This is a genomic window from Paraburkholderia sabiae (assembly GCF_030412785.1).
Classification (GTDB): Bacteria; Pseudomonadota; Gammaproteobacteria; order Burkholderiales; family Burkholderiaceae; genus Paraburkholderia; species Paraburkholderia sabiae.
This window is the reverse complement of record NZ_CP125295.1, coordinates 4,824,278-4,881,274: the sequence shown is the minus strand read 5'-3', so window position 1 is coordinate 4,881,274 and position 56,997 is coordinate 4,824,278. Positions and strand designations below refer to the sequence as shown.

General features: G+C 63.1%; 49 protein-coding genes and 2 tRNA genes (1 of these 51 running past the window's edge). 33 read left to right on the top strand and 18 right to left on the bottom strand.

Features of this window, described 5'->3' with window-relative positions:
• Positions 1 to 512: 512 nt before the first annotated feature.
• The 8 genes from tig to QEN71_RS21955 all read left to right on the top strand — a co-directional run bounded on the left by tig (position 513) and on the right by QEN71_RS21955 (position 9,706).
• Positions 513 to 1,859, top strand: coding sequence for a trigger factor (gene tig, locus QEN71_RS21990; RefSeq protein WP_201652268.1), 1,347 nt, complete (start codon positions 513 to 515; stop codon positions 1,857 to 1,859).
• A gap of 182 nt (positions 1,860 to 2,041) precedes the next feature.
• On the top strand, positions 2,042 to 2,701 hold the full coding sequence (gene clpP, locus QEN71_RS21985) for an ATP-dependent Clp endopeptidase proteolytic subunit ClpP (protein ID WP_007585897.1): 660 nt from the start codon (positions 2,042 to 2,044) through the stop codon (positions 2,699 to 2,701).
• Between the two features lie 207 nt (positions 2,702 to 2,908).
• Positions 2,909 to 4,180, top strand: a complete 1,272-nt coding sequence (gene clpX / locus QEN71_RS21980; RefSeq protein ID WP_201652271.1) for an ATP-dependent Clp protease ATP-binding subunit ClpX — start codon at positions 2,909 to 2,911, stop codon at positions 4,178 to 4,180.
• Between the two features lie 184 nt (positions 4,181 to 4,364).
• The gene (gene lon / locus QEN71_RS21975) at positions 4,365 to 6,782 is read left to right on the top strand and encodes an endopeptidase La (RefSeq protein WP_201652274.1); all 2,418 of its coding nucleotides are present in this window, start codon (positions 4,365 to 4,367) and stop codon (positions 6,780 to 6,782) included.
• 362 nt (positions 6,783 to 7,144) lie between these two features.
• The gene (locus QEN71_RS21970) at positions 7,145 to 7,417 is read left to right on the top strand and encodes an HU family DNA-binding protein (protein WP_007585907.1); all 273 of its coding nucleotides are present in this window, start codon (positions 7,145 to 7,147) and stop codon (positions 7,415 to 7,417) included.
• A 68-nt stretch (positions 7,418 to 7,485) separates the two neighbouring features.
• A tRNA-Val gene (locus tag QEN71_RS21965) sits at positions 7,486 to 7,561 on the top strand.
• Between the two features lie 41 nt (positions 7,562 to 7,602).
• Positions 7,603 to 7,679: transfer RNA gene (locus QEN71_RS21960), tRNA-Asp, on the top strand.
• A 98-nt stretch (positions 7,680 to 7,777) separates the two neighbouring features.
• Positions 7,778 to 9,706: a SurA N-terminal domain-containing protein gene (locus QEN71_RS21955; protein WP_201652277.1), complete on the top strand. Its 1,929-nt coding sequence runs from the start codon at positions 7,778 to 7,780 to the stop codon at positions 9,704 to 9,706.
• A 104-nt stretch (positions 9,707 to 9,810) separates the two neighbouring features.
• On the opposite strand, the gene QEN71_RS21950 is transcribed toward QEN71_RS21955, so the two are convergent.
• Complete coding sequence (locus QEN71_RS21950; RefSeq protein WP_201652280.1) at positions 9,811 to 10,152, bottom strand: hypothetical protein; 342 nt, start codon at positions 10,150 to 10,152, stop codon at positions 9,811 to 9,813.
• 142 nt (positions 10,153 to 10,294) lie between these two features.
• Positions 10,295 to 11,014: an arylesterase gene (locus tag QEN71_RS21945; protein WP_201652283.1), complete on the bottom strand. Its 720-nt coding sequence runs from the start codon at positions 11,012 to 11,014 to the stop codon at positions 10,295 to 10,297.
• Here QEN71_RS21945 and QEN71_RS21940 point away from each other — a divergent pair.
• A complete protein-coding gene (locus QEN71_RS21940) occupies positions 11,013 to 11,699 on the top strand; it encodes an ABC transporter ATP-binding protein (protein WP_201652286.1) in 687 nt (228 codons plus the stop codon). The genes QEN71_RS21945 and QEN71_RS21940 overlap by 2 nt on opposite strands.
• 92 nt (positions 11,700 to 11,791) lie before the next feature.
• Here QEN71_RS21940 and pgi read toward each other — a convergent pair whose 3' ends face one another.
• From pgi to QEN71_RS21925, 3 genes are all read right to left on the bottom strand, one after another.
• Entirely contained in the window at positions 11,792 to 13,414 is a 1,623-nt protein-coding gene (gene pgi / locus QEN71_RS21935; RefSeq protein WP_201652289.1) for a glucose-6-phosphate isomerase, read from the bottom strand.
• A gap of 268 nt (positions 13,415 to 13,682) precedes the next feature.
• A complete protein-coding gene (locus QEN71_RS21930; RefSeq protein WP_201652292.1) occupies positions 13,683 to 15,275 on the bottom strand; it encodes an NAD(P)H-hydrate dehydratase in 1,593 nt (530 codons plus the stop codon).
• 111 nt (positions 15,276 to 15,386) lie between these two features.
• Positions 15,387 to 16,688 carry an FAD-dependent oxidoreductase gene (locus QEN71_RS21925; protein ID WP_201652295.1) on the bottom strand — a complete coding sequence of 434 codons (1,302 nt, stop codon included), beginning with the start codon at positions 16,686 to 16,688 and terminating at the stop codon, positions 15,387 to 15,389.
• A 467-nt stretch (positions 16,689 to 17,155) separates the two neighbouring features.
• On the opposite strand from QEN71_RS21925, the gene purL reads away from it, so the two are divergent.
• Complete coding sequence (gene purL / locus QEN71_RS21920) at positions 17,156 to 21,235, top strand: phosphoribosylformylglycinamidine synthase (protein WP_201652298.1); 4,080 nt, start codon at positions 17,156 to 17,158, stop codon at positions 21,233 to 21,235.
• Positions 21,236 to 21,897: 662 nt separating this feature from the next.
• On the opposite strand, the gene QEN71_RS21915 is transcribed toward purL, so the two are convergent.
• The 4 genes from QEN71_RS21915 to QEN71_RS21900 all read right to left on the bottom strand — a co-directional run bounded on the left by QEN71_RS21915 (position 21,898) and on the right by QEN71_RS21900 (position 25,345).
• Complete coding sequence (locus QEN71_RS21915) at positions 21,898 to 22,677, bottom strand: peptidylprolyl isomerase (RefSeq protein WP_201652301.1); 780 nt, start codon at positions 22,675 to 22,677, stop codon at positions 21,898 to 21,900.
• Positions 22,678 to 22,687: 10 nt separating this feature from the next.
• Positions 22,688 to 23,002: a BolA family protein gene (locus tag QEN71_RS21910; RefSeq protein WP_201652304.1), complete on the bottom strand. Its 315-nt coding sequence runs from the start codon at positions 23,000 to 23,002 to the stop codon at positions 22,688 to 22,690.
• 1 nt (position 23,003) lies between these two features.
• The gene (locus QEN71_RS21905; protein WP_201652307.1) at positions 23,004 to 23,534 is read right to left on the bottom strand and encodes a septation protein A; all 531 of its coding nucleotides are present in this window, start codon (positions 23,532 to 23,534) and stop codon (positions 23,004 to 23,006) included.
• A 254-nt stretch (positions 23,535 to 23,788) separates the two neighbouring features.
• Entirely contained in the window at positions 23,789 to 25,345 is a 1,557-nt protein-coding gene (locus QEN71_RS21900) for a protein adenylyltransferase SelO (RefSeq protein ID WP_201652310.1), read from the bottom strand.
• 143 nt (positions 25,346 to 25,488) lie between these two features.
• Between QEN71_RS21900 and QEN71_RS21895 the strand changes: the two genes are divergently transcribed.
• The 4 genes from QEN71_RS21895 to QEN71_RS21880 all read left to right on the top strand — a co-directional run bounded on the left by QEN71_RS21895 (position 25,489) and on the right by QEN71_RS21880 (position 31,344).
• Positions 25,489 to 27,186: a 3-(methylthio)propionyl-CoA ligase gene (locus QEN71_RS21895; RefSeq protein ID WP_201652313.1), complete on the top strand. Its 1,698-nt coding sequence runs from the start codon at positions 25,489 to 25,491 to the stop codon at positions 27,184 to 27,186.
• Between the two features lie 180 nt (positions 27,187 to 27,366).
• Positions 27,367 to 29,451 carry a 3-hydroxyacyl-CoA dehydrogenase NAD-binding domain-containing protein gene (locus QEN71_RS21890; RefSeq protein ID WP_201652316.1) on the top strand — a complete coding sequence of 695 codons (2,085 nt, stop codon included), beginning with the start codon at positions 27,367 to 27,369 and terminating at the stop codon, positions 29,449 to 29,451.
• A gap of 38 nt (positions 29,452 to 29,489) precedes the next feature.
• On the top strand, positions 29,490 to 30,116 hold the full coding sequence (pncA, locus tag QEN71_RS21885; protein ID WP_201652319.1) for a bifunctional nicotinamidase/pyrazinamidase: 627 nt from the start codon (positions 29,490 to 29,492) through the stop codon (positions 30,114 to 30,116).
• A 49-nt stretch (positions 30,117 to 30,165) separates the two neighbouring features.
• The gene (locus tag QEN71_RS21880) at positions 30,166 to 31,344 is read left to right on the top strand and encodes an acetyl-CoA C-acyltransferase (RefSeq protein WP_201652322.1); all 1,179 of its coding nucleotides are present in this window, start codon (positions 30,166 to 30,168) and stop codon (positions 31,342 to 31,344) included.
• Positions 31,345 to 31,429: 85 nt separating this feature from the next.
• Here the strand turns inward: QEN71_RS21880 and QEN71_RS21875 are convergent, their stop codons facing one another.
• On the bottom strand, positions 31,430 to 31,648 hold the full coding sequence (locus tag QEN71_RS21875) for a hypervirulence associated TUDOR domain-containing protein (protein ID WP_201652325.1): 219 nt from the start codon (positions 31,646 to 31,648) through the stop codon (positions 31,430 to 31,432).
• 125 nt (positions 31,649 to 31,773) lie between these two features.
• On the opposite strand from QEN71_RS21875, the gene QEN71_RS21870 reads away from it, so the two are divergent.
• Positions 31,774 to 32,604, top strand: coding sequence for an SH3 domain-containing protein (locus QEN71_RS21870; protein ID WP_201652328.1), 831 nt, complete (start codon positions 31,774 to 31,776; stop codon positions 32,602 to 32,604).
• A 39-nt stretch (positions 32,605 to 32,643) separates the two neighbouring features.
• Here QEN71_RS21870 and QEN71_RS21865 read toward each other — a convergent pair whose 3' ends face one another.
• Positions 32,644 to 33,081 carry an LEA type 2 family protein gene (locus QEN71_RS21865; protein WP_377791247.1) on the bottom strand — a complete coding sequence of 146 codons (438 nt, stop codon included), beginning with the start codon at positions 33,079 to 33,081 and terminating at the stop codon, positions 32,644 to 32,646.
• Positions 33,082 to 33,343: 262 nt separating this feature from the next.
• Between QEN71_RS21865 and QEN71_RS21860 the strand changes: the two genes are divergently transcribed.
• The gene (locus QEN71_RS21860; RefSeq protein ID WP_201652334.1) at positions 33,344 to 33,967 is read left to right on the top strand and encodes a trimeric intracellular cation channel family protein; all 624 of its coding nucleotides are present in this window, start codon (positions 33,344 to 33,346) and stop codon (positions 33,965 to 33,967) included.
• A 51-nt stretch (positions 33,968 to 34,018) separates the two neighbouring features.
• Here the strand turns inward: QEN71_RS21860 and QEN71_RS21855 are convergent, their stop codons facing one another.
• Positions 34,019 to 34,312: a GYD domain-containing protein gene (locus QEN71_RS21855; RefSeq protein ID WP_201652337.1), complete on the bottom strand. Its 294-nt coding sequence runs from the start codon at positions 34,310 to 34,312 to the stop codon at positions 34,019 to 34,021.
• Between the two features lie 475 nt (positions 34,313 to 34,787).
• Here QEN71_RS21855 and QEN71_RS21850 point away from each other — a divergent pair, with 475 nt between their 5' ends.
• From QEN71_RS21850 to QEN71_RS21835, 4 genes are all read left to right on the top strand, one after another.
• A complete protein-coding gene (locus tag QEN71_RS21850; protein ID WP_201652340.1) occupies positions 34,788 to 35,261 on the top strand; it encodes a PaaI family thioesterase in 474 nt (157 codons plus the stop codon).
• Between the two features lie 64 nt (positions 35,262 to 35,325).
• On the top strand, positions 35,326 to 36,324 hold the full coding sequence (locus tag QEN71_RS21845; protein WP_201652343.1) for an NADP-dependent oxidoreductase: 999 nt from the start codon (positions 35,326 to 35,328) through the stop codon (positions 36,322 to 36,324).
• Positions 36,325 to 36,356: 32 nt separating this feature from the next.
• Positions 36,357 to 37,226: an SDR family oxidoreductase gene (locus tag QEN71_RS21840; RefSeq protein ID WP_201652346.1), complete on the top strand. Its 870-nt coding sequence runs from the start codon at positions 36,357 to 36,359 to the stop codon at positions 37,224 to 37,226.
• Between the two features lie 87 nt (positions 37,227 to 37,313).
• Positions 37,314 to 38,273 (top strand): alpha/beta hydrolase, encoded by a 960-nt coding sequence (locus tag QEN71_RS21835; RefSeq protein WP_201652349.1) that lies wholly within the window; start codon positions 37,314 to 37,316, stop codon positions 38,271 to 38,273.
• 12 nt (positions 38,274 to 38,285) lie between these two features.
• Here QEN71_RS21835 and QEN71_RS21830 read toward each other — a convergent pair whose 3' ends face one another.
• Both QEN71_RS21830 and ygfZ read right to left on the bottom strand, forming a co-directional pair.
• Complete coding sequence (locus QEN71_RS21830; RefSeq protein ID WP_201652352.1) at positions 38,286 to 39,110, bottom strand: NRDE family protein; 825 nt, start codon at positions 39,108 to 39,110, stop codon at positions 38,286 to 38,288.
• Positions 39,111 to 39,204: 94 nt separating this feature from the next.
• A complete protein-coding gene (gene ygfZ / locus QEN71_RS21825; RefSeq protein WP_201652355.1) occupies positions 39,205 to 40,254 on the bottom strand; it encodes a CAF17-like 4Fe-4S cluster assembly/insertion protein YgfZ in 1,050 nt (349 codons plus the stop codon).
• Between the two features lie 77 nt (positions 40,255 to 40,331).
• Between ygfZ and mltG the strand changes: the two genes are divergently transcribed.
• The 9 genes from mltG to QEN71_RS21780 all read left to right on the top strand — a co-directional run bounded on the left by mltG (position 40,332) and on the right by QEN71_RS21780 (position 49,514).
• On the top strand, positions 40,332 to 41,342 hold the full coding sequence (gene mltG, locus QEN71_RS21820) for an endolytic transglycosylase MltG (protein ID WP_201652358.1): 1,011 nt from the start codon (positions 40,332 to 40,334) through the stop codon (positions 41,340 to 41,342).
• Complete coding sequence (tmk, locus tag QEN71_RS21815; RefSeq protein WP_201652447.1) at positions 41,342 to 41,962, top strand: dTMP kinase; 621 nt, start codon at positions 41,342 to 41,344, stop codon at positions 41,960 to 41,962. Before mltG ends, tmk begins: the two co-directional genes overlap by 1 nt.
• Before the next feature lie 93 nt (positions 41,963 to 42,055).
• Positions 42,056 to 43,105: a DNA polymerase III subunit delta' gene (locus QEN71_RS21810; RefSeq protein WP_201652361.1), complete on the top strand. Its 1,050-nt coding sequence runs from the start codon at positions 42,056 to 42,058 to the stop codon at positions 43,103 to 43,105.
• A 66-nt stretch (positions 43,106 to 43,171) separates the two neighbouring features.
• Positions 43,172 to 43,963: a TatD family hydrolase gene (locus QEN71_RS21805; protein ID WP_201652364.1), complete on the top strand. Its 792-nt coding sequence runs from the start codon at positions 43,172 to 43,174 to the stop codon at positions 43,961 to 43,963.
• Positions 43,964 to 44,014: 51 nt separating this feature from the next.
• Entirely contained in the window at positions 44,015 to 44,761 is a 747-nt protein-coding gene (locus QEN71_RS21800; RefSeq protein WP_201652367.1) for an ankyrin repeat domain-containing protein, read from the top strand.
• Between the two features lie 118 nt (positions 44,762 to 44,879).
• A complete protein-coding gene (locus QEN71_RS21795) occupies positions 44,880 to 45,236 on the top strand; it encodes a Rap1a/Tai family immunity protein (protein WP_028365511.1) in 357 nt (118 codons plus the stop codon).
• Positions 45,237 to 45,489: 253 nt separating this feature from the next.
• Positions 45,490 to 46,920, top strand: coding sequence for an alpha,alpha-trehalose-phosphate synthase (UDP-forming) (gene otsA, locus QEN71_RS21790; protein WP_201652370.1), 1,431 nt, complete (start codon positions 45,490 to 45,492; stop codon positions 46,918 to 46,920).
• A gap of 40 nt (positions 46,921 to 46,960) precedes the next feature.
• Positions 46,961 to 48,124: an AAA family ATPase gene (locus QEN71_RS21785; protein WP_201652373.1), complete on the top strand. Its 1,164-nt coding sequence runs from the start codon at positions 46,961 to 46,963 to the stop codon at positions 48,122 to 48,124.
• Between the two features lie 319 nt (positions 48,125 to 48,443).
• Entirely contained in the window at positions 48,444 to 49,514 is a 1,071-nt protein-coding gene (locus QEN71_RS21780; protein WP_201652374.1) for a glycosyltransferase family 4 protein, read from the top strand.
• Between the two features lie 232 nt (positions 49,515 to 49,746).
• Here QEN71_RS21780 and QEN71_RS21775 read toward each other — a convergent pair whose 3' ends face one another.
• The 3 genes from QEN71_RS21775 to QEN71_RS21765 all read right to left on the bottom strand — a co-directional run bounded on the left by QEN71_RS21775 (position 49,747) and on the right by QEN71_RS21765 (position 51,770).
• On the bottom strand, positions 49,747 to 50,334 hold the full coding sequence (locus QEN71_RS21775; RefSeq protein WP_201652378.1) for a BPSL1445 family SYLF domain-containing lipoprotein: 588 nt from the start codon (positions 50,332 to 50,334) through the stop codon (positions 49,747 to 49,749).
• Positions 50,335 to 50,733: 399 nt separating this feature from the next.
• Positions 50,734 to 51,180 carry a hypothetical protein gene (locus QEN71_RS21770; RefSeq protein WP_201652381.1) on the bottom strand — a complete coding sequence of 149 codons (447 nt, stop codon included), beginning with the start codon at positions 51,178 to 51,180 and terminating at the stop codon, positions 50,734 to 50,736.
• Positions 51,181 to 51,473: 293 nt separating this feature from the next.
• The gene (locus QEN71_RS21765) at positions 51,474 to 51,770 is read right to left on the bottom strand and encodes a PsiF family protein (RefSeq protein WP_201652391.1); all 297 of its coding nucleotides are present in this window, start codon (positions 51,768 to 51,770) and stop codon (positions 51,474 to 51,476) included.
• A gap of 251 nt (positions 51,771 to 52,021) precedes the next feature.
• On the opposite strand from QEN71_RS21765, the gene QEN71_RS21760 reads away from it, so the two are divergent.
• Complete coding sequence (locus tag QEN71_RS21760) at positions 52,022 to 52,318, top strand: YciI-like protein (RefSeq protein ID WP_201652393.1); 297 nt, start codon at positions 52,022 to 52,024, stop codon at positions 52,316 to 52,318.
• A gap of 550 nt (positions 52,319 to 52,868) precedes the next feature.
• On the top strand, positions 52,869 to 54,191 hold the full coding sequence (locus QEN71_RS44685; protein WP_201652395.1) for a DUF6566 family protein: 1,323 nt from the start codon (positions 52,869 to 52,871) through the stop codon (positions 54,189 to 54,191).
• A 141-nt stretch (positions 54,192 to 54,332) separates the two neighbouring features.
• Here QEN71_RS44685 and QEN71_RS21750 read toward each other — a convergent pair whose 3' ends face one another.
• Entirely contained in the window at positions 54,333 to 55,880 is a 1,548-nt protein-coding gene (locus QEN71_RS21750; RefSeq protein WP_201652399.1) for a mannose-1-phosphate guanylyltransferase/mannose-6-phosphate isomerase, read from the bottom strand.
• A gap of 188 nt (positions 55,881 to 56,068) precedes the next feature.
• Between QEN71_RS21750 and QEN71_RS21745 the strand changes: the two genes are divergently transcribed.
• Both QEN71_RS21745 and QEN71_RS21740 read left to right on the top strand, forming a co-directional pair.
• Positions 56,069 to 56,290, top strand: coding sequence for a hypothetical protein (locus tag QEN71_RS21745; RefSeq protein WP_201652400.1), 222 nt, complete (start codon positions 56,069 to 56,071; stop codon positions 56,288 to 56,290).
• Between the two features lie 203 nt (positions 56,291 to 56,493).
• Positions 56,494 to 56,997 carry the 5' end (the start) of an undecaprenyl-phosphate glucose phosphotransferase gene (locus tag QEN71_RS21740; RefSeq protein ID WP_201652409.1) on the top strand. Its footprint extends 894 nt past the window's final position, so only the first 504 of its 1,398 coding nucleotides appear in the window; it begins with the start codon at positions 56,494 to 56,496; its stop codon lies beyond the right edge, outside the window.

The window sequence follows — 56,997 nt, the reverse complement described above, 5'->3', positions numbered from 1 at the left end:
CTGATGATTGGTATGAGGAGGCATCGCTACCTTCGCCGCGATGCGATGAAGCGCCGTCACGCTCGTGCAGCAAGGAAGAGCGTGTCAGGATGTGGAGAAGCTTATCAGCATGCGGCGGGCGACTGAATACACCTGAAGGTATAGGCAGAATTGACTTTGATTCACGACTGACGCTGCGTACGGTCGGGCGCAAACGCGTTTTGACCGGTCCGTCGCGCGACCGGCGCTGCGCCCGGAGAGGCGTCGATAATCGACAAACAGCGAATCCGGCTAGCCGTGCAAATAGTTTGCTAAAATATTTGGCTCTCTGACCCAAACTGTGCTGCCGGCGGCCTCACAGACCGCGGAGAGAGGCACGCGATCGATGTCACATCTGAGTGAGCGAAGCGAAGCGGCGACCCGGTAATCAGGCGTGGATAACACGCGGCATCGGGCGCACGACGCAAAGCGGACATCGACAGGCGCACACAAGATAACTGATTCGCTCGAATAATTTTAGGACGATTGAAGCCATGGCTAACGTTGTTGAAAACCTCGGCAAGCTCGAACGCCGCGTGACGATTTCCCTGCCGAAAGACACCGTGCAGAAGGAAGTGGACTCGCGTATCCGTCAACTCGCGAAGAACGTGCGCATGCCGGGTTTCCGCCCGGGCAAGGTGCCGCTCAAGATGGTGACGCAGCAGTACGCGGGTCAGGTGGAAGCCGAAGTGCTGAGCGACAAGGTTGGCAAGGAATTCTTCGATATCAGCCGCGCGGAGAACCTGCGTGTCGCTGGCCAGCCGAGCTTCAGCCCGAAGGCAGATGCATCCGAAGGCGACTACGCATTCGACGCAACGTTCGAGGTTTACCCGGACGTGAAGCTGGGCGACGTCGCGACGGCTGAAATCGAACGCACGACCACGAACATCAGCGACGCGGAAATCGACCGCACGCTGGACATCCTGCGCAAGCAGCGCGTGCACTACCACGCTCGCGGCGAAGCCGGCGAGCACGGCGACGGCGGCGCGGACACGGCAGCCAAGGACGGCGACCGCGTGACGGTCGACTTCGTCGGCAAGATCGACGGTGAAGCATTCCAGGGCGGCAGCGCGGACGACTTCGCGTTTGTCCTGGGCGAAGGCCGCATGCTGCCGGAATTCGAAAAGGCAGCGCTCGGCCTGAAGGTCGGCGAGTCGAAGGAATTCGACCTGGCCTTCCCCGAGGACTATCACGGCAAGGAAGTCGCCGGCAAGACCGCGCAGTTCACGATCACGATGAAGAAGATCGAGTGGCCGCACCTGCCGGAAATCGACGGCGAATTCGCGAAGTCGCTCGGCATCGAAGACGGCGATCTGACGAAGATGCGCAATGAAATCAAGGACAACCTCGAGCGCGAAGCGAAGCGCCGTACGCAGGCTGTCGTGAAGAACCAGGTGATGGATGCTCTGCTGAAGATCTCCGAACTCGACGTGCCGAAGGCGCTGATCGAGCAGGACCAGCAGCGCCTCGTCGAAATGGCGCGTCAGGACCTGACGCAACGCGGCGTGCCGAACGCGAAGGACGCACCGATCCCCGCAGAAATGTTCGCCGAGCAGGCAGAGCGCCGCGTCAAGCTGGGCCTCGTGCTGGCCGAACTGGTGAAGGCCAACGAACTGCAGGCCAAGCCGGAACAGATCCGCGCGGAAGTCGACGAATTCGCGAAGAGCTACGAAGACCCGAAGGAAGTCGTGCGCTGGTATTATTCGAACCAGCAGCGCCTGGCCGAGATGGAAGCGTATGTCGTTGAATCCAACGTCGTCGATTTCGTCCTGAGCAAGGCGAAGGTGACGGACAAGGAAGTGAGCTTCGAAGAGCTGGCAAGCGCAACGGCGCAAGCGTAATAGCATCGCTGCAACGGCGTGCCGGCTGTCCGAACGACGGCCCGCACGCCGTTTTTGCATCTGTACGGCCAGTTCATGCTAAAAGAACGCTTGTCGGCCGTGGCAGCTCTTGAAGAAGCGCGCGGCCGGACCCACTTGTCCAGAACCGAACATCAGAACATTTCCTGACAAGGATCCATTGCATGACCTTTCGCGCTCAAATGCTGGACACGTTGACCTCGCAGTCGTCGCGAGATCGGGATCTCGAAGCGCAAGCGCTCGGCCTCGTGCCGATCGTGGTCGAAACGAGCGGCCGCGGTGAACGTTCGTATGACATCTATTCGCGTCTGCTGAAGGAGCGCGTAGTGTTTCTGGTCGGCGAAGTGAACGACCAGACCGCCAACCTCGTGATCGCGCAGTTGCTGTTCCTCGAAAGCGAAAATCCGGACAAGGACATCAGCTTCTACATCAACAGCCCGGGCGGCTCGGTGTCGGCAGGGATGGCGATCTACGACACGATGCAGTTCATCAAGCCGGACGTGTCGACGCTCTGTATGGGTCTCGCGGCCAGCATGGGCGCGTTCCTGCTGGCGGCGGGCGCGAAGGGCAAGCGTTTCGCGCTGCCGAACGCTCGCGTGATGATTCACCAGCCGCTGGGCGGCGCGCGCGGTCAGGCATCGGACATCGAAATTCAGGCACGTGAAATCCTGTACCTGAAGGAACGCCTGAACCAGTTGTTGTCGCACCATACGGGTCAACCCGTCGAGCGCATCCAGCGCGACACGGACCGCGACAACTTCATGTCGGGCGACGACGCGCAGGCCTACGGTCTCGTCGACCAGGTGCTGCACAAGCGTCCGTAAACAATCGCTGAAACATGGCTGATCCGGAGCGCTTTTTCCTCAAATTGGGGGAAGAGCGCCGGCGCAAAACCTTGTGAAATAATAAGACCCGTCTGAACGCCTGCGGCAAACGCCGTCACAGCTTTTGCGCATCCGTCCCGCCCCGAACTGAACGAGGCGGGCAAACGGCGTATCATGTCATTCGAGTGTCCGGAGGCTCACACATCTATGGCGGACAAAAAAGGTTCGAACAGCGAGAAGCTGTTGTATTGCTCGTTCTGCGGCAAAAGCCAGCACGAAGTTAAAAAACTGATTGCTGGTCCGTCGGTATTCATCTGTGATGAATGTATCGACCTGTGCAACGAAATCATTCGCGACGAAGCAGCGGGCGCGGGTCTGGAAACGGGCCTGTCCAAGTCCGATCTGCCGAGTCCTCAGGAAATCCGTGACATTCTCGATCAATACGTGATCGGGCAAGAACGCGCGAAGAAAATTCTCGCGGTCGCGGTGTACAACCACTACAAGCGTCTCAAGCATCTCGACAAGAAGGACGACGTCGAGTTGTCGAAGAGCAACATCCTGCTGATCGGCCCGACGGGTTCCGGTAAGACGCTGCTTGCCCAGACCCTTGCGCGCCTTCTGAACGTCCCGTTCGTGATCGCCGACGCGACCACGCTGACGGAAGCCGGCTATGTCGGCGAAGACGTCGAGAACATCATTCAGAAGCTGCTGCAAAACTGCAATTACGAAGTCGACAAGGCGCAGCGCGGTATCGTTTATATCGACGAAATCGACAAGATCAGCCGCAAGTCGGACAACCCGTCGATTACCCGCGACGTGTCCGGCGAAGGCGTGCAGCAGGCGCTGCTGAAGCTGGTCGAAGGCACGATGGCGTCGGTGCCGCCGCAAGGTGGCCGTAAGCATCCGAACCAGGACTTCATCCAGGTCGACACGACGAACATCCTGTTCATTTGCGGTGGCGCGTTCGATGGCCTCGAAAAGGTGATCGTCGACCGTACGGAAAAAACGGGCATCGGTTTCGGCGCAAGCGTCAAGAGCAAGCAGGATCGCGACGCGGGCGAAGTGCTGCGCGAAGTCGAGCCGGAAGATCTCATCAAATTCGGCCTGATTCCAGAACTGATCGGACGTCTGCCCGTCGTGGCGACGCTCGGCAAGCTGGACGAAGCCGCGCTGATGAAGATTCTGGTCGAGCCGAAGAACGCGCTGATCAAGCAATATCACAAGCTGTTCAACATGGAACGCGTCGAGCTGGAGATTCGTCCGGCGGCGCTGCAAGCCATTGCCCGCAAGGCGATCCGCCGCAAGACGGGGGCACGCGGCTTGCGTTCCATTCTGGAACAGGCATTGCTCGACGTGATGTACGAATTGCCGGCAATGAAGGGCGTGAGCAAAGTCATTATTGACGACAATGTCATTGATGGCGACGGAAAGCCGCTACTGATCTACGAAGACGCGCCAAAGGTCGCGGGTTCGAATTGATCGGCTTCCCGATTTTTGAAAAAAAGCCGTTCATGGCGACGTGAACGGCTTTTTTCGTTTATCGTGTCGTCAGGAAGGGCCGTTTTTCTGGAGTCACTGAACTTTTTCCCACACGCGAAGGCTTGCAATCTTTTTTGTCGGCCTCAACTATCGAACAAACTGATTCCACTCATGGGGAAATGAAATGTCAGGAACCCAACTCCTCCCGCCGGAACGCGTCACACTTCCGCTGCTCCCGCTGCGCGACGTAGTCGTTTTCCCGCACATGGTGATCCCGCTCTTCGTGGGTCGCCCGAAATCGATCAAGGCGTTGGAAGCCGCGATGGAAGGCGGCAAGCACATCATGCTTGTTGCTCAAAAGACGGCGGCCAAAGACGAGCCGACCGAAAAAGACATGTACGAAGTTGGCTGTATCGCCAACATCCTGCAGATGCTCAAGCTGCCCGACGGCACTGTGAAGGTGCTGGTCGAAGGTCTGCAGCGCGCAAAGACGCTGTCGATCGAAGAGCAGGAAACGCAATTCTCGTGCGAAGTCATGCCGCTCGAGCCCGATCACGCCGATAGCGCTGAAACGGAAGCGCTGCGCCGTGCGATCGTCTCGCAGTTTGACCAGTACGTGAAGCTGAACAAGAAGATCCCGCCGGAGATCCTGACGTCGCTGTCGGGCATCGACGAGGCCGGTCGTCTGGCTGACACGATTGCTGCGCATCTCCCGCTCAAGCTCGACCAGAAGCAGCAGATCCTCGAAATGTTCCCGGTCATCGAGCGCCTCGAGCATCTGCTCGCGCAACTCGAAGCCGAGATCGACATCCTGCAGGTCGAAAAGCGCATCCGTGGCCGCGTCAAGCGTCAGATGGAGAAGAGCCAGCGCGAGTACTACCTGAACGAACAGGTCAAGGCGATCCAGAAGGAACTGGGCGAAGGCGAAGAGGGTGCCGATCTCGAAGAACTCGAGAAGCGCATCACGGCCGCGCGCATGCCGAAGGAAGCCAAGAAGAAGGCCGACGCCGAGCTGAAGAAACTCAAGCTGATGTCGCCGATGTCGGCGGAAGCGACGGTCGTGCGTAACTACATCGACACGCTGATCGGCCTGCCGTGGCGCAAGAAGAGCAAGGTCAACAACGACCTCTCGAATGCAGAGCGCGTGCTGGACGAAGACCACTTCGGTCTCGAGAAGGTCAAGGAACGCATTCTCGAGTATCTCGCAGTGCAACAGCGCGTGGACAAGGTGAAGGCGCCGATCCTGTGCCTCGTCGGGCCTCCGGGCGTTGGTAAGACGTCGCTGGGCCAGTCGATTGCACGCGCAACGAACCGCAAGTTCGTGCGTATGGCGCTGGGCGGTGTGCGTGACGAAGCTGAGATCCGCGGCCACCGTCGTACGTACATCGGTTCGATGCCGGGCAAGATCCTGCAGAGCCTGACCAAGGTCGGCGTGCGCAATCCGCTCTTCCTGCTCGACGAAGTCGACAAGATGGGCATGGATTTCCGCGGCGATCCGTCGTCGGCGCTGCTCGAAGTGCTCGACCCCGAACAGAACCACACGTTCGCCGACCACTACGTCGAAGTCGACTTCGACCTGTCGGACGTGATGTTCGTCGCGACGTCGAACTCGCTGAACATTCCGCCTCCGCTGCTCGACCGGATGGAAGTGATCCGTCTGTCGGGTTACACGGAAGACGAGAAGGTCAGCATCGCGCAACGTTATCTGCTGCCGAAGCAGAAGAAGAACAACGGCCTGAAGCAAGGCGAGATCGAAGTCACGGAAGCCGCAATCCGCGACATCATTCGCTACTACACGCGTGAAGCGGGCGTGCGTTCGCTCGAGCGTGAAGTGTCGAAGATCTGCCGTAAGGTCGTGAAGATGCTTCTGCTGAAGAAGGCAGACAAGGCAGTGACGGTCGACGCGACCAACCTCGATACGTTCCTCGGCGTGCGCAAGTACGACTTCGGTCTGGCCGCGAAGGAAAACCAGATCGGCCAGGTGACGGGTCTTGCGTGGACGGAAGTCGGCGGTGATCTGCTGACGATCGAAGCGGCCGTGATGCCGGGTAAGGGCAATGTGATCCGCACGGGTTCGCTCGGCGACGTGATGAAGGAATCCGTCGAAGCGGCGCGCTCGGTGGTGCGTTCACGTTCGCGCCGTCTCGGTATCAAGGACGAAGCGTTCGAGAAGCAGGACATTCACATCCACGTGCCGGAAGGCGCGACGCCGAAGGACGGTCCGTCCGCCGGCGGTGCGATGACGACGGCGCTGGTGTCGGTGCTCACGGGTATCCCTGTGCGCGCGGACGTCGCGATGACGGGTGAAATCACGCTGCGTGGCGAAGTGCTGCCGATCGGCGGGCTGAAAGAGAAGTTGCTGGCCGCGCATCGCGGCGGCATCAAGCTCGTGCTGATTCCGGAAGAAAACGTCAAGGATCTGACGGAGATTCCGGACAACGTGAAGAACGCGATCGAGATCGTTCCCGTTCGCTGGATCGACAAGGTTCTCGAACTGGCTCTTGAACGTTCGCCGACGCCGTTGCCCGAAGAGGAGCCGAAGTCGGCAACGCCCGTCGGTGAATCGAAAGACGCCGGCGCAAGCGATGTCGTAAAGCATTAAGCATCGGACGCGTTGCACTGAGTTCGCTCAGTCATTCGCCATCAAAAACCCGCGGCAATGTCCGCGGGTTTTTTTATGCTTTTACGCTGCAAACGTTTGGCCATGCATAGGCTCGATCACGCGATTTACCCGCTATCCAGGATGAAAGAATATTCGCGTCAATGTGGTTGCATTCACATCGATCGTTTGCAGGATTTTGTTATCGGCAGCGCCCCGACGAGCCCCTCGAATCAGGCTCAATCCCGCTTGACACAAGGGTTTCGGACCATTCTAATGAGTGGCCGGCAAATTCTGCCGTGCCGTATATAACCGGGCGCTTAAGCGCTTTCATGATTGCCCAACAACATTCTCGGGGGCTTGGAATGAATAAAACGGAATTGATCGATCACATTGCGCAGCAAGCCGACATTTCGAAAGCGGCAGCAGGGCGCGCATTGGATGCTGTGATCGGTGGCGTCAAAGGCACGTTGAAAAAGGGTGGTTCGGTTACGCTGGTTGGCTTCGGCACGTTTGCCGTCGGCAAGCGCACGGCTCGCACGGGACGCAATCCGCGCACGGGCGCAGCAATCAAGATCAAGGCAGCCAAGGTTCCTAAATTTAGGCCTGGCAAAGCGCTAAAGGATGCGTTAAACTAATGGGCTCGCTGCTTGATGAATATGTCGATGCAAATCGATAAGCAATCAGGCAGCGACAATCTCGGAGCGGGTGCTTAGCTCAGTTGGTAGAGCGGCGCCCTTACAAGGCGTAGGTCGGGAGTTCGAGCCTCTCAGCACCCACCAGTTCCAGATTGAAGTGACACGCTGCAGTGTATGCAGCATAAGGAGTGGTAGTTCAGTCGGTTAGAATACCGGCCTGTCACGCCGGGGGTCGCGGGTTCGAGTCCCGTCCACTCCGCCAGTATCCTAGAAAGGCGAACTCCGGTTCGCCTTTTTTATTGCCCGCTGTTGTACTATCGGGCGTTCCGTTTTTGGCGTCCGACTTTTGCCTCCTCAAGCATGCTCGATTTCTTCCGCAATCACCAACGTCTGATGATGTTCATGCTCATCCTGGTCATTCTGCCGGGTTTGGGTTTTGTCGGTATTCAGGGCTTCCGTGGTTTCTTTGACGAGAGCGCAAACGTCGCGAGCGTCAATGGACACAAGATCACGCGTGGCGAGTTCGACAACGCGTGGCGCCAGCAGATGGACCGCGCGCGTCAGATGCTCGGCGCCCAGTTCGACTCGAAAATTTTCGACACGCCGGAGCGCCGCAAGGACATGCTCGACGGTCTGATCCAGCAACGCGTGCTCGCCGACGAAACGCAGCGTCTGCATCTGACGGTCTCCGACGATGCGCTGCGCCGCGCGCTGATGGCTGATCCCGTGATCGGTTCGCTGAAGAACGCGGACGGCTCGATCGACCTGAACAAATACAAAGAACTCCTTGCGATGCAGGGCATCACGCCCGATCAGTATCAGGAGCAGGTGCGCTACAGCATGTCGATGCAACAGCTGCCCGCTGCGATCACGCAAACGTCCTTCACGCCGAAGACGCTCGCACAGCATCTGACCGAGCTCGCCGAGCAGCAGCGCGAAGTGCAGGGGCTCGCATTCCGCGCGAAGGAATACGAGTCGAAGGTGCAGCCGACGGACGCGCAGATTCAGGCGTACTACGATGCACATCGCGACGATTTCGCGACGCCCGCAACGGCGACGATCCAGTATCTGGTGATGTCGCCTGCGACGCTCTCGGCATCGGCGAATCCGAGCGACGCCGACCTCAAGAAGTACTACGACGACAACATCGCGCATTTCCGCACGACGGGTGAGGTGCGCGCAAGCCACATCCTGATCGCGGTGTCCAAGGACGCGAGCGCGGCCGACAAGGACAAGGCGAAGCAGAAGGCGCAAGAAGTCCTCGCGCAGGTCAAGGCGCATCCGGATCAGTTCGCACAACTCGCGCAGCAGGATTCGCAGGATCCGGGCTCGGCGTCGAAGGGCGGCGATCTGGGCTACTTCAGCCCCGGCATGATTGCGGGCGGCAAGGCATTCGACGACGCCGTCTTCAAGATGAAGAAGGACGAGATCAGCGACCTGATCCAGTCTGACTTCGGCTATCACATCGTCAAGGTGACGGACGTGAAGCCGTCGGTGACGAAGCCCTTCGACGAAGTGAAGGACTCGATCGCGAAAGACCTGAAGACGCAACTCGCGACCAAGGCATTCAGCGACGACTCGGAAGGCTTCACGTCGACGGTCTACGAACAGGCGAAGAGCCTTCAACCGGCCGCTGACAAATACAAGCTGCAGATTCAGACCGCGACGGTCACGCCGAAGCCCAGCACCGCGTTGCCGCCGGACAGCCCGCTGAACAATCCGAAGTTCCTCGCGGCAGTCTTTGCGAACGATTCGGCGAAGGACCACAACAACACGCAGGCGATCGACGTCGGCAACAACACGCTGATCGCGGCACACGTAACGGACTACAAGCCGGCTGCCGTACCCGCGCTGACGGCTGTCAAGGATGCCGTGCGTCAGAAGGTGGTTGCCCAGCAGGCAGCCGATCTCGCGCGCAAGGAAGGCGAAGCGAAGCTGGCCGATCTGCAGAAGTCGAAGTCGACGGATGGCTTCTCGTCCGCGCTGAAGGTGTCGCGCAACGATGCGCAGGGCGTGCCGCCCGCTGCATTGAGCGCAATTTACAAGGCCGATGCGCAAAAGTTGCCGGCATACGTCGGTGTCGATCTGGGCGCGGACGGCTATGCGATCTATCGCGTGAACTCGATCGTCCAGTCCGCACCGACGGATGCGCAGCGTCTGACCTCGGCGCAGCAGCAAATTGCGTCCGTGAATGCACAGGCCGAAGCCGAAGCGTATCTGGATGCGTTGCGTGCGCGCTCGAAGGTGAAGATGTACGGCTCGCTCGACAATCCGCAATCCGGCGAGTAAGCCATTCGATCGAGGCCGTGTGCGTGCGGCTTCCTCGTTGCCAAAACAAAAGCCCCGCAATTGCGGGGCTTTTTGTTTGAGGCTCGCTTCGCGAGAAAGAAGCGTTACAGGCAGGCGCTGATATCGCCCGTCGCGTCGCTGCCGGCGCCGCCGGCTGCGCGGAAGCCCACCCACGTTCCGCCGCCCTGGTAAGCAGGGCGCACCACAGCGGCCGCGCCGTTGGGCGGTTGCTGGCCGGGAACATACACGTCCATCGCCGCGTCGTTGGCCATCGTGTCCTGCGCCACCACCTGTTGCTGCGTCTTGTCAGCCCACTTCTTGGCGATGCACTGGCCGACGACCTTCGGCGGCTGCTGGCTGGTGCCGACGGACTGCACGCCAGCGGGCGGCTGTGCAGCACAAGCGGAAATGGCAACAGCCATAGCGATAATCGGTAAGTATTTCACGTTATCTCCTTCCAGAAATCGCTCACATAGAGCCGGTTGTCGAATTCAGGCGAATCTGTCTGATCGACCGTGCCTGGTCATGTTCCCTTTTAATCGGAAACAAGTTGTTAGCGCGCCGCGCCGTCAAGCGCCAGTCGCGCTGTCATTGAGACGAGGTGTGAAGCAGCGGCTTCAGCGCTGGCCACACGTTGTCCAGTAGCAGGGGTTGTGCCCGTTGCGTCGGATGAATCTGATCCGACTGGAACATATCGGGCTTGTTTTCGATTCCGGCGAGGAGAAATGGGACGAGCGGCACGCGTAGCTGTTTGGACAGTTGTCCGTAGAGTTCATGGAACTTTTGCGTGTAGTCGGGTCCGTAGTTAGGCGGCACGTACATGCCGACGAGCAGAACCTTCGCGTGTCCCTGCTGGGCCTGCTCGACGATCGTGCGCAGATTGTCTTCCGTCGTGCTGAGCGGCACGCCGCGCAACGCATCGTTGGCGCCCAGTTCGACGATCACGATGGCAGGCTTGAGGCGTTGCATCAGCGCGGGCAAACGGGCGCGTCCTCCGCTCGTGGTGTCGCCGCTGATGCTCGCATTCGCAACGTTATAATCGATCTGCGCACTCGACAGCCGCTGACGCATCAGAGAAACCCAGCCGGTGTCGCGAGGCAAGCCGTATTCGGCAGAGAGACTGTCGCCGAGTACGACGATGGTCGGCTTCGACTGTTGCGCGTTGCTGCCAGCCGTGTTCGTGGCGTTCGAGTTGCTGGCCGCGAGAGCGGGCTCCGAAAACGTTGCGGCGAATACGAAGGGGAAACACGCCGCGGTCAGCGCCGCGATGGACGCAACGGCGCGCACTTTCAACCTACGCTTCACCATGCAAAAGAAAACCGATCCAGTCATCGAAGTGCGGGGTTTGTGCAAGAGGGTTAAGGATGCGACGGGTGAGCTGACGATCCTCGACAACATCGACCTGTCGATTCATGCAAGCAGCCGCGTGGCGATCGTCGGCGCGTCGGGCTCCGGCAAGTCTACGCTGCTCGGACTGCTCGCCGGTTTGGACAGTGCGACATCAGGGTCGGTTCGTCTGCTCGGTCGCGAACTGACGGAACTCGACGAAGACGGCCGCGCCGCGTTGCGCAACGGTTCAGTCGGCTTCGTGTTCCAGTCCTTCCAGTTGATGCCGCACCTGACGGCGCTCGAGAACGTGACGCTTCCCCTCGAACTGCAAGGCGGGCTGCCGGCACGCGACGTTCATGCGCGTGCGCGGACGCTGCTGACGCAAGTTGGCCTCGGCGAGCGCATGCGGCACTATCCGAAGCTGCTGTCGGGCGGTGAACAGCAACGTGTGGCGCTCGCGCGCGCGTTCGCGACGCATCCCGCGATTCTTTTCGCCGACGAACCGACGGGCAGTCTCGACGCTGCGACAGGCCATGCCGTCATCGATCTGATGTTCGAGATGAATCGCGCGAACGGCGCGACGCTCGTGCTCGTCACGCATGATGTCGAGCTGGCGCGGCGCTGCGATACGACGGTGACGATCGAAGCAGGGCGCCTCATCTAAGCAGGCTTTCCGGGCAAAGAAAAAACGGGCCTTCATGACGAAGGCCCGTTTGCTTTCGAGCGCCTGAATCTTCGGCAAAATGCCGAGCCGCGTCAGCCTTTCAGCGCCGCGCGCGCACGTGCGATCAGTGCCGACGTGGACGAGTCGTGCTTCTTCTCATCGACGGTCGCGGCCGTGAGATCCGCTTCGACGACCTTGCCGAGGATCTTGCCCAACTCGACGCCCCACTGGTCGAACGAGTTGATGTTCCACACCGTGCCTTGCACGAGCACCTTGTGTTCGTACAACGCGATCAATGCGCCGAGCGAGCGGGCGGTGAGGGCATCGACGAGCAGCGTCGTAGTCGGACGGTTGCCGGGGAACATGATGTGCGGCACGAGTTCTGGCTTGTCCGGTCCCGCCACTTTCTCGGCCTCTTCGCGCGTGCGGCCGAGCATCAGCGCTTCGCTCTGCGCGAAGCAGTTCGCCAGCAGCTTCGGATGATGCGACACGAGCGGATGCTCAGGCGTGAGCACCGCGACGAAGTCGATCGGGACGATGGTCGGCCCCTGGTGCAGCATCTGGAAGAACGCGTGCTGCCCGTTCGTGCCCGGCTCGCCCCACGTGACTGCAGAGGTGTCGTACGTGACGAACGAGCCGTCCAGGCACGCCTGCTTGCCGTTGCTTTCCATCTCCAGCTGTTGCAGGTACGACGGCAGGTAGTGCAGCGCTTCGGAATACGGCGCGACCAGATAACTTTGCGAGCCGAAGAAGTTGCGATACCAGATACCGATCATGCCCATCAGCACGGGCAGATTGCGTTCGAGCGGCGCGCTGCGGAAATGCTCGTCCATCTCGTTCGCGCCGGCGAGCAGTTCGTCGAACTGCTTTGGACCGATGGCGATCATGATCGACAGACCGACGGCCGACCACAGCGAATACCGCCCGCCAACCCAGTCCCACATCTCGAACACGTTCTCCTGCGCGATGCCGAACTTGACGACTTCCGTGGGATTCGCCGATACGCCGACAAAGTGCTTCGCCAGTTCGCCCGCCGGGCAGCCTTTCTCGATGAACCAGTCGCGCAGCGAATTCGCGTTGGTCATCGTTTCGAGCGTGGTGAACGTCTTCGAAACGATGATGGCGAGCGTCTCTTCGGGATCGATCTGCTGTAGCACGCGATAGAGGTCCGCGCCGTCGACGTTCGATACGAAGTGCGTCGAGATATCGGGCGTAGCGAGGTGTTGCAGCGCGTGCACGACCATCTTCGGCCCGAGGTCCGATCCGCCGATGCCGATGTTCACGACATGGCGAATGCGCTTGCCCGTATAGCCCTTCCATTCGCCGCCGCGGACCTTGTCCGCGAATGCCGCCATCTTCGCGCGCTCGGCCTGGATCTTGCCGTAGAAGGGCGCTGTAGGATTGCTCGCGCGCAGCGCCGTGTGCAGCACCGCGCGGCCTTCCGTCGGATTGACGGTGTCGCCCGCGAACATCGCGTCGCGGCGCTTCTCGACGTTGGCTTCGCGCGCGAGTTGCACGAGCAGATTCAGGGTTTCGTCGGTGATGCGGTTCTTCGAAAAATCGGCTGCGAGACCGCCGCCGGCGAGGGTAAAGCGTTCGGCGCGCGTCGGCGCGGGATCGTTCTCGGGTGCAAACCAGTCGCGCAGGCGCGCATCGCGAATCTGTCCGTAGTGTGTTTGCAGCGAGTTCCAGGCGGGGAGCGAGTTGAGAGTCATAACCGTCCGTCTAACGAAGGAAAACGAATGGCCGGCCGCGCGTCGGGCGTGCCGGGGGTGATCTGCAGATGCGCAGTTGGCTGAGCGGCCCGGTCGCCGGATGCGCGGCGGCGTGTCGCGTGCCCCGTCAGCGGGCGTCTGCAGTTCGCGTCGCGACCGTTGGACGGACTCGCGACGCAGTCAACCAGTATAGCGGGCCAGGATGACAGCCGGGATAGATGGGTCAGGGCGCCAGATAGCGGGACGTCCGGTGCGGCACGACCGGCCTTCACTCCCTCGGCGGATACACGAGCCGATTCAACAGCTTGCGCACCATCGGCGCGAGTTCGCCCGCCGTCAGACCGGCTGGCCCTTTGCCGCGCCCGGTGAGCATGTCGGCTGCGAGACCGTGCAGAAAAACGCCCGCGAGCGCCGCCTCGTAGCGCGGCAGCCCTTGACCGAGGAACGCGCCGATCAGGCCGCCGAGCACGTCGCCCGTACCGCCCGTCGCGAGCGCCGCATTGCCCGTCGGGTTGATGGCGACACGGCCGTCGGGAGACGCGATCACGGTGCCCGTACCTTTCAGTACGGCCACGCATGCATAACGCGCCGCAAGCTCGCGCGCCGCCGTCAGCCGGTCGTGCTGCACGTTTTTCGCATCCGTGCCGAGCAGGCGTGCCGCTTCGAGCGGATGGGGCGTCAGCACGCACGGATCGTTGGCGCTCTCGCCGCGCTGCTTCACGGCGGCGGCGAGTTCGGCGTGATCGGCGACGAGATTCAGCGCGTCGGCATCCAGCAGTTTCGGTACGTTCAGCGGCAGCACGTTGCGCAACACGTCGACGGCGCGCTCACGCTTGCCCATACCGCAGCCGATCGACAACGCGTCCATCGTGGCGAGCGGCAGTTCGTCGAGCGGATGGAGCATCAACTCAGGGTGCGGCGGATCGTACGGCGGGCTGCCTGCGCCGAGGAACGCGACATGGACCTTGCCGGCGCCCGCGTACAACGCCGCGCGCGCGGCAAGGATAGGCGCGCCGCACATGCCTGTGTCGCCGCCCACGACGGCCATGCTGCCGAACGTGCCTTTGTGTGTCGCGTAATCGCGTGAAGGGAAATACGGAACGAACAGGGCGGGGCTGTTCAACCGCACCATCGGCTGACGCGGCCCTTCGACGCCGATCGGCGCGACCGTCACGTCGCCTGCCAGATCGCGCCCCGATGCCATGTATAGCCCAGGTTTCGCGCCGATAAAGGTGACCGTGTTCGTCGCGCGCACGGCAACGCCGCCGTCGACGACGTTGCCTGTGTCGCTGTCGAGGCCGCTCGGCACGTCGAGCGCGAGCACGCGCCCACGTTTCGCGGCGCGCGCCGACAGCTTCCCTGCAATCGACGCGAACACGCCTTCCAGCGGCCGCGCGAGCCCGATGCCGAACATGCCGTCGACCACCCAGCCGTAACTATCGAGCGAGTCGGGCACGACGTTCGAAATCGGCACGCCTGCGGCACGCGCTTCGGCGAGTGCCCAGCGGGCATCGTCAGGCTTCACCTCGACGGGCATGCAGACTTCGACCGCGACGCCCGCACGCCGAAGCTCCGCCGCAACGACGAGGGCGTCGCCGCCATTGTTGCCGGGCCCGGCGACGAGCCACACCGGCTCGTAGGGATCCGCCGCACCGTCGTGCGCAATGTGTTCGAGTACGAAGCGCGCGCCTGCCTGCCCGGCCCGTTCCATCAGCGTGTGAGCGGGTAGCGTTGCTTCGGCATTTTTTTCGAGCGCGCGTAATTCGGCAACGCTCAGCAGCGTGAACGGCCGGTCGTGCGGGTTGATGAGAATGGCCTGCGGAGGCGGCAGCGAGGGAATCGAGAGTGGGGTATCGGTCATGGCAGCGTACGAGAGCAACAGGGTACGACCATGGTAGTTGCATTGCCCATGCCGATACCAGTACGGCCAAAGGCATAGGACGAATGACCGTCCTATGCCGACATCTCGCGATCAGGCGTTGAAGCGTTCGGGACGAAGCGCCGCGATCGTGTCGGGCGGCAGTTCCGACGGCACGCCGGAAACGAGGTTCGCAATCAGCTTGCCCGAGCCGCAGGCAAGGCCCCAGCCGACGGGACCGTGCGCCGCGTTCACATACAGCCGCGGATGCAGCGCATTGCCCGTCACGGGCAGGCCGTCGGGCGACAGCAGCTTCACGCCTTCCCACGGCAGCGCGGCGGAAATGCGCGCGGAGCCCGGTACCCAGTCGTGCGTCGCCTGGCTGAGCAACGCGAGCGCTTCCTTCGTGAGCGGCTCCGGCAGCGGCTGCTTTGTTTGGCCCGCGCTTTGCAGCACGGCGCCGCCCGCGATACGCAGCCGGTGATTGCTGCGCGTGATCGTGATGCGCTTGACGGCATCGATCACCGTGGTATGCGGTGCGAATTCCTCGCGTGCGATGGGCGCGACGAGGTTATGCAGCCGCAGCGGATGCAGCGGCAAGGTCAGACCGAGCTTTTCCAGCAACGAAAGGCTTCCGACGCCCGCCGCGACCACCACGGCATCCGCGCTGATCACATCGACTTCGCGCGAACGCGACGACTCGCCATTCGCGGGCGCCAGTTCGACGGCGGCACGCTGGTTGTCGAGCCGGATGCCTGTCACTTCGCGCCCGCACTGGAACTGCACGCCGCCTTGCGAATCGAGCGTCTGCTTGATCAGCTTCGCGAACAGCGGGCAGTTGGCCGTACCTTCGTCGTCGAAAAGCACGCCGCCCGCGAAATGCGGTTCGAGCGGAATCGAATGCTCGATGGTCTGGCATTCCTGCGGGCTCAGTACATGATGCGGGACTTCGAATTTCCGCAGCAGGTCGAGCGCGGGCTGCGTGTGCTCCCAATCCTGCGGACTGCGCACCAGATACAGCTGACCCTTCGTCTGCTCGAACTCCAGATTGAAGTGATGTTCGATGTCGGCAAGCGTTTCGCGCGCCGATTCGATCAGCGGGCGCAGCAGCGCATATTGCTTCTGGAAGGCTTCGGGTTCGGCGAGCACCGACAGCTTGCGGATGAAATCGCGCACCGGCCCGTTGAAGCCCGTCTTTTTGATGACGCCGCTCTTCGCCGCCTGGCGATGCTGCATGAAGGTCGGTCCGAACCAGACGTCGAGCGGGGTGGGCAGCAGCGTGCCGCCGTGTCCGTAGGTGGCGCCTTGCGCGACGGTGGCGTGCCGTTCGACGACGCACACCCGATGACCGGCCGCGCGAAGCTGATAGGCGGTGGCGACGCCGACGATCCCGCCGCCAATGACGATGACATCCATGATTAATTCGTATTGCCGGCGGCACGCGTGGGGCCAGGCGTATTTCGTGACATGCGGCGCAGCGCGACAGCCGAAGCTGCGCCGATCTGATGAAAGGCGGAATGATAGCAGCCAAACGAGCCTCCCGGCAGACGGCCGTTCGGCGCGGAAAGAATCTGTTTCGTACCGTCGCGCGCGGTGGTTTCCAGGCGCACAAAGCGTGCGAACCGCCTATCACATCCGGCCAAAACCGCGTCTCGAAATGGTGCGGGAAAGCGCGGACGCACGCCCGGCCGCCGTCTGCAGGCGCAAAAGACGCGTCACATGAGGATGCAGCCCAGGTCTGCCGGGCCTTCCCGGGTTATAATCTTGGACTTCCTTACGCCTCACGTCGCCTCCACGCGCGACTGTCCGAGCGGTTGCTCAAGTTGCAGAAGCAATCGCGCGCGGCACCCAGCGACGCAACCGATCGACGCAACGTCAAGTTCATGGCCCACTTCTCGTGTTTCCCCGGCGCTTCGGCCCTTTCCGATTTCCGTCAAACCCGTCTGCTCGATACGTTGTCGCGCATCGACGCCAGCATCGTCGGCGTGCGCGGCCAGTATCTGCACTTCGTGAACTCGCAGACGCCGCTTTCCACGGAAGACAGCGCAAAAATCGAAGCGCTGATGCACTACGGCGATCCGTTCGACGCGGGCAAGGACAAGGGCGCCGTCGAGACCTTCCTCGTCGTGCCGCGCTTCGGCACGGTGTCGCCGTGGGCGAGCAAGGCCACGGACATCGCGCTCCATTGCGGCCTCACGCACGTGCGCCGCATCGAGCGCGGCGTCGAATACACGGTTGTGCTGAAGGGCGGTCTGCTCGGCGGCAAGAAGGCGCTGTCGGACGAGGCGCGCGCCGCTGTCGTCGCCGCGCTGCATGACCGGATGACGGAAAGCGTCGCGCCGTCGCGCGATCACGCGATGCATCTGTTCGACGAACTGCCGGCGAAGCCGCTGCAAACCGTCGGCGTGCTGACGGACGGCCGCAAGGCGCTGGAGAAGGCGAACTCGGAACTGGGCCTCGCGCTCGCCGACGACGAAATCGACTATCTGGTCGACGCCTTCACGAAGCTCGAACGTAATCCGACCGACGTCGAACTGATGATGTTCGCGCAGGCCAACAGCGAGCACTGCCGCCACAAGATTTTCAACGCGAGCTGGACGATCGACGGCGAAGCGCAGGACATGTCGCTGTTCAACATGATCCGCAACACGGAAAAGTTCAATCCGCAGGGTACGATCGTCGCGTACTCGGACAACTCGTCGATCATGCAGGGCGGCATGGCCGAGCGCTGGTTCCCGCGCAAGCCAGCGAACGCGGACGAGCCGGGTGAACGCTATGGCCGTCACACCGAGTTGACGCACACGCTGATGAAGGTGGAGACGCACAACCACCCGACGGCCATCTCGCCGTTCCCGGGCGCGGCTACAGGCGCGGGCGGCGAAATCCGCGACGAAGGCGCGACGGGCCGCGGCGCACGTCCGAAGGCGGGTCTGACGGGCTTCACGGTGTCGAATCTCGAACTGCCGGACGCGCGTGAGACTTGGGAAAACGCGCGCGACACGAATCAGCCCGTCGGCCATCGCAATGCCGCGGATCAATTCGACACGTATGGCCGTCCGGACCGTATCGCGTCGCCGCTGCAGATCATGATCGACGGGCCGCTTGGTGGCGCCGCGTTCAACAACGAATTCGGCCGGCCGAACCTCGGCGGCTACTTCCGCACTTACGAGCAGAACGTCGCGGGCCGCGTGCGCGGCTATCACAAGCCGATCATGATCGCGGGCGGTCTCGGCAACGTGTCCGACCAGCACACGCACAAGCACGATCTGCCTGCCGGTTCGCTGCTGATCCAGATCGGCGGTCCGGGCATGCGTATCGGCATGGGCGGCGGCGCGGCAAGCTCGATGGCGACGGGCACCAACACGGCCGAACTCGACTTCGATTCCGTGCAGCGCGGCAATCCGGAAATCGAGCGGCGCGCGCAGGAAGTGATCAACTCGTGCTGGCAGCTGGGCGAAGGTAATCCTATCCTGAGCATTCACGACGTCGGCGCGGGCGGTTTGTCGAACGCGTTCCCCGAACTCGTCGATGGCGCGGACAAGGGCGCGCTGTTCGAACTGCGCAAGGTGCAGCTCGAAGAGAGCGGCCTGTCGCCGCGTGAAATCTGGTCGAACGAAGCGCAAGAGCGCTATGTGCTGGCCATTCCGCCGTCGCGTCTCGAAGAATTCGCGGCGATCTGCGAACGCGAGCGCTGCCCGTTCGCAGTAGTCGGCACCGCCACGGCTGAACGTCAGCTGCAACTGATCGACGCCGACAAGACGAACGACGACGCGCACCAGCCCGTCGACATGCCGATGGACGTGCTGCTCGGCAAGCCGCCGCGCATGCATCGCGATGTGAAGCGAGCATCGACACCGCTGCAACCCGTCGACGTCACGCACATCGCGCTGCACGAGGCTGCCGTCAGCGTGCTGCGTCATCCGACGGTCGCGAGCAAGTCGTTCCTGATAACGATCGGCGACCGCTCGGTGGGCGGCACGACGGCGCGCGACCAGATGGTCGGCCCGTGGCAGGTGCCCGTCGCCGACTGCGCGATCACGACGGTCGATTACGCGGGCTTCCGCGGCGAAGCGATGACGATGGCCGAGCGCACGCCGCTCGCCGTCATCGACGCGCCTGCGTCGGGCCGCATGGCCGTGGGCGAAGCGGTGACGAACATTGCGTCGGCGCCTATCGCGTCGCTCGACAAGCTCAAGCTGTCGGCGAACTGGATGGCCGCGTGCGGCAGCCCGGGCGAAGACGCGGCGCTGTACGACACGGTGAAGGCGATCGGCATGGAATTGTGCCCGGCGCTCGGTATCGGCATTCCCGTCGGCAAGGATTCGCTGTCGATGCGTACGAAGTGGGCGGACGGCAGCGTGGAGAAGGAAGTAGTCGCGCCCGTGTCGCTGATCATTTCGGCGTTCGCGCCCGTCGAGGACGTGCGCCGTCATCTGACGCCGCAACTGCTGGGCACGAAGGAAGCGGGCGAAACGGTGCTGATCGCAATCGACCTCGGCCGCGGCAAGCAGCGTCTGGGCGGCAGCATTCTGGCGCAGGTGACACAGCAGGTCGGCGATACAGTGCCCGACGTCGACGATCCCGAAGACCTGAAGCGCTTCTTCACGGCGATCCAGACTCTTAACGCGGACGGCAAGCTGCTCGCGTATCACGACCGCTCGGACGGCGGCTTGTGGGCGACGGTCTGCGAAATGGCGTTTGCGGGTCACGTGGGCGTGTCGCTGAACGTCGACATGCTGACGCTCGATCCCGATCACGAATTCGATTACGGCGACGCGAAGGACTGGGCGAAGCAGACGAGCGGCCGTCGCGAAGACCGCACGATCCGTGCGCTCTTCAACGAGGAACTCGGCGCGGTGGTGCAGGTGCGTGCCACGGACCGCGACGCTGTGCTCGCCGCGTTGCGCGACCATGGTCTGTCGGCGTGCTCGCATGTGATCGGCAAGACGAACGCGAACGACATGATCGAAATCTATCGCGACGCGAAGAAGATTTTCGACGCGCCGCGTGCCGAACTGCATCGCACGTGGAGCGAGGTGAGCTGGCGTATCGCGCGTCTGCGCGACAACCCGGCTTGCGCCGACGCCGAATTCGACGCGCTGCTCGACGCGGGCGATCCGGGCATTCAGCCGCATCTGTCGTTCGATCCTGTCGAAGACGTTGCCGCGCCGTTCATCGGCAAGGGCGCGCGTCCGCGCGTGGCGATCCTGCGCGAGCAGGGCGTGAATTCACACCTTGAAACTGCGTACGCGTTCGACCGCGCGGGCTTCGATGCACATGACGTTCACATGAGCGACCTGCTGTCGGGCCGCGCGACGCTCGCCGATTTTGCAGGCGCGGTCGCGTGCGGCGGCTTCTCGTATGGCGACGTGCTGGGTGCAGGCGAGGGCTGGGCGAAGACGATTCGCTTCAATTCGCAACTGGCCGACATGTTTGCCGCGTTCTTTGGTCGCAACGACACGTTCGCGCTCGGCATCTGCAACGGCTGCCAGATGATGAGCAGCCTTGCATCGATGATTCCTGGCGCGGATGCGTGGCCGAAGTTCACGCGTAACAAGTCGGAGAAATTTGAAGCGCGCTTCTCGCTGGTCGAAGTGCAGTCGTCGCCGTCGATCTTCTTTGCGGGCATGGAAGGATCGCGGATTCCGGTTGCTGTTGCGCACGGCGAGGGTTTTGCTGACTTCTCGCAGCAGGGCGATGCGGCGCGGGTTGCCGTCGCGATGAGGTATGTCGATCATCGTGGGCAGCCCACGGAGCAGTATCCGTTTAATCCTAATGGCTCGCCGGCTGGGATTACGTCTGTGACTACGCCTGATGGGCGTTTTACTGTGTTGATGCCGCACACCGAGCGCGTACATCGTAATGTGCAGATGAGCTGGACTCCGGAGGCCTGGAAGGACTCTGCGACGGACGGCAGTCCGTGGATGCGAGTGTTTCAGAATGCTCGGAAGTTTCTTGGATAAGGGTTAGGTTTTTTGCAGCCTGCGCGGGCTGTGAGCGGTTTTTCTATCGCTGGCGTCCGCGTTTTGCTTTCTGTGCTTCATGCGTTGCCCCTGTGCGGGGCGGCACCTACTTTTCTTTGCAGCGGCAAAGAAAAGTAGGCAAAAGAAAGCCGCTTTTGAACCTCCGGTGCCTGCCAGGATAGCGCTGCGGCACGCCGCAGTTGAGCTATCGCGCAGCGACGTCCGCACTCCGTAGAAAGCCCGCAGTCAACCGCGCACGGCGCCCCCCACACACAGTTCGAAGCACATACCGCCCAATCAAACCACGGCAAACACACAAAAACACGCCGACCGAATGTGCTCCAGGTGGATGTCATCTTTCGCGCCGCGCGCGCCTGACTGCGGGCTTTCTACGGAGTGCGGACGTCGCTGTGCGACAGCTCAAAGAACGTGTGCCGTAGCGTTATCCTGGCCGGCACCGGAGGTTCAAAAGCGGCTTTCTTTTGCCTACTTTTCTTTGCCGCTGCAAAGAAAAGTAGGTGCCGCCCCGCACAGGGGCAACGCTTGAAGCACCGATACGAATTCGCGGATGCCAGCGATAAAAATGCGACCGGCCCAGCCAGAACCAAAAACAAAAAAGCCGCCCGAAGGCGGCCTCCTTCAAACCAAACCAAATTCCAGAATCACTGAACCTTAGCCTTAGACCGAAGGTCCTCTTCAAAGGCTTGCAGCTTCTCCTGCTGCATCTGCTGCGCAATCTGAGCCTTCACCTGCTCAAAAGGCGGCGGCGGCGTCTGCCGCACATCATCGACGCGAATGATGTGCCAGCCAAACTGCGTATGCACCGGCTCATCCGTCATCTGGCCTTTCTGCAGCTTCTCGGCGGCAGCCGCAAACTCAGGCACGTAAGCCTTGGGATCCGACCAGTCGAGGTCGCCACCATTCTTGCCCGAACCCGGATCCTTCGAGAACTGCTTCGCGAGGTCTTCGAAGCTCGCGCCGCCCTTGATCTTCGCGATCAGATCCTTCGCCTGCTGCTCGTTCTCGACGAGGATGTGGTGCAAGTGATATTCCTTGCCGCCAATCTGCTTCACCAACTCGTCATACTTCGCCTTCACTTCGGCATCCGACGGCTGGTTCTTCTTCAGATAGTTCTCGATCAGCGCGCGCAGCACCACGGTCTGCTGTGCGACAGCGACTTGCGCCTTGACGTCCGGCTTCGAAGGAATGCCTTCGCGGATCGCTTCCTGCATCAGGATTTCGCGGTTCACGAGTTCTTCACGAACAGCCTGTTGCAGCTTCGGCGAATCCTGTTGACCCTGTTGCACGAGTTGAGCAACCAGCGCATCGGCGCGCGACTTCGGAATCGGCGTGCCGTTCACGACGGCGATGTTCTGTGCGAAAGCAGGCGCGGCCGCGAATGCAGCCAGCAAAACCCAGTAGCGGGTGTTTTTCAAGGTCATCGGAAGTTTCCTAACGGGACTGCAAATTGAATTCTTCTGGCGTGTAAGCCGTGATGGCGAGAGCGTGAATGCCGCGCTGCATGGCATCGGCCAGCGCATCATACACCATGCGGTGCCGCGCCACGCGGGCCTTGCCGGCAAAGGCGCCTGCCACGATCGTCACTGCGTAGTGGCCGCCCGCCGATGCGCCCGCATGACCCGCATGCAAGGCGCTGTCGTCGCGCACGGTGATCGAATCGACGGGTGCGAGCGCCGCCGTGATGCGCGCCTCGATCAGCGCAATGCGCTCGGCGGGACTCGCTTGAAGGAAAACGTCGTCGCTCATGTCACTCTTCCTTCATGTACTTCGAAAGCCACAAACTCTGTCCGACGATAAACACGACGAGGCAACCCGTCGCGCCGAACAGCTTGAAATTGACCCACGCGTCCGTCGAAAAGTTATACGCGACGAACAGATTGAGGATGCCGAGCAGCACGAAAAACACGGCCCACACGTAGTTCAGCTGACCCCAGATGCGGTGCGGCAGCTGGATCTGCTTGCCCATCATCGCTTCGATCAGGTTCTTGTTGAATGCGAGCGCGGAAACCACCAGCGCGACGGAAAACGCCCAGTACAGCACGGTCGGCTTCCATTTGATGAAGGTGTCGTTGTGCAGCACGAGCGTCGCGCCGCCGAACACGGTGACCACGCCGAGGCTCACCCACAGCATCGGGTCGACCTTGCGGTGCCGGAACGCGACCCACGCGATCTGCACGAGCGTGGCGGCGATTGCGACGGCCGTCGCCGTGAAAATGCCCCACACCTTGTACGCGACGAAGAACAGGATGATCGGAAACAGATCGAACAGGAATTTCATTGTCGGCTTGGGAATCCGGAGAGTGTTGGGCGCATCGAGCGCGCTGTCTGTGATCGTGTCGCGCAACGCGGCGCGCCTGGCGGACAACGCCTGGCCGATTCGTCCGGCAGGCGCTGATCTGCGGCGCACACCGGCATGAAACTCACGCCGCACGCGATGCTATCTGGGCTCGAATTGTAGCGCAGGCGGGTAGCCGCAGTCGCGCGAGCCCGCCTGCGCGAGATCATGCGAACCTCGCGCGGGCGGCCACAGGCTTACGACGAGCAGCTCACTTCGAGTGACGACGCCCAGTCGGGCGGCAAGCCCGCATACGCTTCGTACTCGGGCTGTTCATCGAACGGACGGCGCAGCACTGTCGCGAGGCGTTCGACTTCGGAGAAATCCTTCTCCTTCGCCTGCCGGATCGCCGCCTCGGCGAGGTGATTGCGCAGCACGTACTTCGGATTCACGCGATTCATCGCTTCGGCACGCGCGGTGTCGTCGCGTGTTTCGTGCGACAGGCGCGCCCGGTAGGCGTTCGCCCACGCATCGAACGCGGCGCGGTCGAGAAACAGGTCGCGCACGGGCGCATCGTTGCTCGCGTCGTGTTTCGACAGTTTCGCCAGATTGCGGAACGTCAGCGTGAAGTCGGCGCGGTTCGCGTGCATGATCTCGAACAGTTTGTTGGCGAGCGCGTCGTCGCCTTCGCGTTCCGTTTCGAGGCCGAGCTTCGCGCGCATGCGCGCTTCGAGCGCGGGCGCGAAGCGTCCCTTGAAGCCTTCGAGCACGCGTTGCGCGTCCTTCACCGCGCGTTCGCTGCGCTCGGTCTCGCCGTATCGCTCGCCCAAAAGCGGCAGCAAACCTTGCGCGAGACAGAAGAGGTTCCAGTACGCGATCTGCGGCTGCATCCGGTACGCGTAACGCCCTTGCGAATCCGAGTGGTTGCAGATGTGATTCGCGTCGAAGCCGTCCATGAAGCCGAACGGACCGTAGTCGATCGTGAGGCCGAGAATCGACATGTTGTCCGTGTTCATCACGCCGTGGCAGAAGCCGACTGCCTGCCATTGCGCGATCAGATCGGCCGTCGACAACACGGCTTCGTTCAGCAGCGCAAGGTACGGATCTTCGGCCTCGCGGCACGCCGGATAGAAACGCTCGATCACGTGATCCGCCAGCGAGCGCAGCGCATCGACGCGATCGTTCGCGTAGAAATGCTCGAAGTGCCCGAAGCGCACGAAGCTCGGCGACACGCGCGTTACCACGGCAGCCGTTTCCATTTCTTCGCGGCGCACGGGTTGATCGGAGCCGATTACGCACAGCGCGCGCGTCGTCGGAATGCCGAGGTGGTGCATGGCTTCCGAACACAGATATTCGCGGATCGACGAACGCAGCACCGCGCGGCCGTCGCCCATGCGCGAGTAGGGCGTGCGTCCGCCGCCTTTGAGCTGCAGCTCGAAGCGCTGGCCGTCGTGCTCGACTTCGCCGAGCGTCAGCGCGCGTCCGTCGCCGAGCTGGCCCGCCCACACGCCGAACTGATGCCCCGAATACACGGATGCATACGACATCGACGTCGACGGCCAGTCGCGCGTCGTGTTGCCGGCGAAGAACTCGGCAAAGCCCGGCGCATTCACGAGCGACGCATCGAAACCGAGCATCGATGCGACATCCGGCGCGAAACCGACGACATACGGCGCTGGTAACGGCGCCGCTGGCAGGCGTGTCAGAAAGACGTTCCCGAGCGCGGCGAAGCTGCCTTCACGCTGGTTGTCGATAGCGCCTGCCGCCGTCGACATGGGACCGGATAACCCTGCATTGCATGGGGAAAACGACATATTGAGCGCCTCATTATTAACCGATATTGTAATTCCGCCCCCGCCGCGCTGCAGGGCGCGCATCTGCCGCGCATAGCGGGGCATCGAACGAGCCACTCGAACCGCGAACGAGAAGAACCAACACGACTGGGAGACACCTGCGTATGACGACGCCGCTCTTTGGACAGATGATGGACGTGCCGCTGACGGTTTCTTCGCTGCTGGCACATGCGTCACGCCACTTCGGCACGACGGAGATCGTGTCGAAGCGCATCGAGGGCGACGTGCATCGTTACACGTATCGCGATTGCGAGCGGCGCGCAAAGCAGCTTGCGCAGGCGCTGATCGCGCTCGGCGTCGAAGCAGGCGACCGGATCGGCACGCTCGCCTGGAACGGCTACCGGCATCTGGAAACGTACTACGGCACGACGGGCTTCGGCGCCGTGTGCCACACGATCAATCCGCGGCTCTTTCCCGATCAGATCGCCTACATCGTCAATCACGCCGACGACCGCTATGTCCTGTTTGATATCACGTTCGCGCCGCTCGTCGACGTGCTGGCGGCGCAGTGCCCGAACGTGCGCGGCTGGATCGCGATGACGGACGAAGCGCACATGCCGCGGATGTCGACGGCGGTATCGAGCTACGAAGCGCTGCTCGCGCAGCACGACGGCGACTTCGATTGGCCTGCCATCGACGAACGTTGCGCGTCCAACCTTTGCTATACGTCGGGCACGACGGGTCATCCGAAGGGCGCGTTGTACTCGCATCGCTCGACGGTGCTGCATGCGTTCGGCGCGTCGCTGCCGGATGCGATGGGTCTGTCCGCACGCGATTCCGTGCTGCCCGTCGTGCCGATGTTTCATGTGAACGCGTGGGGCATTCCGCATTCGGCGCCGCTGACGGGCGCGAAGCTCGTGTTTCCGGGCAAGGATCTCGACGGCAAGTCGCTGTACGAACTGATGGAAGCGGAGCGCGTCACGTATTCGGCGGGCGTGCCGACCGTGTGGCTCGGCCTGCTCAATCACATGCGCGAGGCTGGCGTGAAGTTTTCGTCGCTGGAACGCACGGTGATCGGCGGGTCCGCGTGTCCGCCAGCGATGATCAGGATGTTCCGCGAAACCTACGGCGTCGAGGTGATCCACGCGTGGGGCATGACGGAGATGTCGCCGCTCGGCACGTTGTCGAAACTCACGTGGGAACAGTCGCAGCGTTCGCCCGACGAGCAGCGCAAGCTACGCGAAAAGCAGGGCCACGTGATGTACGGCGTCGACATGAAGATCGTCGGCGACGACGGGCGCGAGTTGCCGTGGGACGGCGTCGCGTTCGGCGATCTGCACGTGCGCGGGCCGTGGGTGATCGACCGGTATTTTCGCGGCGATGCGTCGCCGCTCGTCGACGGCTGGTTCCCGACGGGCGACGTCGCGACGATCGACAAGGACAGCTTCCTCAACATCACCGACCGCAGCAAGGACGTGATCAAGTCGGGCGGCGAGTGGATCAGTTCGATCGACGTCGAAAACGTCGCGGTCGCGCATCCCGCCGTCGCGGAGGCCGCGTGCATCGCGTGCGCGCATCCGAAATGGACGGAGCGGCCGCTGCTCGTCGTCGTCCGGCGTCCCGACGCCGACGTGACGCGCGAAGAACTGCTCGCGTTCTACGAAGGCAAGCTCGCCAAATGGTGGATTCCCGACGACGTCGTGTTCGTCGACGATTTGCCGCACACGGCGACGGGCAAGCTGCAAAAGCTCAAGCTGCGCGAGCAGTTCCGCGCGCATGTGCTGCCGACGGCGCTCGGCATCGAAGACTGTCCGTTCGACGAAGCCGCGCATACCGGCGATACGAAAACCGGCCACGCCTAGACCTCGGGTTTACGCCCACTACATCGGTCGTTCTGTTAATTGAACGATCGTTCGTTTTTGTGTATTCTGCCTCCTGACGCAAACGAACGGCGAATTAACGAACATGAGCGGACAATGGTCCGCATGTTCCCATCCGGCTCGCGCAGATCACGCGCGACCGCATCGCATGGAGGCAGGCAGATGGCAGTGGACTACACCACACACGACGGCGTTGCCGTCATTACGCTGAACAATCCCCCCGTCAACGGACTCGGTCTGTCGACGCGCACGGGCATCGTCGAGGGCATCGAGCGCGCGCAGAACGATCCCGCCATCAAGGCAATCGTGCTGACGGGCGCGGGCAAGGCCTTCTCGGGCGGCGCCGACATCACCGAATTCAACACGCCGAAGGCGCTGCAGGAGCCGACGCTCGCGACCGTCATCAAGGCCGTCGAAGGCAGCGCGAAGCCCGTCGTCGCGGCCATACACAGCGTCGCGATGGGCGGCGGCCTGGAACTCGCGCTCGGCGCGCACTATCGCGTGGCCGTGCCCGGCGCGCAGATCGCGCTGCCCGAAGTCAAGCTCGGCATCCTGCCGGGCGCAGGCGGCACGCAGCGTTTGCCGCGCGCATTGGGACTCGAAGCTGCTCTCAACATGATCGTGTCGGGGGCGCCCGTGATGTCGGAGAAACTCGCCGGCACGCCGCTTTTCGATCAGCTGGTGGAAGGCGATCTGATGGAAGGCGCGCTTGCGTTCGCACGCAAGGTTGCCGCGCAGAGCGGCCCGCATCCGAAGATCCGCGACCGCAAGATCGAGCATCCGAACGCAGCGGGCTTCATCCAGTTCGCGCGCAATAGCGTGGCGGGTGTTGCGAAGAATTTCCCGGCGCCGCACAAGTGCATCGACGCGATCGAAGCGGGCGTGCTCAAGGGCTTCGAGCAGGGCATGAAAGTCGAGCGCGAATGCTTCGTCGCGCTCGTGCAGACGCCGGAAAGTAAGGCGCTGCGTCACGCGTTCTTCGGCGAGCGCGCGGCGAGCAAGATTCCCGACGTGCCGTCCGATACACCCACACGCGACATTAAAAGAGTGGCCGTGATCGGCGCGGGCACGATGGGCGGCGGCATCGCGATGAACTTCGTCAACGCGGGCTTGCCCGTCACGCTGCTGGAAACGAAACAGGACGCGCTCGACCGTGGGCTGGCGACGATCCGCAAGAACTACGAAGCGACCGTCAAGAAGGGCAAGCTGTCGATGGAAGCGCTCGAACAGCGCATGTCCCTCATCACGCCGACGCTCACGTACGAGTCGTTGAACGACGCCGACCTCATCATCGAAGCCGTATTCGAAGAACTCGGCGTGAAAGAGCAGGTGTTCAAGCGGCTCGACGAAGTGGCGAAGCCGGGCGCGATCCTCGCATCGAACACGTCGACGCTCGATCTGAACAGGATCGCCGCGTTCACGAAGCGTCCGCAGGACGTCGTCGGCATGCACTTCTTCAGCCCGGCCAACGTGATGAAGCTGCTCGAAGTCGTGCGCGGCAAGGAAACCGCGAAGGACGTGCTCGCCACCGTGATGAAGGTCGCGAAGAAAATCAAAAAGACGGCTGTCGTGTCGGGCGTCTGCGACGGCTTCATCGGCAACCGGATGATCGAGCAGTACATCCGCCAGGCGCTCTTCATGCTCGAAGAAGGCGCGCTGCCCGCGCAGGTCGACAAGGCCATCGAGAAGTTCGGTTTCGCGATGGGCCCGTTCCGTATGAGCGATCTGGCGGGCAACGATATCGGCTGGGCGATCCGCAAGCGCCGCTATCAGGAACAGCCGGACTTGCATTACTCGAAGATCGCCGATCGTCTGTGCGAGACGGGCCGCTTCGGGCAGAAGACGGGCGGCGGCTGGTACGACTACAAGGCCGGCGACCGCAACGCGTATCCGTCGAAACCGATCGAAGAAATGATCGTCGCGTATTCGAAGGAACGGGGCATCGGGCGCCGCAAGATTTCCGACGACGAAATCGTCGAGCGCCTCGTGTTCGCGCTCGTCAACGAAGGCGCGAAGATTCTCGAAGAAGGCATTGCGTCGAAGGCGTCGGATATCGACATGGTCTATCTGACGGGCTACGGTTTTCCACTGTGGCGCGGCGGCCCGATGCTGTACGCGGATACCGTCGGCGTCTACAACGTCGAACGCGCGATTCGCCGTTACGCGGCGCAACCGAACGGCGATGGCTGGCAGATTGCATCCGGCATCGTCGAGCGCGCGGCGCAAGGGCGCGGCTTCAATAGCTGATCGGCTGATCGATCAGAACAGGCTGACCGGGATTTGCGATGAAAGATGCCAATGAAGTTCTGCTCGTCGTCGACGTACAGAACGACTTCATGCCGGGCGGTGCGCTCGCCGTCGCGCGCGGCGACGAAATCGTGCCGCTCGTGAACCGGCTTGCGCGCCGCTTCAGTCATGTCGTGCTGACGCAGGACTGGCATCCGTCGTCGCACGTTTCGTTCGCCGCAAATCACGCGGGCCGCCAGCCGTTCGAGACGATGACGCTGCCGTACGGCGAGCAGGTGTTGTGGCCGACGCATTGCGTGCAGGACACGCCGGGCGCGGCGCTGCACGCGGACCTCGACATTCCGCATGCGCGCGCCGTGATCCGCAAGGGTCATCACGCGAACGTGGACAGCTACTCGGCCTTTCTCGAAGCCGATCGCACGACGCCGACGGGCCTCGCCGGCTATCTGCGCGACACGGGCGTGACGCGCGTGTGGTGCTGCGGGCTCGCCACCGACTATTGCGTCGCGTGGTCCGCGCTCGATGCGCGTGCGGCAGGTTTCGAAGTCGTCGTCATCGAGGATGCGACCCGCGCGATCGATCTGAACGGTTCGCTCGACAACGCATGGCGCGAGATGCGCGCCGCGGGTGTCGAACGTGTGCAGGCGGCGGATCTGCCCGACTGAACCACGTAAGTCGAACCCGACACACTCATTGAATAGATTGGAGACGTGAATGAATGAAGCCGTAATCGTATCGACTGCCCGCACGGGCCTGGCCAAATCGTGGCGCGGCGCGTTCAACATGACGCACGGCGCGACGCTCGGCGGACATGTGACGCAAGCTGCCGTCGAACGCGCGAAGATCGACCCCGCGCGCGTCGAAGACGTGATCATGGGCTGCGCGAATCCCGAAGGCGCGACGGGCTCGAACATCGCGCGTCAAATTGCGCTGCGCGCCGGTTTGCCCGTGTCGGTGCCGGGCATGACGGTGAACCGCTTCTGCTCGTCGGGCCTGCAGACGATCGCACTCGCTGCGCAACGCGTGATGGTCGGCGAAGGTGATGTGTTCGTCGCGGGCGGTGTGGAGTCGATTTCGTGCGTGCAGAACGAAATGAATCTGCACATGCTGCGCGAAGGCTGGCTGATGGAGCACAAGCCGGAAATCTACTGGTCGATGCTGGAGACGGCCGAAAACGTCTCGAAGCGCTATGGGATTTCGAAAGAGCGTCAGGACGAATACGGCGTGCAGTCGCAATTGCGCGCAGCGGCCGCACAGGAGGCCGGGCGCTTCAACGACGAGATCGTGCCGATGACGGTGCTCGCCGGTGTCGCCGATAAGGCGAGCGGCCGCATGTTCACGAAGGAAGTGACGATCGCCGCCGACGAAGGCATCCGCGCGGACACGACGCTCGAAGGCGTGTCGAAGATCCGCACCGCGCTGCCGGGCGGCGTGATCACGGCGGGCAACGCGAGCCAGTTTTCGGACGGCGCGTCGGCGTGCGTGGTGATGAACGCGAAGGTCGCGGAACGCGAAGGCCTGCAGCCGCTGGGCATTTTCCGTGGATTTGCAGTCGCCGGCTGCGAGCCGGACGAAATGGGCATCGGCCCGGTGTTCGCGGTGCCGAAGCTGCTGAAGCAGGCGGGTCTCAAGGTCGACGATATCGGCTTGTGGGAACTGAACGAAGCGTTCGCCGTGCAGGTGCTCTATTGCCGCGACAAGCTCGGCATTCCGAACGATCGGCTGAACGTCAATGGCGGCGCGATTGCCGTCGGACATCCGTATGGTGTGTCGGGTGCGCGTCTGACGGGGCATGCGTTGATCGAAGGCAAGCGGCGCGGCGCGAAATTCGTCGTGGTGACGATGTGCATCGGCGGCGGGCAGGGCGCGGCGGGGCTGTTCGAAGTGGTTTGATAGACGATTGCCAGGGATTTTGCGAAATTGCGAGCCCGCGTGCGAAAGCGCGCGGGTTTTTTTCTTACGTGTGCTTTATCGGGCGTCAGCGCTCGGGCGTTTTATGCAAAGCTTCCGCACGATGAACGGCGCGTTTGCCGCTCTTTTCGCTTTCCACTTCGTAGTGGACATCGTCCTTCGATGCGGCGACCGTGTGTCCGTCGAGTTCCGTATGCGTCGTGATCGCGCGGACGACATGGCCCGTCGTCATGCCTTGCGGCGTGTTCCAGCTAACGCGGTCGCCTGTTTTCAGATGGCTGCTCATGCTGTGCTCCCGATGCGTTGAATGCAGGGCGCTGCTGCATGCGTCGTTCCTGGCGACGGTGAACGGTCAGGCACAGGATTCGCTGACGATCGAGACACGGGGTACGAAGCCAACAGGAGAACATCATGCGAATGCGGCTTGCATGCGCGGCGGTTGCGGGGGCGTTGTCGATGGCATCGGGCGGGGCGTCGGCGCAGTCCGAGGCTTACACCAGCACGCCCGTCTACCTCTACGCGGGACCGGCGCAGGATTACCCCATCGTCGCACAGCTTCCCGCCGGGCAGCCGGTATCCGTCTACGGTTGCGTGGGCGGCTATACGTGGTGCGACGTGGAGATTCCGCAGGCGCGCGGCTGGGTCTATGGCGGCGATCTGACGTACCCGTATCAGGGCAGCAATGTGCCCCTCATGACCTACGGGACCGCGATCGGCGTGCCGCTGATCACGTTCTCGCTCGGCTCGTACTGGGGACACTACTATCGCGAGCGGCCTTGGTATCCGGATCGGTCGCGCTGGGAACATCACGCGCCGCCGCCCAACCGCCCACCGCCGCCCGCGCATCCGCCACCGCCGCCGCAGGGCGCGAACCGTCCTCCGCCGGCATCGCCGCCGCCTGAACCTGCACCGCAGCCGCTTGGCGCCGAGCATGGGCATCGGTCGGGGCCAGTGCAGCCGCCGCGGGGTCAGCACGGCGAGCCCCGGCCGGGCCAGCCTCCCGCTCAGAATCCCAATCAGGGCGCGCGTCCCGCAGGACCGCCGCCGGGGCAAATGGGCGGACCGCCGCCGGGTCAACCGCCCGCTCAACCGTCCGCACAAGGCGCGCGGCCACCCGGGCCGCCGCCTCGCGCTGAAGGCGCACGTCCCGCAGGTCCGCCGCCGGGACATGGCGGCGACGCCGGCAACAACGCGGCGAGGCCGCCTGCGCCGCAAGGTCATGGCGAAGGCACCAATCACTGATCGACGGCGCTCGTCGCGCAACGGAACGGCCAACAACCGCTACAGACCGCTGACGTCGCCCATCGGCAGCGACAGCGTGCCCTGATCGATGAAACGCGTGCCGCCTGTCATGCCGCCCGCGAGACGGCCGCGCAGCACATACGGAAACTGTCCTGTCTGCGCGCTATCGGCGAATGCGAAGGCCTGGCGCACGGCGGTGAAGGCGGGCACGGTCAGCGGCACGCCGATCACGGTTTCGCCGAAACGCGGCACCGTGCCGATCTGGTCGCTGACACCCGTCGCGAACGACTTGCCGTTCAGATCCAGTTCGACCGACACGCCGCTGAAGTCGACGGGGGCTTCATTTGGATTCTGCACGCGCAGCTTGAGATTGAAGCGCATTTCCATCCCTTGACCCTCGAGCGGTTCGATTCCCGCGACGCTCACATGCAGTGGATCGCGGCCGAACATGCCCGCGCAACCGTCCAGCGACACCATCACGACAACGAACAGCAGCAGGTGAACGAAACGCGCGACGCGGTGGCGGATCATGGTCGTGTCCCTCTGGAGAAAGACGCGCGATTCGGGCGCGTCGTATGAATTCTAGCGGTGCAACGCGACTAAGCGGACCCTTGCGCGGATGCGAAGGCTGCGCGCTTCGCTTGGTCGGCTTTCGACGCGGTGAGACAATCGCGGCGCCCTCGACAACACGCGAGCGCACGCGACACTCCAGACGAGAGACTCCCGCAAGCAACCCCGCATGAAACCCAAAATCGAAACCATCGTTCTGGCCGCCGATCTCGTCGGCACCTTCATCTTCGCGATCGAGGGCGCGGTGGCCGCGATGCACAGCGGTCTCGACCTGCTCGGCGTGATGGTGATCGCGTTCGTCGCGGCGCTCGGCGGCGGCGTGACGCGCGACCTGCTGATCGGCGCGACGCCGCCCAACGCGATCCGCGACTGGCGCTATCCGGCGCTGACGTTCGTCGCGGGCCTGCTGACGTTCATGTTCCACAACGACGCGCAAGGCTTCCCGGCATTCTGGCTGATGGTGCTCGACGCCGCGGGACTCGCGCTGTTCGCCGTCGCGGGTGTCGAAAAAGCGATGCTGTACCGGATCCGGCCGTTCGTCGCGGCCCTGATGGGCACGGTGACGGGCGTCGGCGGCGGCGTCATCAGGGACGTGCTGCTCACGCGCATTCCGTCGGTGCTCGTCACGGATATCTACGCGACGGCCGCGTTCTTCGGCGCGGTCGTGGTGCTCGCGGGACGCCGCCTCGGCCTGTCCCCGGCGATGGCGGGACTGGCGGGCGGCGTCGCGTGCTTCGTGTTGCGCGTGGTCGCGGCGACGCACGGCTGGCATCTGCCGCGCGCGCAAGGCTGAACGCGGCGCGCGTGCGCAATTGCACGCGCGCCCGGCGCGTGACACCCGCAACTACTTCAATCCGCCGACGATCCGCTCCATATCGTCTTCGCCGAACGCGCGCATCGTCGACGTGCGCACATTGCCCTGCGCGGCGAGCGCGATGCCCATGCGCGTCGTGGTCTCGTCGTCGGGTGAATCCAACGAGATCACGAGGTCATACGCACCGAGCGTCCAGTTCACCGTGCCCACTGTCACGCCCATTGCCTTGGCTTGCTCGCGGAACGCGCGCGCCCGGTTGACGGTGTCTTTCGCGGTGCGCACGCCCTGATCGGTCCAGTTGACCAGCATGATGTAAGTGGCCATGTTGTCCTCGTGAAGTGAAATCCAGAAGTGCCGCGCGCGACACGCCGGCTCTGGCTCGAGAGACGAACGCATCCACGGCGCGGGCCGTGTCCCATGCGTGCATAAAGAGGCAAAGAGAAGGAAGACAAGGCGGCGAGGGCGCGGGAAGGTCGGGCGCTCGTTCGAGGTATAGCCGCAGGTTGATGACGCCCGGTTTCGCGTTGCGCGTGACGCTGGTTGCCGCGCACGGTCGGGCTGAGGCCTGGGAAGGACTGCGTGAAAAGTATAGGCGACGCCGCGCGTGTTTTCCGGACCGATCATCCCGATGAGATGTGCGTTTGTCCTATGCCGTGCGGCTCAGCGCATCCGTTCGCGCAGGCAGGTATCATCTGGCGAAGCGCCTTGTCGTGTGTACTCTGCATGCGTTCCGTACGGATCCCACTGCATGATCGGCACGCAAGGCACGTCAAGCCGTCGACCACGAACCTACATGCATATGACAGATTCCCCCGGCAACAAGCTGGTGATCGAAAGTCCTTTCATCGATCATCTCGGCGTGCAACTCATTTCGGCAGCGGACGGCGCGAGTGAAGTCGTGCTGACGCTGCGCCCCGAGCATCTGAACACCTGGTCCGTTTCGCACGGCGGCATCACGATGACGCTCGCCGACGCCGCGCTCGCGATGGCCGCGCGCAGCCTCGCCGCGGATGGCGTCGGTGTCGTGACCGTCGAAATGAAAGTGAATTTCATGCAGCCGGGCATGGGCGAGTTGCGCGCCACGGGCCGCGTGCTGCATCGTTCGACCACGATGGCCTATTGCGAAGGCGAGATCCGCGACAGCGAAGGACATTTCGTCGCGAAGGCGCTCGGCACGTTCAAGTACATGCGGCGTCTGGCCGTTGGCCGCGAGGTGCGGCAGCAGCGCCTGCACAGCGATCCGTCGGCGAAACCGGGACCGAGCGACGCCTGAATCTCGCGGCAGTCCCTGCAACACCCTTATCGATCCATTCCAGATACGAGTTGGAGACACCGCCATGAGTCAGGTCAATCGTCAGATTCTGCTTGCATCGCGTCCGCAGGGCGCCGCATCCGCCGACAACTTCAAGCTCGTCGACACACCGCTCGCGCCGCTAGCGGACGGCCAGGTGCGCGTGCGCAATCACTACCTGTCGCTGGATCCGTATATGCGCGGCCGCATGAGCGACGCGAAGTCGTACGCGGCGCCGCAGCCGCTAAACGAAGTGATGATCGGCGGCACAGCGGGCGAAGTGGTCGAGTCGAATAACGCGGCATTCAAGCCGGGCGACAAGGTGGTCGGGATGTTCGGCTGGCAGGAGTTCGGCACGTCCGACGGCAAGGGACTGCAAAAAGTCGACGACACACACGTGCCGCTGTCCGCGTATCTCGGACCTGTCGGCATGCCTGGCGTAACGGCGTGGTACGGACTGAACCGGATCATCGCACCGAAGGCGGGCGAGACGGTCGTCGTCAGCGCGGCGAGCGGCGCCGTCGGCAGTGTGGTCGGGCAACTGGCGAAGCTGGCGGGCGCGCGCGCTGTCGGCATCGCGGGCGGCGCCGAGAAGTGCCGCTATGTCGTCGAAACGCTGGGCTTCGATGCGTGCGTCGACTACAAGACCGGCAATCTCTATCAGGATCTCAAGGCGGCGACGCCGGACGGCATCGATGGCTGCTTCGAGAACGTCGGCGGCGAAGGGTTCGACTCGACGCTGGCGCGGATGAACGCGCATGGCCGGATCGCGCTGTGCGGCTTCATCGCCGGTTACGACGGCGAGCCGCTGCCGCTCAAACATCCTGCGTTGATGCTCACGCAGCGTCTGCTCGTGCAGGGTTTCATCGTCAGCGAACATATGGACGTGTGGCCTGGCGCGCTCAAGGAACTCGGCGGGTTGGTCGCGCAGAAGAAGCTGCATTATCGCGAGACCATTGCGCAGGGACTCGAGAACGCGCCCGAAGCATTTCTCGGCATGCTCAAGGGACGCAATTTCGGCAAGCAACTGGTCAAGCTGATCTGAACCGGCACATATCGCGAAACAAGGAAATCGGCATGTTCGAGTTCGACGGCAAAGTCGCCGTGATCACCGGCGCGGCGAGCGGCTTCGGCCGCGCGTTCGCGGAAAAGGGCGCGTCGCTCGGCATGAAGCTCGTGCTCGCGGATGTCGACGAGAGCACGCTCGCGCAAACGGTCGATGCGTTGCGTGCACAAGGCGCAGACGTGATCGGTGTGCGCACGGACGTGTCGGATGGCGCGCAGGTTCAGGCGCTCGCGGATGCCGCGCTCGAAGCGTTCGGCAAGGTTCATCTGCTGTTCAACAATGCGGGCGTGGGCTCCGGCGGCTTCCTGTGGGAAAGCTCGGCAAACGACTGGGCGTGGGTGTTCGGCGTCAACGTGATGGGCGTCGCGCACGGCGTGCGCGTCTTCACGCCCATCATGCTCGGGCAGAACGAGCCGGCGCATATCGTCAATACGGCATCGGTCGCGGGTCTGTTGTCGCCGCCGTCGATGGGCATCTACAACGCGTCGAAACACGCCGTGGTGTCGCTGACGGAGACGCTGTATCACGATCTGCAGAGCGCGGGCGGCGAGGTCGGCTGCTCGCTGCTGTGTCCTGCGTTCGTGCCAACGGGTATCGCGGACGCCGAGCGTGCGCGACCCGAGGCGCTGCGTAACAGCGCCGGGCCGACGCGTTCGCAACTCGCCGCCGACAAGCAGCTCCAACGCGCGGTGCGCTCGGGCAAACTGAACGCGACGGACGTCGCCGCGCTGACGTTCGAAGCGATCGCCGAGCGGCGCTTTTATATCCTCACGCATCCCGCCATTCTCGCGACCGTGCGGCTGCGCCACGAGGACATCGAACAGCAGCGTAATCCGACCGATCCGTTGTCGTTGAAGCCCGAGGTCAAGACAGCGAACTAGCGCCTGTTGCGAGCGGGGCGGCCCGTGTTCGTGGCATCATTTCGCGCTCAATTCCACCGTCCGGCGCATGCACGCCGTCGTCCGACCATGCCGTTGAACCCAAAGATCGAGCAGGTGCTCGAGATGATTGCGCGCGCAAAGCGTCCCGCTTATCACGACCTGACGCCGCAAGCGGCGCGTGCCTCTTACGAGAAGAGCGCGCCGATTCTCGAAGTGCCCGCTGCGCCGATGTTTTCCATCGAGGATGTCGAGGTGTCGATGCGCGACGGCGCGGCCATTCGCGTGCGTCTCTATCATCCCGCCGAGCCGCAATGGGCGAATCCCGCGCCCGCGCTCGTCTACTATCACGGCGGTGGATTCACGGTCGGCAGCGTGAACACGCACGACGCGATCTGCCGGATGTTCGCGCGCGATGCGCAGTGCGTCGTGATGTCCGTCGACTACCGGCTCGCGCCGGAGCACAAATTCCCGACGGCCGTCGACGACGCATTCGATGCGCTCAAGTGGCTGCACGAGAACGCTGCGTTATATGGCGTCGACGCTGGGCGGATCGCCGTTGGCGGCGACAGCGCGGGCGGCACGCTCGCCACTGTATGCGCGGTGCTCGCACGCGACGCGGGCGTTCCGCTCGTGCTGCAACTGCTGATCTATCCGGGCACGACAGGGCATCAGCAGACCGACTCGCATGAGCGGCTCTCCGATGGCTATCTGTTGTCCGGCGACACGATCCAGTGGTTCTTCGAGCAATACGTGCGCAACGCCGACGATCGTCACGACTGGCGCTTCGCGCCGCTCGACGGCACACGCGGCGCCCCCGACTTTCGCGGGGTCGCGCCTGCATGGATTGCGACAGCCGAATACGATCCGCTCAGCGACGAAGGCGAAGCCTACGCGCTCAAGTTGCGCGAGGCGGGGAATGCCGTCGCGTTCACGTGCTACGCGGGCATGATCCACGAGTTCTTCAAGATGGGCGGCTATGTGCCGGATGTGGCGCCCGCGCATGCCGATGCGGTAGCGGCGTTGCGCGACGCGTTCGGCGTGGAGTGAGTCGGCTCGCGCTCAGGCGATATCGAACGTGAAATTGCGCTCGTAATCGCCTGGACGCACGATGCGGTGCGAGCCGTTGTCGTCGCTGCGCTCCAGTGCCGAGACGCTCAGGCGTTCGCCCTCAGCGACCACGACCTGCAATGCCGTCGTGCCGCGCGTGCCGTACTCGGGCGTATCGATGAAAGCGGCCGACAGCGCGCGCTCGCGTTCGAGCGAAATTCCTGTCGCCGGAAGTTCGTCGTCGCGCGCGACATGCGGGTCGCGCATCAGGTCGATCAATGTTGCAAGCGGCGGACGGCTATCGTCGGCAAGCGTCTGGGCGAGTTCGGCGCGCTTACGCACGAGTTTCGGCCAGGGCGTGTCGAGCACCGCATTCGAAATACCGTGCGTGCCCGGCGCGAGCAAGGTCGGCGCAGCAGGCGAGCGGTTGCAGTACCAGCCCAGTTCGCGCCGCATCCAGTCGCCGACGAGCAGGTTGAAGCCGTTGTACATGTCGCCGTCTTGCGCGACCTGCATCAGATAGTCGAGCGGCGCGCCGCTTTCGATGCCGTGCTCGCCCGACAGCCAGTTGCTGACCAGCGTGCCGCGCGTCGGCGCATCGGCGCGCATTTCGCTCGGCGAGCGATAGTTGGTGAGCGCGGCGAAGCGTCCGTCGCGCGTCATACCGAGCCACGTCCCGCCGCCGACAAGATCGCGGCCCGCCAGCAGACCGGGCGTGTCGTCCCACCAATGCATCGGTTCGGCAGTGCGCTTCAGGAATTCGTCGCGATTCGCCGCGAGTGTGAACAGCGGACCGTCAGACGCTTCGGGGCGCCAGTCGAACACGATCAGACACATCAGAGGAAGTCTCGGTAGCGGGACAGCGTTGAATACAGCGGGAATCCGTCGCGCCTGCAAGAGAGGCGCGACGTCGGCAGGAACGAAAGGAAACTCAGACTTCCGTCGGCAGGGCGTAAGGCAACGGCAGGAAGGTCAGCGCGGGACCATCGGCGGCGCCCAGATGCACGGTGCCGTTTTCGAGCGCGGCCAGCTTGATTTCGACGAGCGCATCGACGCCGCCGTCAGGCGCGGCCGCCGTGTTGACGAGCATGCCGCACGGCTGGCCCGGATCGTCCGAATGGAACAGTTCGGCGCCCGGAACGACGCTCTCCGTCTCGCCCGCGACATTAGCCAGCGACATGCGCCGCTTGATCGTGCCGCGATACTGGCTGCGCGCAACGATCTCCTGACCCGGATAGCAGCCCTTGCGGAAATTGACGCCGCCCAGCACGTCGAAGTTGATCATCTGCGGCACGAACTGCTCGACCACGCGCTGCGTGATGCGCGGTTCGCCCGCACGGATGTCGAGCCAGTCCCACACGGCAGGCGACACGCGGCGCAGCTTGGCTTCGAGCGCGGGCAGACGCGCTTCGACTTCGGCTTTCGGTCCGACCCACACGTAGCGCAGACGTCCCGCTGCGTCCGGCACGCGCACCAGCGAGCCCGCCGGCCCGTCGACTTTCACATGCACGCCGTCGGGAATCGCGTCGAACACACCCGAGAGCGCGCCGCGCACGTCGCCGGCAAGACCGATGGCCAGCACATCGCCCGATGCGTCGCTGAGCTTCGCCTTCGCGCGCAGCACGAACATCGAAAGCCGCTTCTGCGCGGCGGGCTGCACGTCCTTCGACACCAGCATCCGGATCGACTCGCCGCTGCACCACATCAGGAACGACGCCAGCAGACGACCCTTCGGCGAGCAATAGCCGGCAAGGCGCGCGGTCGCCGCGTCGAGGTGCTGCGTGTCGTTGGTGAGCTGCGAGTGCAGGAACGACGCGGCATCGTCGCCCGTCGCGTCGATCACGCCGAACTGCGGCAGCGGCATGAATGCGCCGGCCGACAGCACAGCGTCGAACTCGTCGCGCGCCGGACGCGGGAACACAGGAAGCGATACGGGAGCGGGGACAGCAGTGCCGGGAGCAGAAGCGAGCGGTGCGTTCATGGATTCGGGGAACAGTCAATTCTGACTTTGGCGGAGGCAAGCAAGTATTATATTGGCTTCACTCGAACCACGTTTCCATGTCCCTCCTGAAGAAATGTCTCATCGCCTGCGTCCTGCTCGCGATGCTGATCGCCGCCGCGGCGTACGGCGCGTACCGCTGGGCCACGACTCCCGTCCAACTCGCTACCCCGCAACTCGACGTCACGATCAAGCCGCATAGCAGCCTGCGCAGCGTCACGACGCAACTCAATCGCGGTGGCGTGCCCGTCGAACCCGAACTGTTCGTGCTGATGACGCGCGCGCTCGGCCTGCAGACGGCGCTCAAATCGGGCAACTACGAGTTCAAGCAGGGCGTCACGCCGTACGACGTGCTCCAGAAGATCGCGCGTGGCGACGTGAACGAATACGTGGCGACGATCATCGAAGGTTGGACCTTCAGGCACATGCGCGCCGAACTGGATTCGAACCCGGCGCTGAAGCACGACACGGCAGGCATGGCGGACGCGGATCTGCTCAAGGCGATCGGCGCGCCCGAGACGCCAACGGGCACGGGTGAGGGGCTCTTCTTCCCCGACACCTATCTGTTCGACAAGGACACCAGCGATCTCGACGTCTATCGCCGCGCTTACCGGCTGATGAAGCTGCGCATCGACGAAGCATGGGCCGCGCGCGCGCCGGGCCTGCCGTACAAGACGCCGTACGATGCGCTGACGATGGCGTCGATCGTCGAAAAGGAAACGGGCAAGGCGTCCGACCGCGCGATGGTCGCGGGCGTGTTCGCCAACCGTCTGCGCGTGGGCATGCCGCTGCAGACGGACCCGACCGTGATCTACGGAATGGGCGACAGCTACACGGGTCATCTGCGCAAAAAGGATCTGCAGGCGGACACTCCCTACAATACCTATACGCGCATGGGCTTGCCGCCTTCGCCGATCGCGCTGCCGGGCATCGCGTCGCTGCAGGCCGCGCTCAATCCGGCGCCGACCAGCGCGCTGTATTTCGTGTCGCGCGGCGACGGCAGCAGCATTTTTTCTGACACGCTCGGCGATCACAACAAGGCCGTCGACAAGTACATTCGAGGGCAATGATGGCGCGGGGAAAATTCATTACGTTCGAGGGCATCGACGGCGCGGGCAAGACCACGCACCTCGGCTGGTTCCGTGACCGGCTGGAGCAGAAGGTGGCGGGCGCGGGCCGCTCGGTGGTTATGACGCGCGAGCCGGGCGGCACGAAGCTCGGCGAATCGCTGCGCGACATCCTGCTGCACGAGGCCATGGATCTCGAAACCGAGGCGCTGCTCATGTTCGCCGCGCGCCGCGAGCATCTCGCCCAGGTGATCGAGCCGGCGCTCGCGCGCGGCGACTGGGTGCTGTCCGACCGTTTCACCGACGCGACTTTCGCCTATCAGGGCGGCGGCCGCGGTTTGCCGCGCGACAAGCTGGAGACACTCGAACGCTGGGTGCAGGGCGGGTTTCAGCCGGACCTGACCGTGCTGTTCGACGTGCCGCCTGACACGGCAAGCGAGAGGCGCAGCGCGGCGCGCGCGCCGGATCGTTTCGAAAGCGAGTCGGACGCATTTTTCACGCGCACGCGCACCGAATATCTGCGCCGTGCCGAGGAAGCGCCGTACCGATTCGCTATCATCGACTCGACGCGCACCATTGCAGAAATCCAGAAACAGCTTGAAGAACTGATCGTATCTCTTTGATTTTCCGATCATATAGGCCGAACGCATAACACTGGCAATACTCGGCCGATACATTGAAAATCGTCTTCAACACATTGATTCAAAAGACAAACGATGATTTATCCGTGGCAAACCGACGACTGGAACCGCCTGCAGCAATTGCGCGCCCACTGGCCGCATGCGTTGCTGCTCCACGGGCAGGCAGGCATCGGCAAGCTGCGGTTTGCCCAGCATCTGGCGCAGGGGCTGCTGTGCGAATCGGCGCTGCCGAACGGCGAGCCGTGCGGCACGTGCGCGGCGTGCAACTGGTTCACGCAGGGTAATCATCCCGATTACCGGATCGTGCTGCCGGAAGCGCTCGCGTCCGAAGCCGGCTTCACCAGCGCAGCCGCCGATGAAAAGGCCGAGAAGGCCGACGCCGACGACAGCGGCAAGAAAACGCGCACGCCCAGCAAGGAAATCAAGATCGAGCAGGTGCGGGCGCTGCTGGACTTCTGCGGCGTCGGTTCGCATCGCGGCGGCGTGCGCGTCGTCGTGCTGTATCCGGCCGAGGCGCTGAACGTCGCGGCCGCCAACGCGCTGCTGAAAACGCTTGAAGAGCCGCCCGCGGGTGTCGTGTTCCTGATGGTGTCGGCGCGTATCGACCGGCTGTTGCCGACTATCATCAGCCGCTGCCGCCAATGGCCGATGACGACGCCGTCGCCGGAAGCCGCGACCGCGTGGCTCGCGCAACAAGGCGTCGACGATGCGCCGGGCCTGCTCGCGGAAGCGGGCGGCGCGCCGCTGGCCGCGCTGGCGCTCGCGAGCGACGAAAACCGTCCGTTGCGCGACTGGACGCTGAAGCAGCTGGCCGCCGGCCCGAATTGCGACGCCTTCGCGTGCGGCGAGACGCTGCAAAAGCTGCCCGTTCCCGTCGTGCTCGGCTGGCTGCAGCGCTGGATGTACGACCTGCTCGCGCAGTCGACGGTTGGCACGGCGGGCACGCCGCGTTATTTCCCGGCGGCGTCGGCGGCGCTCGCGCGTTGCGCGTCGCAGGCCGACGCGAACGCATTCGCGCGCTTCATGCGGTCGGTCACGCGGCAGCGCGCGGTCGAAAACCATCCGCTGAATGCGCGGCTCGTGTTCGAGGAACTGTTTCTCGGCTACCGCGACCTGTTCGTTTAGCGCGCACGGCAAGGTTTTTCGCTGGCCCGATCGGATTCACCAACGGATTTTTCGCAGGACTTCACCATGTTTGTCGACTCCCACTGCCATATCAACTTCGAAGGACTCGGCGACCGTCTGCCGCAAGTGCTCGAGAACATGCGTTCGCACTCGGTGACGCACGCGCTGTGCGTATCGGTCGATTTCGAAACGCTGCCGTCCGTGCTGGAGATCGCGGGCTCGTACGACAACGTGTATGCGTCCGTGGGCGTGCATCCCGATCACGAAGACGCGCGGGAGCCGACCGTCGCCGAACTGGTCGAACTGGCGCAGCATCCGAAGGTAGTGGCGATCGGCGAAACGGGCCTCGACTACTATCGCCTCGAAGGCCGCTCGATCGACGATATGGAATGGCAGCGCGAGCGCTTTCGCGTCCATATCCGTGCCGCGCACCAGACGGGCAAGCCGCTGATCATTCATACGCGGGCGTCGTCGGAAGACACGCTGCGGATCATGGCCGAGGAGCGCGCGGGCGAGCCAGGCGGCGTGATGCACTGTTTCACGGAGCCGTGGGCCGTCGCCGAACAGGCGCTCGCGCAGAATTTCTACATTTCCCTGTCGGGCATCGTCACGTTCAAGAGCGCAACGGATGTGCAGGACGTCGCGCGCCGCGTGCCGCTCGACCGTCTGCTGATCGAAACCGACTCGCCGTACCTCGCGCCCGTGCCGTATCGCGGCAAGCCGAATGAACCTGCGTACGTGAGTTATGTCGGACGCTTCATCGCGCAGCAGCGCGAGATGCCGGACGAAGCGCTCGCCGCCGCGACGACCGAGAACTTCTTCCGGCTGTTCAAGATTCCGGCGCCGTCGGTCGTCTGAGAAATAAATTCATTAGTATCAACAGGATAGGGAAGTTTCCTAAAGCAAGATATGAAAAAATATTCGATCGAGAGCATCGCCTGTGCGACGGATTTTCGCCGTAGCCTGGCAAAGCTGACGCTGGCGGCAGGTGTCGCGTTCGCAGCGCTCGGCGCGCTGCCCGCGCAGGCCGCGCCCGCGGACACGATGATCAAGGCCGTCAAGTTCGACGACGTGAAGGAAGTGAAGAAGCAGCTGGCGAACGGCATGGACCCGAACATGGCCGACAACCAGGGCATGCCGCTCCTCGTGATCGCCGCGCGCGAAAAGTCCGACCAGGTGGTGGCCGCGCTGATCGCCAATCCGAAGACGGACATCGAGATTCTCGACAAGTCCGGCGAAAACGCGATGATGATGGCCGCGCTGAATGGCGACATCAACATCGTCAAGCAGCTGATTGCGAAGGACGCGGAAGTCAACAAGAAGGGCTGGGCGCCGCTGCACTACGCGGCCGCGAACGGTCACGACGACATCGTCAAGCTGCTGCTCGATCATGACGCCTATATCGACACGGGTTCGCCGAATGGCACGACGCCGCTGATGATGGCGGCGCGCGGCGGCCATGTGTCGACCGTCAAGCTGCTGCTCGACAGCGGCGCGGACCTGAACGTGAAAAACCAGATCGGCCTGACGGCACTCGATTTCGCGAAACAGTACAAGGAACCGGACGTCGTCGAAGGGCTGACGGCGCGGCTCCAGCAGATGCAGCAACAGGCGCCTGCGGGCGCGCCTGCAACGCCGCAAAACAGTGCAAAATAGCGGCTTGGGCGCGGGTCACCACGCGCCCGAATTGAAGCGGGAACGGGTGGCGAGTCCGGGCGGCAGAGATCGCCGGACGCCATGCATCGTTCCGGGCTCACACCAGGAAGGAAAAAACATGCTGCGGGTTTTGATTTGCGCCGGCGCGCTTGCTGTGCCGTTGACGGCTGCCGCGTTCACGGGGGGCGACCTCAACAAGCTGTGCACGAAGACCGACGTTGCGTCGCGTAGCGCGTGTGCGGCCTATATCGAGGGTGCCGCGGACGGCATCTTCAACACGATTGACGCGATTGGCGGGACGACGGGCCCGCGTGTCGGCCAGTATTTCTGCCTGCCGCCGGAAGCGCGCTCGCAACAGCTGACGGACGCGGTGCGCAAGTACATCGCCGACAATCCGAACGTGGCGGGCTATAACGCGAGCACGGCCGTTTCGCTGGGGCTCGGCAAGGCGTTTCCCTGCAAATCGGGCAGCTGAGCGGCGCTAGTCAGACCTTCCGCCCGCCTGGTTCGCTGTTCTTTTCGACGCGCGCCGTGTGTTAAGCACGGCGCGCGTTTTGTGCTTTCAGACCGCTTTGCTTGTAGCCCGTGCCGTTTTGCCTATGCCTTCCGGATTGGCACAAATGTGCAACTGATCGGGTGCAACCGCGGTCGAACCAGCACTGAAGCACGAAACAATGCGCCCGGCCAAGGCGGACCGGCAGCGCCAACCAGAGCGGAGGGACAGCAACATGGGCCGACTGATCGTCGTGTCGAATCGCGTGGCAACGCCGACGGAAACCAAAGGCTCGGCAGGCGGCCTGGCCGTAGGCGTGTTCGGTGCGCTGAAGGACGCGGGCGGCGTGTGGTTCGGATGGAGCGGCGATGTCGTCAGCGAAACCGTCGCGAACGCCGGACCCACGCTCGAAACCGACGGCAGCGTGACTTTCGCCACCACAGGCCTCACACGCAAGGACTACGACCAGTACTACCGCGGCTTTTCGAACGCGACGCTGTGGCCCGTCTTCCACTATCGCAACGACCTCGCGCGGTACGAGCGCGAAGAGTACGCAGGTTATCGGCGCGTCAACTCATGGCTCGCGCACAAGCTCATCAAGCTGCTCGAACCCGACGACATCATCTGGGTCCACGACTATCACCTGATCCCGTTCGCGGAAGCGCTTCGCGCCGAAGGCGTCAAGAATCGCATTGGATTTTTCCTGCACATTCCGTTTCCGTCGCCGCAGATTCTGCTGAACATCCCACCGCACGAAGAGCTGGTGAGGTCGCTGTGCTGCTATGACCTGATCGGTTTCCAGACGGAAAACGACGAACTCGCTTTTCACGACTATCTGCGCCGGCACGCGCGCGGCACCGTATCGAGCGACGGCCACGCGGAAGCGTTCGGCCGCGAGTTGCGTACGGGGGTCTACCGGATCGGCGTGTTTCCCGACGACATCGCCGAGCAGGCGAAGCGTTACGAGAGCCGTCAGCACGTGCTCGACCTGAAGCAGAGCCTGGAAGGGCGCAAGCTGATCATGAGCGTCGACCGTCTGGATTATTCGAAAGGGCTGGTCGAGCGCTTCCGCGCGTTCGAAGCGCTGCTGGAGCGATCGCCCGAATGGCGCGGCAACGTCACGCTCGTGCAGATCGCGCCGCCGACGCGCTCCGACGTGACGACGTATCAGGACATCCGCCAGCAACTCGAATACGAAGCCGGGCGCATCAACGGAAAATACTCGGGCCTGGACTACACGCCCATTCGCTATCTGAATCAGCAATACGACCGCTGGAAACTGATGTCGCTGTTCCGCGAATCGCAGGTCGGCTTCGTCACGCCGTTGCACGACGGCATGAATCTCGTCGCGAAGGAGTACGTCGCCGCCCAGAATCCGGACGATCCGGGCGTGCTGGTGCTGTCGATGTTCGCGGGCGCGGCGGCCGAGCTGGAAGGGTCGTTGATCGTGAATCCTCACGATTCGATCGGCATGTGCGAAGCGTTGCAGCGCGCGCTCGGGATGCCGCTCGACGAACGCCAGCGGCGTCACGAGATCGACATGGAAGCGCTGCGCAAGAACGATCTCGGCGTGTGGCGCGATTCGTTCCTGAGCGATCTGCGCAGCGTGCCGCTATCGACGTCTTCTTCCGATACGGCAGGTGACAGGAAAGCGAGACCGGCTTGATGCAGCGTCCCGATTCATTCGCTATACCGATCAATTCCGGATGCTGACGACGCTCGCCATCGCCAACTATCGCTCGTTGCGCGATCTGATCGTGCCGCTCGCGCGCCTGAACGTGATCACGGGGCCGAACGGAAGCGGCAAGTCGAGCGTGTATCGCGCGTTACGTCTGCTCGCGGTGACGGCGCGCGGCGGCGTCATTCCTTCGCTCGCGCGCGAAGGCGGGCTGCAATCCACGCTGTGGGCCGGTCCCGAGCGCTTCTCCCGCGCGATGCTCGCGGGCGACGCGCCTGTGCAGGGCACGCGCCGCACGGAGCCCGTCAATCTGCGGCTCGGCTTTGCGGGCGACGAGTTCGGCTACGCGATCGATCTGGGGCTGCCCATTCCGGGCGAGACGCAGTTCGGCCTCGATCCCGTCATCAAACGCGAATGCATCTGGAGCGGTCCCGTACTGCGTCCGTCGGCGCTGCTCGTCGACCGGCAGGGTCCGTCGATCCGCACGCGCGACGACGACGGCGAATGGCAGACCATTCCGCATAGCGTCGCGAGTTTCGACAGCATGATGACGGAGTTTTCCGACCCGCGTAGCGCGCCGGAAATGATCGCCGTGCGCGAGCAGATTCGTTCCTGGCGCTTCTACGATCATTTCAGAACCGATGCGGAATCGCCCGTTCGTTTGCCGCAGATCGGCACGCATACGCCCGTGCTCGCCGACGACGGCGCGGATCTCGCCGCAGCATTGCAGACCGTCCGCGAAATCGGCGACCCGGCCGCGCTCGACGCCGCTATCGACGACGCGTTTCCCGGCTCGCGCGTCATCGTCACCAATATCGAAGGGCGCTTCGAAGTGACGATGCAGCAGCAGGGCTTGCTGCGCGCGTTGAAGGGCGCGGAATTGTCGGACGGCACGCTGCGCTACCTGCTGCTGGTCGCGGCGCTGCTCACGCCGCGGCCGCCCGCGTTGCTGGTGCTGAACGAACCGGAGACGAGTCTGCATCCCGATCTGCTGCCGGCGCTTGCGCGGCTGATCGCGAGAGCGTCATTGCGTTCGCAGGTGATCGTCGTGTCGCACGCTGCACGGCTGATTGCGGCGCTCGAGCACGAGGAGGGCAGCGAATCCGTAGTGCTCGAAAAGCAGCTGGGCGCGACACGTATCGCCGATGCCGACTCGCGCGATCTGCCCGCGTGGAAGTGGCCCGCGCGCTGAGTCGCCGAAACGAGTGTTTCCCGACTGTAACAGCGTAATGCATTTGAAATAGCTGCGGATTTCCAGCGAAGGCCGGGCAATAATCGCCACTTAGGATACGAGAGGCAGGGCACGGGCGCGCGCATCATCCAAAGCGCGACGCGGTATTCGGACAAACCCGCGGGCAGACCGCGGACGACCGCGTTATGCGGATAAACCCGAAACACCGCGTCAAAGCGCATGAAATCGCCGCGCCGCGTTTGATCGGCTGCCTGCCTGCTGTCATACTCGTTCGCCACTGCTCGCTGCAGCCGCCTTTGCGCGGCGCCTGGAGACACAGATGAGAATTGCGCAGATCGCCCCTTTGACGGAATCGGTGCCGCCCAAGCTGTACGGTGGGACGGAGCGCGTCGTGTCGTACATCACCGAGGCGCTCGTTGACCTGGGTCACGAAGTCACGCTGTTCGCGAGCGGCGACTCCGTCACGCGCGCGAAGCTCGAACCCGTCTGGCCGCGCGCGCTGCGGCTCGATCCCGGCATTCGCGACCGCATCGCGCCGCACATGCTGCTGATGGAACTGGTTCGCCGTGCCGCCGACGATTTCGATGTGCTCCATTTTCACATGGACTACTACTCGTTTTCGGTCTTCAAGCGCCAGGACACGCCGTTCGTCACGACCTTGCACGGCCGTCTCGATCTGCCCGAGCAGCAGCCTGTGTTCGACACGTTCAACACGGCACCCGTCATTTCGATTTCGAACTCGCAGCGTCATCCGCTGCCGCAGGCGCGCTGGCTGAGCACCGTCTATCACGGCCTGCCGGAAACGCTCTACACGCCGCAGCCGGTCGAGCAGAAGTACCTCGCGTTTCTCGGTCGTATCTCGCCGGAAAAACGCGTCGATACGGCGATCCGTATCGCGGGCCGCTGCGGGCTGCCTATCCGCATCGCCGCGAAAGTCGATGCCGCCGATGCCGAATACTTCGAACGCGACATCAAGCCTTTGCTCGATCTGCCGTACGTCGAGTTCATCGGTGAAATCGCCGATCATCAGAAAGCCGAGTTCCTGTCGGGCGCGCATGCACTGCTGTTCCCCATCGACTGGCCGGAGCCGTTCGGGCTCGTGATGATCGAAGCGATGGCGTGCGGCACGCCCGTCATCGCGTTCAATCGCGGCGCAGTGCCTGAAGTCGTGGACGACGGCGTGTCGGGCTTCATTGTCGAGGACGAGATCGGCGCGGTCGCTGCCGTCAACCGTCTGCATAAGCTGCCGCGCGCGACCGTGCGCAAGCGCTTCGAGGAGCGCTTCACGTCGCACCGGATGGCGCGGCAGTATGTGGAGGCGTATCAGTCGGTGATTCGCGCGCAGAAGCGCTCGCGCTTCAAGGTGATCGACGCTTCGTCGACGACCTGATCGAAGTCCGATCGAAGTCCGATCCCACGCAGCATAAAGAAAGGGCGGCGCAATCGTGAGATTGCGTCGCCCTTCGTCATTTACGTCATTTACGTCATATCCGTCGCCAGCGAAAGCGCGTGCTGCGCGATTCGTCGACGACCTGCCGGAACTGCGCGGCGGACTCGCGTCCGCGTCCCGTAGCGCTACGTCGCGGCAGCCCGCTCATTCACGCACGCGGGCCGCGTTGCCGTCAGATCTTGAGCTTCGATACCTTCGTGCCCGCCAGCGACACATCCGCCATCAGGCCCGCGTTCGTCAGGATGAATACTTCGACGGGCGCGGTGGCCGTCGTCGAATCGACGGCGCCGTTCGCGCCCATCTTGACGAGCGCGACGGACGCATCCGCGCCGACCGACCAGCCATCCGAGCTGCGGAATTTGTCGAGCGCGTCCTGCGTCATGAAGCAGAAGATGATCGCCTTCGACTGCGCGCCGGCCTGCAGACCAAACGAGCCCGAAATCGTGCTGTAGTAGCCGGCGGTGCTGCCGCCCACGCGCAGCGCGCCTTCGCCGTACTGGCCGCCGACCACGAAGCCGACCTGCAACACGGACGGGAAAACCAGAATGCCGCGCGACTTGGCGACCAGCTCGCGTGAGCCTTTAACGGTGGTGTAGAGACGGGACATGGTGCCGTCGACGCTGGCGTCGATCGACTGCCGTTTCGACATGTCCGTAGCGGCCGATTCCCCGCTGCTCTTGGTGGTGGTGCAGCCGGCCAGTGCAAGGGTTCCGAAAGCGAGCGCGGCGGTACTCTTCAACATGAAGTTTCGTCTTTGCATCGTTTTTCTCCATCGTGGTTCCGGGGTGCAGCCTCAGTTCACGCGGGTTGCCTGTTTAGTTATATCACACGTACCAGCAATGCAAGGGTTCTGGGGACACCGCGCAAACCCTTGTGCGACAAGCACTCCGGCGATGGTCAGCGATTCGTTGGGTAATTCTGGCCGGTTGTCCGCGCGTGCAGGAAGGCTGTCCGGACAGCATCCGACCCGGGTTCGCGACGATCGGAACGGCCGTCTGCACGCGGCTCGCGCAGTCGCCTGGCGGGCCGCAAAACGAGGTCGAATTTACCGGTTTTGCGGCGCGACAAAATGCTGTAAGCGAACGGAAAGTGTTGCGGGAAAGCCGCAGCGCGGATGCCGCGCCTGCGTCTTTTCAAACGAATGACGGCGCAGCAGCGGCTAGTGATTCACGGGACTCTTGTTGACGGGCGGCCGCCGCAGCGCGCGCCGCACCATGCCTATGACAAAGCCGATCGCGAAGATCGTTGCGGCGGGCACGACCCAGTAGCCGACGAACGCGTGCCACAGATAGCTTGCCAGCGTGCTCTTGCGGACCGCGTATTCGTTCATCGCGTCCTGTTGGCGCGGCGCGTTGGCGGCCAGCACGTCGGCGGGGCAGCCGGCCGTGCGCGCGTCGTCGGGCATGCCGTGACAGCGCGTGGCGGCGCCTGCGGCGCGTTGCGCGTCGGTGAGCTGCCAGGTCGTGAGCGCGTTGTTCAGGTCGACCCGGTTATAGGCCATTTCCTCCTGAATCTCGCGCACGGCGACGATCGCCACGGGCACCGCCCAGAAGACGATCACCACCAGCCAGCGACGCAACCAGCGATTCTTGTGTCTCCCAACCATCCTTGCCTCCGTGCGATGCGCTTGCGGCATCAACGACAAGCTGGCGGCCCGTGGGACTTGTTCTGTGTGGGGTATGGGCCGTCTGTGCCGCCATCATAGAAGAAAACGGCGCGGGAAGGGCGGCGCATGACACCGCGAATGCACAGCTTGTGTGCGCAAGGACGCGGCATCGTCGCCGCTGCGCATGAGGCCTAAAAAGAAAAAGGCGGCGCCCGCGTGACGGACGCCGCCTGCCTGTCTCGCATCGTCGTGCGCCGCGCGATTCACGCGGCGTCGTGCGAATGCGCTTCTCCTCAGCCCTTGTTGCTCAGGCACGTCTTCATGAATGCCTTGCGATCGTCGCCTTTCTTGTCGGCTGCCTGCGTGTTGCACATCTTCATCTTGTCCTGTTGCGTCATCGGTGCGGACGCAGCCATCGCCGACGAGGCCGACAGACAGTCCTTCATGAACGCTTTGCGATCGTCGCCTTTCTTGTCGCCCGCCTGCTTGTTGCACGCGGTCATCTTCGATTGCTGGCTGTTCGCGGCAAAAGCGGGCGACGCGAGCAGACCCGTCAGGGCGAGAGCGGCGAGTGCGGCCTGGATCTTCATGGGAGACTCCATCACGGGTTGTGAATGTTGTTGATTGTCGTGAGACGGACATCGAGCCGGGCAGGTCGCCTCCGCTGTGATCGGCCGTCACCATTGCGCTACATGGTGTCTGTGAGAACGAACGGGCAGGGCAAAAGGTTGACGCATCCGACGCTCAGACGGCACAGGTGTTTCCCTAAGATGACTTACCGCAAACGCGCGAAACGTTATGCTTGTGTCATTGCCTTCATCACGATTCAGGAGTTTTCGCCATGCACTATCTGCTGATCTACGATGTGTCGCAGGATTATCTTGAGCGTCGTCCGGAATTTCGCGCTGCGCATCTGAAGCATGCATGGGCCGCCGCAGATCGCGGCGAACTGCATCTTGCTGGCGCGCTTGCCGATCCCGTCGATACCGCCGTGCTGCTGTTCGAAGGCGATTCGCCCGCAGTCGCCGAGTCGTTTGCGAAAGCCGATCCCTATGTGCTGAACGGACTCGTCACGCAATGGCGCGTGCGGCCGTGGACGACGGTCGTCGGCGAGCGCGCCGCGACACCTGTCCGCTAATGTCTGTTAAGCACGACTCTATCCGTCACTTCACGCCACAGCAGCGGCAAGCATGCGTCACAAATAGAAACGCCGCTGCGCTCCGGCACTTTATGCCGCACACATCGAATCGAATGTAACTGCGTCAATAGTGTTGTGCGCGATCCACGCGATCACACGCCTGTCATCGCAGCAGCGCGAGCATGGATGCGTTGTCTCGCGCCGTTCGTGCGGTATGCAAAGCGTTGCAACCGGCGTCAGTTCTGTGACATTCGCGAACTAAACGACGCAGCAAAAAGGACAAGATTGTTTCTATCCGTAACACTTGTCTCAGTCATATTCAGACAAACCCTGGCGATGGTATGCTTCGTGCACAAATTCTCCCATGCACGAGTGAGACCACGTTTTGTGCGTCGTCCCGGTGAAATGTCGCACTATCGATGTGCGCTTTCTCAATCCCGGCGCAAGAACGTATAAGCATATTGTGCAACCGCGGACCCGACACGAACCGCCAAAATGAAGTTCGTGAGAGCCCAAAGCCGCAGCCAGGCCAGGCTGCGTGGAGAACAACATGTTTTTCGATGAGCTAAGCAATGACGAATGGGCGCAAATTTCCGCGCTCGTTTCCGACGAGCCAGCCGTCCGCCTGAACCGACGCGGACGGCCCCGCGCCGAACCCCGTATCGTGGCCAATGCCGTTCTGTGGATCCTGACTACTGGCGAGCCGTGGTCGAAGCTTCCCGGTCGCTATCCGTCAGGCCCTACGTGCCGGCGCCGCTTCGAGGAGTGGCAAGCCGACGGCACGCTGGCCGAAGTGATCCGTCTGTTGACGCAGAATGGGCGCGCGTTCGCCTATATCCCGGAGCCGACGCCGCCCGCTGCGCCGAAGCCGGCGCCCGTGGTCGAAGCACCGAAGCCGCGCGATGAACTCGCGCGCGGCGTGTTCTGGAAGAGTCCGGAAACGTGGCAATCGTCCGTTCAGGAACCGAGCGTGACGAGCGGCTGGCGTGCGCTCGCGCCGATGGCCGACATCACGCGCCAGCTCGCCGGTTCGGCGGCTGTCGAGACGGGCTTCGTCGACGCGTCGCGTGCGAACGGTGATTCTGCTGCTGTCGTCTTCGACGACGCGCAGCGGATCGACATGCAAGCCAGCGTGCAAACGGAAACGCAAACGGAAACGCAAATGGACATGCAGGTACACATGCAAAAGGACCTGCAAGCCTTTGCCGCCGACACCGCGCTCGTGCCCATGATGGTGCCCGCGATCTTGCCGAGCGAACTGCACGACGAGCAGACATCCGATGAAGACGCGTCCGCCGACGATGCACCCGGCAGCCCGCACACGCCGTTGTGGATGAGCCTCACGGCGCCGCGCGGCCTGCAGGTCGCCGACCGTCTGGGCTACGTGATCTATGTCGCGGCAGAGCAGGTGCCCAACGGCAAGTTCCGCGCGTGGGCCGAGATCATGAAGGACGGCAAGCGCGTCGAGCGCTCGGGCCTGATCGGTCCGCGTTTCAGCGATGCCGATGCGGCACATCGCTTCGCGCTCGATTGGGCGCGTCAGTGGATCGATCGCGAATGCCTTACGCATGAAGCGGGCGCAGGTCTGCACGGCGGCAGCTTCGCGAGCCAGAAGGCGAGTGCGAGCGTGCATGCGGGCATGCACGCGCCGAAGGTCGCCGTGCGGCCCGTCACGCGCGCGATGCCGGAACTCACGCCGACGCCGGCACTCGCCGCGGCGAACGTGACGCCCGCTGCATCAGGCAATCCGCATCTGCCGCAGCATCTGAATCCGCGTCTGATGCCGCTGCGCCGCTATCCGTCCGACGCCGTCAACGACAAGACGGGCGAACGTTATCCGTCGCTCTCGAAGCTGATTTCCCACGCGGGATGATGACGGTGGCGTGAGCACGCCATCGTTTGATTCCGGGCTGGAACCGGTTCTTGAAGCCGGGCCCGTCGTTCAGGCATCGACATTCCACTCTGACAACATGCAAAAGCGGTGACGGGCATCAACCCGTCACCGCGCTTTGCATTACTGTCGTCCGTAGGTGTCGTCGAAACGCACGATGTCGTCTTCGCCGAGATACGAGCCGGATTGCACCTCGATGATTTCGAGCGGCATCTTGCCCGGATTTTCCAGGCGATGCTTGATGCCGAGCGGGATATACGCCGATTCGTTTTCGGACACGATGAAGCGCTCTTCACCACGCGTGACGAGCGCCGTGCCGCGCACGACGATCCAGTGTTCCGCGCGATGGTGGTGCATCTGCAGCGACAGCTGTGCGCCCGGCTTCACGACGATGCGTTTCACCTGAAAGCGCTCGCCCATGTCGACGGAATCGTAATGGCCCCACGGGCGGTGCACCTTGCGATGGTTCACGGCCTCCGTGCCTTGCTTCTCGCGGATCCGGCCAACCACTTTCTTCACGTCCTGCACGCGGTTCTTGTCGGCGACGAGAATCGCATCATCGGTTTCGACGACGACGAGATCCTGCGTGCCGACGCAGGCAATCAGGCGTCCTTCCGAATGCGCGAACGTCGAGGCCGCGCCTTCGAACATCACGTTGCCGCGGCCGACGTTATCGTCGCCGTCTTTCGGCAGAATGTCCCAGATCGCGTCCCACGAACCGACATCGGACCAGCCTGCATTGAGCGGCACGACGACGCCCGAGCACACCGACGTGTCGTTGCCGAGCTGCTCCATCACCGCGTAATCGATCGAATTCTTCGGACATGCATCGAACGCGTCGCGCTGTACGCGGAAGAAGTCGCCGTCGGTCTTGCCTTGCGCATGCGCGGCTTCGCAGGCTTCGTAAATCGCGGGCTGGAAATGACGCACGGCCTTGAGCCACGTTGACGCACGCAGAATGAAAATGCCGCTGTTCCACCAGTACTCTTTCGACTCGACATAGTGTTGCGCGAGTTCCAGATGCGGCTTTTCGACGAAGCGGTCGAGCTGATGCGCGACGATCGCGCGATCGTCCGATGCGTTGTTCGCTGTATCCGCTGCAACCGCTGCAACCGCTGCACCGATGCGGATATAGCCGTAGCCCGTTTCGGCGCGCGCCGGCACGATGCCCATCGTCACGATATGGCCGTTCGCCGCGTGCCGCACGCCCGTGGCGACGGCGGCATGAAAACCTTCGCTGTCGGTGACGGCGTGATCGGCGGGCATCACGACCATGATGCCGTCTTCGTCGAGCGCAAGCACGGAGAGGGCGGCGATCGTCAGCGCGGGCGCCGTGTCGCGCGCGCACGGTTCGAGAATCAGGCGGCTTTGCACGCCGCTCACGCGCAGCTGTTCGGCCGTCGTGAAGCGATGGTCTTCATTGCAGACGACAACCAGCTGTTCGGCAACGGGATAGCCGGCATCGAGTCCGTCGAGCCGATGGGTCGTCGATTGCAGCAGCGAGTCTTCGCCGAGCAGGCCGATCAGCTGCTTCGGATGCTGTTCGCGCGACATCGGCCAAAGACGCGTGCCTGAGCCGCCGGCCAGGATCACGGGATGAACCTTCAGCTTGACGTTGAGCCGGGATGAATTCGCCGGTCGATTCTCGACGGCGGACGCCGTAGCAGTCATGGTGATAACTCCTCGAAGCGGGATGAATGCTTCCGTTTTTATCACGTCGTAATGCGTCAATAAATTGGCATTGAATTTCTATCGAATAATTACGATAGAAAATGGCTGTCCGGTATCGATGATTAATTTCGCAATGTTTTAAAAAGCGAAAATAAATCAGTTAAAAATTGACATGACACAATCGGTCGATGCGCAAACAGAACGATAACGGACGCGCACATGAGGCCATCTGGCACCGCGAGCGGAATATTACGCCGCAAGAGAAGGAAAGACGGCGCATAACGCAGAACGATCCCGTGAAATCCGGCAAAAGTTACCGAATTAAAGCAGAAAAAATCCGGGAAATCGTGCCGATACATTTTGAGATTTTTTGCGGCCTTGTCGGCGGAATTTTAATACCGCTTTATTGAGGCTTGTAGAAGGGTATTCACCCATCGGCGTGAGTAGGGTCAATAAGCGAGTCGATACGCGAATCAATGCGCGACTCAATTCGCGATTCAGTCCGCCGATCCCGATTCGCCGATTCACAGTCGATTGCGATTGCGGCGGCATTCCATTTCACACGGACGCGAAAGAACTTGATGCAACTGACAGACAAGGCGAGGAGCAGCAGATGCTGAGCGTTCTATCGAGAATCATCGACATCGGCATGGTCGCGCTCGGCGCGCTGATCGCGGCGGCTGTGCATGCGGGCGGCTTCGTGTGGCTCGACGACATGCAAAGCGTGTCGCTCGCGTTCGACTGCCTGCTCGTGATCCTGTTCTTTCCGGCGCTCGGTGTGTATCAGTCGTGGCGCGGCAAGCCGCTGTACGACCTGCTGTGGCGCGTGACGATGGGCTGGATGATGGTCGAGGTGACGGGCATCCTGATGAGCTTCAGCCTGCATCGCGCGGACATGCTGTCGCGTCTGTGGCTCGCATATTGGGCCGTCGCCACCATCGTGCTGCTGATCGTCACGAAAGCGGGCGTGCATGCCGTGTTGCGCGGGCTGCGCCGCGAGGGTTTCAATCAGAAGAAGGTGGCGATCGTCGGCGGTGCGCCGTACGGCAAGTTTCTGATCGAGCAGATGCGCAGCCGTCCCGAAGCGGGCTTCAGCCCTGTGATCGTGTACGACGAG

Coding starts and splice junctions, on each gene's coding strand:
- tig (WP_201652268.1), top strand. CDS start 513: ATGGCTAACGTTGTTGAAAACCTCGGCAAGCTCGAACGCCGCGTGACG.
- clpP (WP_007585897.1), top strand. CDS start 2,042: ATGACCTTTCGCGCTCAAATGCTGGACACGTTGACCTCGCAGTCGTCG.
- clpX (WP_201652271.1), top strand. CDS start 2,909: ATGGCGGACAAAAAAGGTTCGAACAGCGAGAAGCTGTTGTATTGCTCG.
- lon (WP_201652274.1), top strand. CDS start 4,365: ATGTCAGGAACCCAACTCCTCCCGCCGGAACGCGTCACACTTCCGCTG.
- QEN71_RS21970 (WP_007585907.1), top strand. CDS start 7,145: ATGAATAAAACGGAATTGATCGATCACATTGCGCAGCAAGCCGACATT.
- QEN71_RS21955 (WP_201652277.1), top strand. CDS start 7,778: ATGCTCGATTTCTTCCGCAATCACCAACGTCTGATGATGTTCATGCTC.
- QEN71_RS21940 (WP_201652286.1), top strand. CDS start 11,013: ATGCAAAAGAAAACCGATCCAGTCATCGAAGTGCGGGGTTTGTGCAAG.
- QEN71_RS21945 (WP_201652283.1), bottom strand. CDS start 11,014: ATGGTGAAGCGTAGGTTGAAAGTGCGCGCCGTTGCGTCCATCGCGGCG.
- pgi (WP_201652289.1), bottom strand. CDS start 13,414: ATGACTCTCAACTCGCTCCCCGCCTGGAACTCGCTGCAAACACACTAC.
- QEN71_RS21930 (WP_201652292.1), bottom strand. CDS start 15,275: ATGACCGATACCCCACTCTCGATTCCCTCGCTGCCGCCTCCGCAGGCC.
- QEN71_RS21925 (WP_201652295.1), bottom strand. CDS start 16,688: ATGGATGTCATCGTCATTGGCGGCGGGATCGTCGGCGTCGCCACCGCC.
- purL (WP_201652298.1), top strand. CDS start 17,156: ATGGCCCACTTCTCGTGTTTCCCCGGCGCTTCGGCCCTTTCCGATTTC.
- QEN71_RS21915 (WP_201652301.1), bottom strand. CDS start 22,677: ATGACCTTGAAAAACACCCGCTACTGGGTTTTGCTGGCTGCATTCGCG.
- QEN71_RS21910 (WP_201652304.1), bottom strand. CDS start 23,002: ATGAGCGACGACGTTTTCCTTCAAGCGAGTCCCGCCGAGCGCATTGCG.
- QEN71_RS21905 (WP_201652307.1), bottom strand. CDS start 23,534: ATGAAATTCCTGTTCGATCTGTTTCCGATCATCCTGTTCTTCGTCGCG.
- QEN71_RS21900 (WP_201652310.1), bottom strand. CDS start 25,345: ATGTCGTTTTCCCCATGCAATGCAGGGTTATCCGGTCCCATGTCGACG.
- QEN71_RS21895 (WP_201652313.1), top strand. CDS start 25,489: ATGACGACGCCGCTCTTTGGACAGATGATGGACGTGCCGCTGACGGTT.
- QEN71_RS21890 (WP_201652316.1), top strand. CDS start 27,367: ATGGCAGTGGACTACACCACACACGACGGCGTTGCCGTCATTACGCTG.
- pncA (WP_201652319.1), top strand. CDS start 29,490: ATGAAAGATGCCAATGAAGTTCTGCTCGTCGTCGACGTACAGAACGAC.
- QEN71_RS21880 (WP_201652322.1), top strand. CDS start 30,166: ATGAATGAAGCCGTAATCGTATCGACTGCCCGCACGGGCCTGGCCAAA.
- QEN71_RS21875 (WP_201652325.1), bottom strand. CDS start 31,648: ATGAGCAGCCATCTGAAAACAGGCGACCGCGTTAGCTGGAACACGCCG.
- QEN71_RS21870 (WP_201652328.1), top strand. CDS start 31,774: ATGCGAATGCGGCTTGCATGCGCGGCGGTTGCGGGGGCGTTGTCGATG.
- QEN71_RS21865 (WP_377791247.1), bottom strand. CDS start 33,081: ATGGTGTCGCTGGACGGTTGCGCGGGCATGTTCGGCCGCGATCCACTG.
- QEN71_RS21860 (WP_201652334.1), top strand. CDS start 33,344: ATGAAACCCAAAATCGAAACCATCGTTCTGGCCGCCGATCTCGTCGGC.
- QEN71_RS21855 (WP_201652337.1), bottom strand. CDS start 34,312: ATGGCCACTTACATCATGCTGGTCAACTGGACCGATCAGGGCGTGCGC.
- QEN71_RS21850 (WP_201652340.1), top strand. CDS start 34,788: ATGACAGATTCCCCCGGCAACAAGCTGGTGATCGAAAGTCCTTTCATC.
- QEN71_RS21845 (WP_201652343.1), top strand. CDS start 35,326: ATGAGTCAGGTCAATCGTCAGATTCTGCTTGCATCGCGTCCGCAGGGC.
- QEN71_RS21840 (WP_201652346.1), top strand. CDS start 36,357: ATGTTCGAGTTCGACGGCAAAGTCGCCGTGATCACCGGCGCGGCGAGC.
- QEN71_RS21835 (WP_201652349.1), top strand. CDS start 37,314: ATGCCGTTGAACCCAAAGATCGAGCAGGTGCTCGAGATGATTGCGCGC.
- QEN71_RS21830 (WP_201652352.1), bottom strand. CDS start 39,110: ATGTGTCTGATCGTGTTCGACTGGCGCCCCGAAGCGTCTGACGGTCCG.
- ygfZ (WP_201652355.1), bottom strand. CDS start 40,254: ATGAACGCACCGCTCGCTTCTGCTCCCGGCACTGCTGTCCCCGCTCCC.
- mltG (WP_201652358.1), top strand. CDS start 40,332: ATGTCCCTCCTGAAGAAATGTCTCATCGCCTGCGTCCTGCTCGCGATG.
- tmk (WP_201652447.1), top strand. CDS start 41,342: ATGGCGCGGGGAAAATTCATTACGTTCGAGGGCATCGACGGCGCGGGC.
- QEN71_RS21810 (WP_201652361.1), top strand. CDS start 42,056: ATGATTTATCCGTGGCAAACCGACGACTGGAACCGCCTGCAGCAATTG.
- QEN71_RS21805 (WP_201652364.1), top strand. CDS start 43,172: ATGTTTGTCGACTCCCACTGCCATATCAACTTCGAAGGACTCGGCGAC.
- QEN71_RS21800 (WP_201652367.1), top strand. CDS start 44,015: ATGAAAAAATATTCGATCGAGAGCATCGCCTGTGCGACGGATTTTCGC.
- QEN71_RS21795 (WP_028365511.1), top strand. CDS start 44,880: ATGCTGCGGGTTTTGATTTGCGCCGGCGCGCTTGCTGTGCCGTTGACG.
- otsA (WP_201652370.1), top strand. CDS start 45,490: ATGGGCCGACTGATCGTCGTGTCGAATCGCGTGGCAACGCCGACGGAA.
- QEN71_RS21785 (WP_201652373.1), top strand. CDS start 46,961: ATGCTGACGACGCTCGCCATCGCCAACTATCGCTCGTTGCGCGATCTG.
- QEN71_RS21780 (WP_201652374.1), top strand. CDS start 48,444: ATGAGAATTGCGCAGATCGCCCCTTTGACGGAATCGGTGCCGCCCAAG.
- QEN71_RS21775 (WP_201652378.1), bottom strand. CDS start 50,334: ATGCAAAGACGAAACTTCATGTTGAAGAGTACCGCCGCGCTCGCTTTC.
- QEN71_RS21770 (WP_201652381.1), bottom strand. CDS start 51,180: ATGGTTGGGAGACACAAGAATCGCTGGTTGCGTCGCTGGCTGGTGGTG.
- QEN71_RS21765 (WP_201652391.1), bottom strand. CDS start 51,770: ATGAAGATCCAGGCCGCACTCGCCGCTCTCGCCCTGACGGGTCTGCTC.
- QEN71_RS21760 (WP_201652393.1), top strand. CDS start 52,022: ATGCACTATCTGCTGATCTACGATGTGTCGCAGGATTATCTTGAGCGT.
- QEN71_RS44685 (WP_201652395.1), top strand. CDS start 52,869: ATGTTTTTCGATGAGCTAAGCAATGACGAATGGGCGCAAATTTCCGCG.
- QEN71_RS21750 (WP_201652399.1), bottom strand. CDS start 55,880: ATGACTGCTACGGCGTCCGCCGTCGAGAATCGACCGGCGAATTCATCC.
- QEN71_RS21745 (WP_201652400.1), top strand. CDS start 56,069: ATGCGCAAACAGAACGATAACGGACGCGCACATGAGGCCATCTGGCAC.